This is a genomic window from Ralstonia flaminis, from assembly GCF_958415495.1.
Lineage (GTDB): Bacteria > Pseudomonadota > Gammaproteobacteria > Burkholderiales > Burkholderiaceae > Ralstonia > Ralstonia flaminis.
Genome location: NZ_CATZLL010000005.1, coordinates 110,570 through 165,884, shown reverse-complemented (window position 1 = coordinate 165,884; position 55,315 = coordinate 110,570). Strand labels below are relative to the sequence as shown.

General features: G+C 63.4%; 59 protein-coding genes (1 of these 59 only partly in view). 19 read left to right on the top strand and 40 right to left on the bottom strand.

The features are described 5' to 3' along the window. A protein-coding gene (locus R2N11_RS09620) for a DUF6600 domain-containing protein (RefSeq protein WP_316680917.1) crosses the window boundary here: on the top strand, positions 1-1,457 show its 3' portion. 835 nt of this gene lie to the left of the window's left edge; only the last 1,457 of its 2,292 coding nucleotides appear in the window; its start codon lies off the left edge, out of view; it ends in the stop codon at positions 1,455-1,457. A gap of 98 nt (positions 1,458-1,555) precedes the next feature. On the opposite strand, the gene R2N11_RS09615 is transcribed toward R2N11_RS09620, so the two are convergent. The 14 genes from R2N11_RS09615 to R2N11_RS09550 form a co-directional block, all read right to left on the bottom strand. Continuing rightward, complete coding sequence (locus R2N11_RS09615; protein WP_021197165.1) at positions 1,556-1,972, bottom strand: F0F1 ATP synthase subunit epsilon; 417 nt, start codon at positions 1,970-1,972, stop codon at positions 1,556-1,558. A 91-nt stretch (positions 1,973-2,063) separates the two neighbouring features. After that, positions 2,064-3,467 carry a F0F1 ATP synthase subunit beta gene (atpD, locus tag R2N11_RS09610; RefSeq protein ID WP_199032286.1) on the bottom strand — a complete coding sequence of 468 codons (1,404 nt, stop codon included), beginning with the start codon at positions 3,465-3,467 and terminating at the stop codon, positions 2,064-2,066. A gap of 36 nt (positions 3,468-3,503) precedes the next feature. Next, positions 3,504-4,379 (bottom strand): F0F1 ATP synthase subunit gamma, encoded by an 876-nt coding sequence (gene atpG, locus R2N11_RS09605; protein WP_316680916.1) that lies wholly within the window; start codon positions 4,377-4,379, stop codon positions 3,504-3,506. Between the two features lie 64 nt (positions 4,380-4,443). Then, positions 4,444-5,985: a F0F1 ATP synthase subunit alpha gene (gene atpA / locus R2N11_RS09600; protein WP_199032284.1), complete on the bottom strand. Its 1,542-nt coding sequence runs from the start codon at positions 5,983-5,985 to the stop codon at positions 4,444-4,446. A gap of 62 nt (positions 5,986-6,047) precedes the next feature. Then, positions 6,048-6,584, bottom strand: coding sequence for a F0F1 ATP synthase subunit delta (locus tag R2N11_RS09595; RefSeq protein WP_316680915.1), 537 nt, complete (start codon positions 6,582-6,584; stop codon positions 6,048-6,050). A gap of 2 nt (positions 6,585-6,586) precedes the next feature. Beyond that, positions 6,587-7,057 (bottom strand): F0F1 ATP synthase subunit B, encoded by a 471-nt coding sequence (locus R2N11_RS09590; protein ID WP_013210897.1) that lies wholly within the window; start codon positions 7,055-7,057, stop codon positions 6,587-6,589. A gap of 106 nt (positions 7,058-7,163) precedes the next feature. Next, positions 7,164-7,430, bottom strand: coding sequence for a F0F1 ATP synthase subunit C (atpE, locus tag R2N11_RS09585; protein ID WP_003262709.1), 267 nt, complete (start codon positions 7,428-7,430; stop codon positions 7,164-7,166). Positions 7,431-7,510: 80 nt separating this feature from the next. Next, complete coding sequence (gene atpB / locus R2N11_RS09580) at positions 7,511-8,392, bottom strand: F0F1 ATP synthase subunit A (RefSeq protein ID WP_199032283.1); 882 nt, start codon at positions 8,390-8,392, stop codon at positions 7,511-7,513. 233 nt (positions 8,393-8,625) lie between these two features. Further along, entirely contained in the window at positions 8,626-9,177 is a 552-nt protein-coding gene (locus R2N11_RS09575) for an ATP synthase subunit I (RefSeq protein ID WP_316680914.1), read from the bottom strand. A 352-nt stretch (positions 9,178-9,529) separates the two neighbouring features. Beyond that, positions 9,530-10,441, bottom strand: coding sequence for a ParB/RepB/Spo0J family partition protein (locus R2N11_RS09570; protein ID WP_316680913.1), 912 nt, complete (start codon positions 10,439-10,441; stop codon positions 9,530-9,532). Between the two features lie 16 nt (positions 10,442-10,457). Further along, positions 10,458-11,243 carry a ParA family protein gene (locus tag R2N11_RS09565; protein WP_199032486.1) on the bottom strand — a complete coding sequence of 262 codons (786 nt, stop codon included), beginning with the start codon at positions 11,241-11,243 and terminating at the stop codon, positions 10,458-10,460. Positions 11,244-11,264: 21 nt separating this feature from the next. Beyond that, complete coding sequence (rsmG, locus tag R2N11_RS09560) at positions 11,265-11,933, bottom strand: 16S rRNA (guanine(527)-N(7))-methyltransferase RsmG (protein WP_199032487.1); 669 nt, start codon at positions 11,931-11,933, stop codon at positions 11,265-11,267. Next, on the bottom strand, positions 11,933-13,882 hold the full coding sequence (mnmG, locus tag R2N11_RS09555) for a tRNA uridine-5-carboxymethylaminomethyl(34) synthesis enzyme MnmG (RefSeq protein ID WP_316680912.1): 1,950 nt from the start codon (positions 13,880-13,882) through the stop codon (positions 11,933-11,935). Before mnmG ends, rsmG begins: the two co-directional genes overlap by 1 nt. Positions 13,883-14,052: 170 nt before the next feature. Next, a complete protein-coding gene (locus R2N11_RS09550) occupies positions 14,053-15,000 on the bottom strand; it encodes a LysR family transcriptional regulator (protein WP_316680911.1) in 948 nt (315 codons plus the stop codon). Positions 15,001-15,086: 86 nt separating this feature from the next. Here R2N11_RS09550 and R2N11_RS09545 point away from each other — a divergent pair, with 86 nt between their 5' ends. Next, a complete protein-coding gene (locus R2N11_RS09545) occupies positions 15,087-16,100 on the top strand; it encodes an aldo/keto reductase (protein WP_316680910.1) in 1,014 nt (337 codons plus the stop codon). A 71-nt stretch (positions 16,101-16,171) separates the two neighbouring features. Here the strand turns inward: R2N11_RS09545 and R2N11_RS09540 are convergent, their stop codons facing one another. Both R2N11_RS09540 and R2N11_RS09535 read right to left on the bottom strand, forming a co-directional pair. Continuing rightward, positions 16,172-17,320, bottom strand: a complete 1,149-nt coding sequence (locus R2N11_RS09540) for an ABC transporter substrate-binding protein (protein ID WP_316680909.1) — start codon at positions 17,318-17,320, stop codon at positions 16,172-16,174. A 164-nt stretch (positions 17,321-17,484) separates the two neighbouring features. Next, a complete protein-coding gene (locus R2N11_RS09535; protein ID WP_199032492.1) occupies positions 17,485-18,090 on the bottom strand; it encodes a short chain dehydrogenase in 606 nt (201 codons plus the stop codon). 107 nt (positions 18,091-18,197) lie between these two features. Here R2N11_RS09535 and crgA point away from each other — a divergent pair, with 107 nt between their 5' ends. Genes crgA through R2N11_RS09520 form a run of 3 tightly spaced genes read left to right on the top strand, consistent with a single transcriptional unit; the run spans position 18,198 to position 19,828 of the window. After that, positions 18,198-19,109 carry a LysR family transcriptional regulator CrgA gene (gene crgA / locus R2N11_RS09530; RefSeq protein WP_316680908.1) on the top strand — a complete coding sequence of 304 codons (912 nt, stop codon included), beginning with the start codon at positions 18,198-18,200 and terminating at the stop codon, positions 19,107-19,109. A gap of 59 nt (positions 19,110-19,168) precedes the next feature. Next, positions 19,169-19,594, top strand: a complete 426-nt coding sequence (locus R2N11_RS09525) for a DUF3995 domain-containing protein (protein ID WP_316680907.1) — start codon at positions 19,169-19,171, stop codon at positions 19,592-19,594. A gap of 18 nt (positions 19,595-19,612) precedes the next feature. After that, positions 19,613-19,828, top strand: coding sequence for a DUF3820 family protein (locus R2N11_RS09520; protein WP_021197147.1), 216 nt, complete (start codon positions 19,613-19,615; stop codon positions 19,826-19,828). A 9-nt stretch (positions 19,829-19,837) separates the two neighbouring features. Here R2N11_RS09520 and R2N11_RS09515 read toward each other — a convergent pair whose 3' ends face one another. Then, positions 19,838-20,746 (bottom strand): LysR family transcriptional regulator, encoded by a 909-nt coding sequence (locus R2N11_RS09515; RefSeq protein WP_316680906.1) that lies wholly within the window; start codon positions 20,744-20,746, stop codon positions 19,838-19,840. A 102-nt stretch (positions 20,747-20,848) separates the two neighbouring features. On the opposite strand from R2N11_RS09515, the gene R2N11_RS09510 reads away from it, so the two are divergent. Beyond that, positions 20,849-21,805, top strand: coding sequence for an SDR family oxidoreductase (locus tag R2N11_RS09510; RefSeq protein WP_316680905.1), 957 nt, complete (start codon positions 20,849-20,851; stop codon positions 21,803-21,805). Here R2N11_RS09510 and R2N11_RS09505 read toward each other — a convergent pair. After that, positions 21,791-22,342 carry a phosphonate degradation HD-domain oxygenase gene (locus R2N11_RS09505; protein WP_316680904.1) on the bottom strand — a complete coding sequence of 184 codons (552 nt, stop codon included), beginning with the start codon at positions 22,340-22,342 and terminating at the stop codon, positions 21,791-21,793. The two genes, R2N11_RS09510 and R2N11_RS09505, sit on opposite strands and share 15 nt — an antisense overlap. 172 nt (positions 22,343-22,514) lie before the next feature. Here R2N11_RS09505 and R2N11_RS09500 point away from each other — a divergent pair, with 172 nt between their 5' ends. Next, positions 22,515-22,892, top strand: coding sequence for a cupin domain-containing protein (locus R2N11_RS09500; RefSeq protein WP_316680903.1), 378 nt, complete (start codon positions 22,515-22,517; stop codon positions 22,890-22,892). Between the two features lie 3 nt (positions 22,893-22,895). On the opposite strand, the gene R2N11_RS09495 is transcribed toward R2N11_RS09500, so the two are convergent. Further along, positions 22,896-23,654: a sulfite exporter TauE/SafE family protein gene (locus R2N11_RS09495; protein WP_316680902.1), complete on the bottom strand. Its 759-nt coding sequence runs from the start codon at positions 23,652-23,654 to the stop codon at positions 22,896-22,898. Between the two features lie 34 nt (positions 23,655-23,688). Further along, the gene (locus R2N11_RS09490) at positions 23,689-24,126 is read right to left on the bottom strand and encodes a hypothetical protein (protein WP_316680901.1); all 438 of its coding nucleotides are present in this window, start codon (positions 24,124-24,126) and stop codon (positions 23,689-23,691) included. A 136-nt stretch (positions 24,127-24,262) separates the two neighbouring features. On the opposite strand from R2N11_RS09490, the gene R2N11_RS09485 reads away from it, so the two are divergent. Beyond that, positions 24,263-24,487: a hypothetical protein gene (locus R2N11_RS09485; RefSeq protein WP_199032128.1), complete on the top strand. Its 225-nt coding sequence runs from the start codon at positions 24,263-24,265 to the stop codon at positions 24,485-24,487. A 259-nt stretch (positions 24,488-24,746) separates the two neighbouring features. Here R2N11_RS09485 and R2N11_RS09480 read toward each other — a convergent pair whose 3' ends face one another. The 6 genes from R2N11_RS09480 to R2N11_RS09455 form a co-directional block, all read right to left on the bottom strand. Beyond that, the gene (locus tag R2N11_RS09480) at positions 24,747-25,733 is read right to left on the bottom strand and encodes a branched-chain amino acid ABC transporter permease (protein ID WP_199032129.1); all 987 of its coding nucleotides are present in this window, start codon (positions 25,731-25,733) and stop codon (positions 24,747-24,749) included. A 14-nt stretch (positions 25,734-25,747) separates the two neighbouring features. After that, complete coding sequence (locus R2N11_RS09475; protein ID WP_199032130.1) at positions 25,748-26,632, bottom strand: branched-chain amino acid ABC transporter permease; 885 nt, start codon at positions 26,630-26,632, stop codon at positions 25,748-25,750. A 91-nt stretch (positions 26,633-26,723) separates the two neighbouring features. After that, positions 26,724-27,944, bottom strand: coding sequence for an ABC transporter substrate-binding protein (locus tag R2N11_RS09470; RefSeq protein ID WP_199032131.1), 1,221 nt, complete (start codon positions 27,942-27,944; stop codon positions 26,724-26,726). 76 nt (positions 27,945-28,020) lie between these two features. Continuing rightward, positions 28,021-28,761: an ABC transporter ATP-binding protein gene (locus tag R2N11_RS09465; RefSeq protein ID WP_199032132.1), complete on the bottom strand. Its 741-nt coding sequence runs from the start codon at positions 28,759-28,761 to the stop codon at positions 28,021-28,023. Positions 28,762-28,858: 97 nt separating this feature from the next. Then, positions 28,859-29,629, bottom strand: coding sequence for an ABC transporter ATP-binding protein (locus R2N11_RS09460; protein WP_199032133.1), 771 nt, complete (start codon positions 29,627-29,629; stop codon positions 28,859-28,861). 244 nt (positions 29,630-29,873) lie between these two features. Continuing rightward, entirely contained in the window at positions 29,874-31,508 is a 1,635-nt protein-coding gene (locus R2N11_RS09455) for a GMC family oxidoreductase (RefSeq protein WP_316680900.1), read from the bottom strand. Between the two features lie 457 nt (positions 31,509-31,965). Between R2N11_RS09455 and R2N11_RS09450 the strand changes: the two genes are divergently transcribed. The 4 genes from R2N11_RS09450 to R2N11_RS09435 all read left to right on the top strand — a co-directional run bounded on the left by R2N11_RS09450 (position 31,966) and on the right by R2N11_RS09435 (position 34,635). Continuing rightward, a complete protein-coding gene (locus tag R2N11_RS09450) occupies positions 31,966-32,310 on the top strand; it encodes a hypothetical protein (protein ID WP_316680899.1) in 345 nt (114 codons plus the stop codon). Between the two features lie 170 nt (positions 32,311-32,480). Next, entirely contained in the window at positions 32,481-33,077 is a 597-nt protein-coding gene (locus tag R2N11_RS09445) for a hypothetical protein (protein WP_316680898.1), read from the top strand. Then, a complete protein-coding gene (locus tag R2N11_RS09440) occupies positions 33,068-33,397 on the top strand; it encodes a hypothetical protein (RefSeq protein WP_316680897.1) in 330 nt (109 codons plus the stop codon). Before R2N11_RS09445 ends, R2N11_RS09440 begins: the two co-directional genes overlap by 10 nt. Continuing rightward, positions 33,340-34,635 carry a hypothetical protein gene (locus R2N11_RS09435; RefSeq protein WP_316680896.1) on the top strand — a complete coding sequence of 432 codons (1,296 nt, stop codon included), beginning with the start codon at positions 33,340-33,342 and terminating at the stop codon, positions 34,633-34,635. Before R2N11_RS09440 ends, R2N11_RS09435 begins: the two co-directional genes overlap by 58 nt. Positions 34,636-34,790: 155 nt before the next feature. On the opposite strand, the gene R2N11_RS09430 is transcribed toward R2N11_RS09435, so the two are convergent. The 3 genes from R2N11_RS09430 to R2N11_RS09420 form a co-directional block, all read right to left on the bottom strand. Next, complete coding sequence (locus R2N11_RS09430; RefSeq protein WP_316680895.1) at positions 34,791-35,651, bottom strand: alpha/beta hydrolase; 861 nt, start codon at positions 35,649-35,651, stop codon at positions 34,791-34,793. Positions 35,652-35,716: 65 nt separating this feature from the next. Then, positions 35,717-36,169 (bottom strand): Cu(I)-responsive transcriptional regulator, encoded by a 453-nt coding sequence (gene cueR, locus R2N11_RS09425; RefSeq protein ID WP_199032138.1) that lies wholly within the window; start codon positions 36,167-36,169, stop codon positions 35,717-35,719. Continuing rightward, positions 36,166-38,400 carry a heavy metal translocating P-type ATPase gene (locus tag R2N11_RS09420; RefSeq protein WP_316680894.1) on the bottom strand — a complete coding sequence of 745 codons (2,235 nt, stop codon included), beginning with the start codon at positions 38,398-38,400 and terminating at the stop codon, positions 36,166-36,168. Before R2N11_RS09420 ends, cueR begins: the two co-directional genes overlap by 4 nt. Before the next feature lie 158 nt (positions 38,401-38,558). On the opposite strand from R2N11_RS09420, the gene R2N11_RS09415 reads away from it, so the two are divergent. Then, positions 38,559-38,759 (top strand): heavy-metal-associated domain-containing protein, encoded by a 201-nt coding sequence (locus tag R2N11_RS09415; RefSeq protein ID WP_199032471.1) that lies wholly within the window; start codon positions 38,559-38,561, stop codon positions 38,757-38,759. Positions 38,760-38,810: 51 nt separating this feature from the next. On the opposite strand, the gene R2N11_RS09410 is transcribed toward R2N11_RS09415, so the two are convergent. Genes R2N11_RS09410 through R2N11_RS09390 form a run of 5 tightly spaced genes read right to left on the bottom strand, consistent with a single transcriptional unit; the run spans position 38,811 to position 45,215 of the window. Further along, on the bottom strand, positions 38,811-40,892 hold the full coding sequence (locus tag R2N11_RS09410) for a neutral/alkaline ceramidase (protein ID WP_316680893.1): 2,082 nt from the start codon (positions 40,890-40,892) through the stop codon (positions 38,811-38,813). 38 nt (positions 40,893-40,930) lie between these two features. Further along, positions 40,931-42,205: an alanine racemase gene (locus tag R2N11_RS09405; RefSeq protein ID WP_316680892.1), complete on the bottom strand. Its 1,275-nt coding sequence runs from the start codon at positions 42,203-42,205 to the stop codon at positions 40,931-40,933. Further along, on the bottom strand, positions 42,198-43,652 hold the full coding sequence (locus tag R2N11_RS09400; protein WP_316680891.1) for a D-arabinono-1,4-lactone oxidase: 1,455 nt from the start codon (positions 43,650-43,652) through the stop codon (positions 42,198-42,200). Before R2N11_RS09400 ends, R2N11_RS09405 begins: the two co-directional genes overlap by 8 nt. Next, the gene (locus R2N11_RS09395) at positions 43,645-44,025 is read right to left on the bottom strand and encodes a c-type cytochrome (protein WP_199032475.1); all 381 of its coding nucleotides are present in this window, start codon (positions 44,023-44,025) and stop codon (positions 43,645-43,647) included. Before R2N11_RS09395 ends, R2N11_RS09400 begins: the two co-directional genes overlap by 8 nt. Next, entirely contained in the window at positions 44,025-45,215 is a 1,191-nt protein-coding gene (locus R2N11_RS09390) for a porin (RefSeq protein WP_316680890.1), read from the bottom strand. The genes R2N11_RS09395 and R2N11_RS09390 overlap by 1 nt, the downstream gene beginning before the upstream one ends. Positions 45,216-45,405: 190 nt before the next feature. On the opposite strand from R2N11_RS09390, the gene R2N11_RS09385 reads away from it, so the two are divergent. Further along, positions 45,406-46,095 carry a TetR/AcrR family transcriptional regulator gene (locus tag R2N11_RS09385; RefSeq protein WP_199032476.1) on the top strand — a complete coding sequence of 230 codons (690 nt, stop codon included), beginning with the start codon at positions 45,406-45,408 and terminating at the stop codon, positions 46,093-46,095. A gap of 63 nt (positions 46,096-46,158) precedes the next feature. Here the strand turns inward: R2N11_RS09385 and R2N11_RS09380 are convergent, their stop codons facing one another. The 4 genes from R2N11_RS09380 to R2N11_RS09365 form a co-directional block, all read right to left on the bottom strand. Continuing rightward, the gene (locus tag R2N11_RS09380; RefSeq protein ID WP_316680889.1) at positions 46,159-46,896 is read right to left on the bottom strand and encodes an OmpW/AlkL family protein; all 738 of its coding nucleotides are present in this window, start codon (positions 46,894-46,896) and stop codon (positions 46,159-46,161) included. 203 nt (positions 46,897-47,099) lie between these two features. Continuing rightward, on the bottom strand, positions 47,100-48,101 hold the full coding sequence (locus R2N11_RS09375; protein ID WP_199032478.1) for a delta(1)-pyrroline-2-carboxylate reductase family protein: 1,002 nt from the start codon (positions 48,099-48,101) through the stop codon (positions 47,100-47,102). Positions 48,102-48,160: 59 nt separating this feature from the next. Then, positions 48,161-48,931: a lysoplasmalogenase gene (locus R2N11_RS09370; protein ID WP_316680888.1), complete on the bottom strand. Its 771-nt coding sequence runs from the start codon at positions 48,929-48,931 to the stop codon at positions 48,161-48,163. Positions 48,932-49,024: 93 nt separating this feature from the next. Further along, complete coding sequence (locus tag R2N11_RS09365) at positions 49,025-49,501, bottom strand: Lrp/AsnC family transcriptional regulator (protein WP_048935698.1); 477 nt, start codon at positions 49,499-49,501, stop codon at positions 49,025-49,027. Positions 49,502-49,639: 138 nt separating this feature from the next. Between R2N11_RS09365 and phhA the strand changes: the two genes are divergently transcribed. Both phhA and R2N11_RS09355 read left to right on the top strand, forming a co-directional pair. Further along, positions 49,640-50,584, top strand: coding sequence for a phenylalanine 4-monooxygenase (phhA, locus tag R2N11_RS09360; protein ID WP_199032480.1), 945 nt, complete (start codon positions 49,640-49,642; stop codon positions 50,582-50,584). 47 nt (positions 50,585-50,631) lie between these two features. After that, entirely contained in the window at positions 50,632-50,937 is a 306-nt protein-coding gene (locus tag R2N11_RS09355; RefSeq protein WP_199032481.1) for a 4a-hydroxytetrahydrobiopterin dehydratase, read from the top strand. Between the two features lie 18 nt (positions 50,938-50,955). Here R2N11_RS09355 and R2N11_RS09350 read toward each other — a convergent pair whose 3' ends face one another. Then, positions 50,956-51,183 carry a DUF3717 domain-containing protein gene (locus R2N11_RS09350; protein WP_199032482.1) on the bottom strand — a complete coding sequence of 76 codons (228 nt, stop codon included), beginning with the start codon at positions 51,181-51,183 and terminating at the stop codon, positions 50,956-50,958. Between the two features lie 105 nt (positions 51,184-51,288). Between R2N11_RS09350 and R2N11_RS09345 the strand changes: the two genes are divergently transcribed. Together R2N11_RS09345 and R2N11_RS09340 are read left to right on the top strand one after the other, a co-directional pair. Further along, entirely contained in the window at positions 51,289-52,002 is a 714-nt protein-coding gene (locus R2N11_RS09345) for a response regulator transcription factor (protein WP_316680887.1), read from the top strand. A gap of 10 nt (positions 52,003-52,012) precedes the next feature. Further along, the gene (locus R2N11_RS09340) at positions 52,013-53,692 is read left to right on the top strand and encodes a sensor histidine kinase (protein ID WP_316680886.1); all 1,680 of its coding nucleotides are present in this window, start codon (positions 52,013-52,015) and stop codon (positions 53,690-53,692) included. A gap of 16 nt (positions 53,693-53,708) precedes the next feature. Here the strand turns inward: R2N11_RS09340 and R2N11_RS09335 are convergent, their stop codons facing one another. Continuing rightward, positions 53,709-54,248 carry an SET domain-containing protein gene (locus R2N11_RS09335; protein WP_316680885.1) on the bottom strand — a complete coding sequence of 180 codons (540 nt, stop codon included), beginning with the start codon at positions 54,246-54,248 and terminating at the stop codon, positions 53,709-53,711. A 653-nt stretch (positions 54,249-54,901) separates the two neighbouring features. On the opposite strand from R2N11_RS09335, the gene R2N11_RS09330 reads away from it, so the two are divergent. Beyond that, the gene (locus R2N11_RS09330; protein ID WP_199033089.1) at positions 54,902-55,180 is read left to right on the top strand and encodes an HU family DNA-binding protein; all 279 of its coding nucleotides are present in this window, start codon (positions 54,902-54,904) and stop codon (positions 55,178-55,180) included. Positions 55,181-55,315 lie beyond the last annotated feature (135 nt).

Here is a 55,315-nt window from a genome sequence, read left to right as displayed (position 1 = left end):
TGGCGCCCTGGGGCTGGACCTGGGTCGATGATGAACCCTGGGGTTTCGCACCGTTCCACTATGGCCGTTGGGCCTACGTCGGCACAACGTGGTGCTGGGTGCCGGGTCCGGTGGTGCCGCGCCCGGTGTATGCGCCGGCGCTGGTCGGCTTCGTGGGTGGTGGTGGCGGCGGTGTGAGCTGGGGCATCAACATCTCGATCGGCTCGCCGGGCGTGGCGTGGTTCCCGTTGGCCCCGGGCGAGGCATATCGCCCCGTCTATGCCGCCAGCCCCACCTACGTGACCAACATCAACCGCACGGTGGTGGTGAACAACGTCACGGTCAACAAGACGATCATCAACAACAACGTGACCAACATCACCAATGTGAACCGCGTCACGTATGTCAACGCCAACAACCCCGCCGCGCTGACAGCAGTGCCGGCCAAGACCTTCGTCAGCGGCAAGCCGGTCGGCCCTGCCATGGCACGACTGCGCCCCGAACAGATGCGCGCGCAACTGGCGCATGCGCAGATCGTGTCAACGCCGGCGCTGGCACCAGTGAGGGCAAGTCTGGTGGGCGCAGCCGCTGCCAGTGGCGCGCACCCGTTGCCGCCAGCACAGGTGTTCTCGCGGCAAGCCATTGCGGTGCGTGCACCACAGGCGCCGGCAGGCGGGCGTGATGCATTGGCCGAGCGCTTCCACTCCCAAGGCGGCACATTGGCCGGCGCCGGCCCCGCGTGGACGGGCGGCAGCGCCCCCGCACATGTCGCACCGGTGCGTGGGCCGGCCAACGCCGGCGCGCAGCCGATGCCAGCGGGGGCGCAGGCGGCGGGCCTGCGCCTCACGCGCGCCACACCGGCCAACATGCCGCATGGTGAAGGCGCGCCGCATCTGGGCAACCAGCCAACGCCGGGGAATGCACAAGGCCCGCATGGTGCACAACAACCCGCGCCGCAAGCATTCATGGCGCCGGGCACCACCACGCACCCTGGACAACAACCCGGTGCACAGCCTGCGCAGGAGCAACGTCGCGGTGAAGAGCGCGCCATCTTGCCGAAGCCCGCGCTGCCCCCGCAGTCGCCCGCTGGTATGACGTCACGTCCGCAGCCGCAGGAAGGCATGCGCGCAGACATCTCCCGCGAGGAACATCGTCCGGTGCAAGCGCAGCAACCGCAACCGCGCCCCGCTGAAGTCATTCGGCCGACCGCGCCCGCACCGCAGGAACGTCCGCGTCCAGAGCCACGTCAGCCTGAGCAGCACTTCGAAGCACCGCGCCCATCGGCACAGCCGCCGCGTCCGGTGGAAATTCACCCGTCGCAGCCGCTGCCTCGGCCCGAACCGCGTCCGGAGCCGCAGCGTCCGCAACCCCAACCTCAACCGCCGCACGTTGAGCACCACGAAGCCGCGCCCGCACAGCCGCACCCACAGGGCCAAGGCGGCCACAACGAGCAACACCGTGAAGAGGACCACCACTAAGCAACAACGGTAGCGACAGGCAACAAAAAAGCAGCCCAAACGGGCTGCTTTTTCTTGGGCCATACCGACCTGCCAGGCAGATCGGCATCAACCGGCGTTCAGCGCTTGCGACGCAGGCGCGCGATCGCGGCCAACTGCGCAGCAGCCACGGCCAGTTCACCTTGCGCACGGGCCAGATCGATGTCGCTGCTTTGGTTCTGCAGCGCCTCTTCGGCCGCACGCTTGGCTTCGTTCGCCTTGGCTTCGTCCAGGTCGTGACCGCGGATTGCGGTATCGGCCAGCACGGTCACCTTCTTCGGCTGCACTTCGAGAATGCCGCCGGCAACGAACACAAACTCTTCGCCACCATCTTCCTTCTCGATGCGCACGGCGCCCGGCTTGATGCGCGTGATCAGCGGCGTGTGGCCAGGCAGAATGCCCAGCTCGCCGGCTTCACCCGGCAGTGCCACAAACTTGGCATTGCCGGAGAAGATCTCGTGCTCAGCGCTGACGACGTCTACATGAATGGTTGCCATCTCGATTCCTTTGCTCAGAAAAGCCGCTTCCTGAATGGACTTCAGAAAGCCAGTGCTGACCCCGGCTCTCGCACAGGGTCAGACGTTGCTCTTACTGGAGCTTCTTGGCCTTCTCGAAGGCTTCGTCGATCGAGCCGACCATGTAGAACGCCTGTTCCGGCAGGTGATCGCACTCGCCGTCCACCAGCATCTTGAAGCCGCGGATGGTTTCCTTCAGCGGCACGTACTTGCCCGGCGAACCCGTGAACACTTCCGCCACGTGGAACGGCTGCGACAGGAAACGCTGGATCTTACGGGCGCGGCCCACAGCCAGCTTGTCTTCCGGCGACAGTTCGTCCATGCCCAGAATTGCGATGATGTCGCGCAGTTCCTTGTAGCGCTGCAGCGTCTTCTTCACGCGGTCGGCGACGTCGTAGTGCTCTTGGCCCACGATCTGCGGGTCGAGCTGACGCGAAGTCGAGTCGAGCGGATCCACTGCAGGGTAGATACCCAGTGCAGCGATGTCACGCGACAGCACGACGGTCGAGTCCAGGTGCAGGAAGGTCGTTGCCGGCGACGGGTCGGTCAAGTCATCGGCAGGCACGTACACGGCCTGGATCGACGTGATCGAGCCGGTCTTGGTCGACGTAATACGCTCTTGCAGCTTGCCCATTTCTTCAGCCAGCGTCGGCTGATAGCCCACGGCGGAAGGCATACGGCCCAGCAGTGCCGACACTTCGGTACCGGCCAGCGTGTAGCGGTAGATGTTGTCGACGAAGAACAGGATGTCACGGCCTTCGTCACGGAAGCGCTCGGCCATCGTCAGGCCGGTCAGCGCCACGCGCAGACGGTTGCCCGGCGGCTCGTTCATCTGGCCGAACACCATCGCCACCTTGTCGAGCACGTTGGAGTCCTTCATTTCGTGGTAGAAGTCGTTGCCCTCACGGGTACGCTCGCCCACGCCAGCAAACACCGACAAGCCCGAGTGCTGCTTGGCGATGTTGTTGATCAGCTCCATCATGTTCACGGTCTTGCCGACACCGGCGCCACCGAACAGACCCACCTTACCGCCCTTGGCGAACGGGCAAACCAGGTCAATCACCTTGATGCCGGTTTCCAGCAGGTCCACCGACGGCGACAGTTCGTCGAACTTCGGGGCCTTCTGGTGAATCGCGCGCTTTTCGTCGCAGGCGATCGGGCCGGCTTCGTCAATCGGACGACCCAGCACGTCCATGATGCGGCCCAGCGTGCCGTGACCGACAGGCACCGAGATCGCTGCGCCGGTACCCTTGACCGCCATGCCGCGGCGCAGGCCGTCGGACGAGCCCAGTGCAATGGTACGCACCACGCCGTCGCCCAGCTGTTGTTGCACTTCGAAGGTCAGGCCCTTCTCGGCGAACGATTTCTCGTTGCTGTCTTCCAGCACGAGTGCCTCGTAGATATGGGGCATTGCGTCACGCGGGAACTGAATGTCCACCACGGCGCCGATACACTGCACAATTGTTCCGATACTCATTTGTATCTCCAATAACTTAAATCTTTGCCGTGGGCGTCAGACCGCTGCCGCGCCGCTGACGATTTCGGACAATTCCTTCGTGATCGCTGCCTGACGGGTCTTGTTGTAGACCAGTTGCAGTTCGCCGATCACGTTCTTTGCGTTGTCCGAAGCCGCCTTCATCGCTACCATCCGGGCCGACTGCTCGGAGGCCATGTTCTCGGCCACCGCTTGGTACACCAGCGCCTCGACATAGCGGATCAGCAGCTCGTCGACCACCGTTTGTGCGTCCGGCTCGTAGATGTAGTCCCACGAGTAGGCTTGCTTCTCGGCGTCGGTCTGCGTCAGCTTGTCGGCTGTGAGCGGCAGCAACTGCTCAACCACCGGCTCCTGCTTCATCGTGTTGATGAAGCGGGTGTACGCGAGGTACACAGCATCGATCTCGCCGGCCGCAAATGCGTCCAGCTGAACCTTGATCGCGCCGATCAGCTTTTCCAGATGCGGCGTGTCACCCAGGTGCACGACGTTCGAGACGACCTTCGCGCCGATACGGCCCAGGAACTGCATGCCCTTGGTACCGATGGCCGTAGCCTGCGTCTCGATGCCCTTGCCCTGCTGCTCACGCAGCTGGTTGGTCACGGCGCGCAGCACGTTGGTGTTCAAGCCACCGCACAGGCCCTTGTCCGTCGTCACCACGATCAGGCCAGCGCGCTTGATGTCGCGCGCCACCATGAACGGGTGCTTGTACTCCGGATTGGCCTGCGCCATGTGCGCAGCAACGTTGCGGATCTTCTCAGCGTACGGGCGGGCAGCACGCATCCGTTCCTGCGCCTTGCGCATCTTGGACGCGGCGACCATTTCCATCGCCTTGGTGATCTTGCGCGTGTTTTGCACGCTCTTGATCTTGGTGCGGATTTCTTTTGTTCCGGCCATTTCACTCTCTCCGTTCAGACCTGGCCACGCAGGCTAAGCGTGACCAGTTCCAGGATTGACGCGGTTAGAACGCGGCGGACTTCTTGAAATCCTCGATCGCGGCACGCAGAGCGGCCTCATCATCCTTCGACAGATCCTTCGTATCTTCGATGCGGTTGATGAGATCGGCGTACTTCGTCTTCAGCGTGTCGTGCAGGCCCTTTTCGAAAGCCAGGATGTCCTTCACGTCCACGTTGTCGAGGAAGCCGTTGTTGGCTGCGTACAGCGACGCGGCCAGCTGCCACACTTGCAGCGGCTGGTATTGCGGCTGCTTGAGCAGTTCGGTCACGCGGCGGCCGCGCTCGAGCTGCTTGCGGGTCGCTTCGTCCAGGTCGGAAGCGAACTGCGCGAACGCAGCCAGTTCACGGTACTGGGCCAGGTCGGTACGGATACCGCCGGACAGCTTCTTGATGACCTTGGTCTGAGCCGCACCACCCACACGCGACACCGAGATACCGGCGTTGATAGCGGGGCGAACGCCAGCGTTGAACAGGTCGGTTTCCAGGAAGATCTGGCCGTCGGTAATCGAGATCACGTTGGTCGGCACGAACGCGGACACGTCGCCGGCCTGCGTTTCGATCACGGGCAGCGCGGTCAGCGAACCGGTCTTGCCCTTGACTTCGCCGTTGGTGATCTTTTCGATGTGCTCAGCGTTCACACGGGCAGCACGCTCCAGCAGGCGCGAGTGCAGGTAGAACACGTCGCCCGGGTAGGCTTCACGGCCCGGCGGGCGGCGCAGCAGCAGCGAAACCTGACGGTACGCCCAAGCTTGCTTGGTCAGATCGTCGTACACGATCAGGGCGTCTTCGCCGCGGTCGCGGAAGTACTCACCCATCGTGCAGCCGGCGTAGGCCGACAGGTACTGCATGGCAGCCGAGTCGGAAGCGGCAGCAGCCACCACGATCGTGTATTCCAGCGCGCCGTGCTCTTCCAGCTTGCGCACCACGTTGGCGATCGTCGAAGCCTTCTGGCCGATTGCCACGTACACGCAGAAGATGCCCTTGCCCTTCTGGTTGATGATGGCGTCGACGGCCACAGCGGTCTTGCCGGTCTGGCGGTCGCCAATGATCAGCTCACGCTGGCCACGGCCGATCGGCACCATCGCGTCGATCGACTTCAGGCCGGTCTGCACCGGCTGGCTCACCGACTGACGTGCGATCACGCCCGGAGCGACCTTCTCGATCACGTCCGTCTTCTTGGCGTTGATCGGGCCCTTACCGTCGATCGGCTGGCCCAGCGCGTTGACCACGCGGCCCAGCAGTTCCGGACCAACCGGCACTTCCAGAATGCGGCCCGTGCACTTGACTTCCTGGCCTTCGGAAATGTGCTCGTACTCACCCAGGATCACGGCGCCGACCGAGTCGCGCTCGAGGTTCAGCGCGAGGCCGAACGTGTTGCCCGGGAATTCCAGCATTTCGCCTTGCATCACGCCCGACAGGCCATGAATGCGGCAGATACCGTCCGTCACGGAAATGACCGTGCCGGTGTTCTTTGCGTCAGCGCCAGCCTTCAAGCCCTCGATACGGGTCTTGATCAGGTCGCTGATCTCGGAGGGGTTCAGTTGCATCGAATGCTCCTAATTCTTCAATCTGTCCGCGGGCAATCTCATCGGCGCCTCGCGGAACAGCATTACGCGGCGGTCAGCGCAGACTGCATCTGCGTCAGGCGCGCGCGCACCGAGGTGTCGAGCACTTCGTCGCCAATCTGCACACGCACGCCGCCGATCAACGAAGGATCGACGCTCACGTGAGCCTGCAGCTTCTTGCCGAACTTGCGTTCGAGCGTGGCGACCAGTTCGGTCAGGGGCCCGCCCTCAAGCGGGAACGCACTGGTGATCTCGACGTCGGCGGCGCCTTCGCTGGCATTCCGCAGCACATGGAATTGCGCGGCAATTTCCGGCAGCAGCGACAGGCGCTTGTTGGCCACCAGCAGGCCAACCAGTTCCTTCGCCTCGTGCGACACCGGAGATTTCAACGCCGACAGGAAGATCCCCGCCACATCGGCTTTGGAGAGCTTCGGATCATCGGCGACTGCCTTCATGTCGGGTACGGCGGCAATTTGCCCCATTTCCGACACGAGCTCAGACCATGCACCCAGATTGCCGGCCTTCGCTACGCGAAACAGCGCCTCTGCGTACGGACGGGCAACGGTTGCGAGTTCTGCCATGATTACAGCTCAGCCTTGAGTTGATTGAGCAGATCAGAGTGGACCTGCGCATTGACTTCACGCTTGAGGATCTGCTCGGCACCCTTGACGGCCAGCGTAGCAACCTGGTCGCGCAGCGATTCACGCGCACGCACGGTTTGCTGCTCGGCTTCGGCCTTGGCTTGCGCGATGATGCGCGCGGCTTCGGCTTGGGCGTTTTGCTTGATCTCGTCGGCGCTCATCTGGGCACGCTTTTCGGCGTCCGCGATGCGCTGCGCGCCTTCATTGCGCGCTTCGGTCAGTGCCTGCTCGACCCGCTTGTTGGCCAGCTCCAGCTCAGCCTTGCCCTTATCGGCAGCGGCCAGGCCATCGGCAATTTTCTTCGCGCGTTCGTCGAGCGCCTTCACCAGGGGCGGCCAAATGAACTTGGCAACAACCCACCACAGGATGAAGAACACGACCATCTGCGCGACGAGTGTGGCGTTCAGGTTCATGGTGTGTTCCTTTCGGTATTGAGACTACGGATCAATGCACGAAGCGGCGAGGGTCACGCGGTGCGTTCACCCAGGCCGCCTCCGGCATCATGCAGACCGAAAAGAATTACTTGATGACCGACAGCAGCGGGTTGGCGAACGCGAACAGCATGGCCACACCAACGCCGATCAGGAATGCCGCGTCGATCAGGCCAGCCAGCAGGAACATCTTGGTTTGCAGCGGGTTCATCAGCTCAGGCTGACGTGCGCAGGCTTCGATGTACTTGCCACCCATCAGTGCGATGCCGAGGCAGGCGCCGATGGCACCCAGGCCGATGATGATGCCGATACCGATGGCGGTCAGACCTTGGATGTTGGCGAGAAATGCTTGCATGATGACTCCCTTTTACGTGAAAGACTAAGAACTTGAGAACTTGAAAAAACCAAACGGAACCGGAGAACCTGAACCGCTACTTAGTGGTGATCATGTGCCTGGCCGATGTACACCAGCGTCAGCATCATGAAAATGAACGCCTGCAGCAGAACGATCAGGATGTGGAAGATCGCCCAAACCGCACCGGCCACCACGTGACCTACGAAACCCAGTGCCGAGAAATCAGCACCGAACGTCCAGATCGAGCCAAGCAGCGCGATCAGCAGGAATACCAGCTCGCCCGCGTACATGTTGCCGAACAACCGCATGCCCAGCGACACAGCCTTAGCGAGGAATTCAATGATGTTGAGGATCAGGTTGAACGGCGCGAGGTACCACTTGGCGCCAAACGGAGCGGAGAGCAACTCGTGCGCGAAGCCGCCCGCGCCCTTGATCTTGAAGCTGTAGTAGATCATCAGGATCAGCACGGCGAAGGACATGCCGAAGGTGCCGTTCAGATCGGCCGTGGCCACCGCGCGGTGGTGCGGCACGTGCACGCCAAAGGTGCCGAGGATGTGGTTGACGCCCGTGACCCAGTCCACCGGGATCAAGTCGACCGCGTTCATCAGCGTGACCCAAACGAAGACCATCAGGGCCAGCGGAGCGATCCAGGAGCGATCGCCGTGAATGATGCCCTTGGCCTGGTCGTCGACCATCTCGACAACCAGCTCAACGAAGGCCTGGAAACGTCCCGGAACACCAGAGGTGACACGGCGCGCGGCCATGCCCAGGAAGATGATGCCGATCAGGCCCATCAACACGGACCAGAACATCGTGTCCCAGTTGATGACGGTGAAGTCGACGACGGACGCCTGCTTGCCGCCGAGGCTATTGAAATTCTGCAAATGCTCCGCGATATACGCGGAAGGCGTGAGAGCGTGCTCGGCGGCGTGGCCGGCGGCTTCTGCGACTTCAGTTGCCATGATGATTCAGTCCAATATTGCGAAACATTCTTCGTGACCCGCTCTTGCTCGCGCCCGATGCTCAACAGGTTTCCCTGGAGATCGCGGACTGCACGCGGCTGGAACGCGCCACCTTATTCTTGCGGAGTGTCAGTGCAATGAACCGGGGCTTCTCCTGCCGCCTGTTCCTGCCACCTCCCGACACATCCCGTGCGCCTGCGGCAATGCTGCAGGCTTGGTCTTTCATCGTACCGTCAACGCAGTGCGAGTCCGACCCAGTACATCTTGAGCGCCAGGATCAGAGTGATCAGCAAGGGCGGCCAATGCAGCCCCTTGAACATCACCACCACAATCACCAGCAGTGCGACCGTGCCGAGCACCTTGATCGCTTCGCCCACCACCAGACGGGCGATGGACTCGAACCCCTTGGCCGTCGACAGTCGCATCGCGAACCATGCCGAAGGCACCACGCACACGCCACCACCCAGCAGGGCCGACAACGCAGCCTGGCCTGCCGACGTAGTGCCTGTACCCGCAAACCAGCTACCCACATACCATCCGAGCGCACACAACAGTGTGATGGCCACCTGGCCGAGCACGATGGAGAAGGGCGTGATACGCGAAGCCCGCAGGGCCTGCTCGCCGAACATGGCAACCGCTTCGTCATGTGAGAGCACATGCACCGGCGGCTCCGCCTTCCCTGCGTCATCATCCCAATCGTCGTGCTCCGGAGCCTGCGCCGAGACTGGTCGGGCGGCTTCCAACGAAGCGTAAGAATCGGGCCGTTGCCGCGTGGCTGGCTGCATGGAAGAATGGCCTTTCAACATGCCGCACCGCTTTGGGTCAGGCGGATTTAAAACCGCACGATTTTACGGGACATGGCGTTCACCAGTCAACGCGCAAGCGAACGGTCGTGCGGGCGCCTTCGACAGCACCCGGAGCGGCTGCGTTCCACGCTCCATACGCAATGATGTGCTGCTGCCAGGGCACCGAATCCGCCTGATGGAGCGGTGCCTTGGTGATTCCATGATGGTATTGCCCGCGCACAGCGTCGATGACGTGCGAGGTAATCGCACTGATTCGGTGCCGGTGAATGTCCGCAAATGGCGCAGCGGCGCGGGCCGCACCGACTGCGTCAAACTGTCGCAGTCATGCGACTCAGGCGGCCTCTTCGTCGCCGTCCGGACGCAGGCGTGCCAGCAAACCGTCAAACTCATCGAGACTGCTGAACTGCACGGTCAACTGACCACGGCCCTTGGCCGCCAGCTTGATCTGCACACCCAGGCCCAGTTGGTCCGCCAGTTCTTCTTCCAGGCGGGCGACGTCACGCCCACCTTGGTGCGCGCCCTTCTGCTTGAGCGACTTCAACTCGAACGGCTTGAGCGTCAACGCCACCAGCTTTTCCGTCTCGCGCACCGACAGACGCTTGTTGACGATCTGGTTGGCCAACAGGATCTGTGTCGCACTGTCGACTGCCAGCAGCGCACGGGCGTGGCCCATGTCGATGTCGCCGGCCATCAACATCGTCTGCACAGGCTGAGCGAGATTCAACAGGCGCAGCAGGTTCGACACTGCGCTGCGCGAGCGCCCCACCGATTCCGCCGCCTGCTCGTGCGTGAACTGAAATTCACGCACGAGGCGCGCGATGCCCTGCGCTTCTTCCAGCGGGTTGAGGTCTTCACGCTGGATGTTTTCGATGAGCGCCATGGCGGCGGCCGATTCGTCCGGCACGTCCTTCACCAGCACCGGTACTTCGGTCAGGCCGGCGAGGCGCGAGGCACGGAAGCGGCGCTCGCCCGCGATGATTTCGTACTTGGGCTGCGGCCCGTCGGACGCGATCTTGCGCACCAGAATCGGCTGCATCAGACCCTGCGCGCGAATGCTCGCGGCCAGTTCCTGCAGTGCACCCTCGTCCATGCGCGTGCGCGGCTGGTATTTGCCGGGCTGCATCTGGTCGAGCTTCAGCACCGTTGGCGCGCCCTCCTGCTTGGCGGTCTCGACGATCTCGGCGGGACTGCCCAGCAGCGCTTCGAGGCCGCGGCCTAATCCCTTTTTCTTCATCGTGCTCATGTTGTTCCTCTTGCGCTCAGGCCGGCAACTCGGCCATCTGCCGCACGCGCGCGATCATCTCGGCGCCGAAATCCAGATAGGCCTTGGCACCCTTCGATGCGGGATCGAATGCCACGCCCGGCATGCCGTACGACGGCGCCTCGGCCAAGCGCACGTTGCGTGGAATCACCGTCTTGAAGACCTTGTCACCAAAGTGCGACTCGAGTTGCGCCGACACCTGCTGCTGCAGCGTCACACGCGGGTCGAACATCACGCGCAGCAGACCGATCACCTTCAGATCACGGTTCAGGTTGGCGTGCACCTGCTTGATGGTGTTGACCAGATCCGACAGCCCTTCGAGCGCGAAGTACTCGCACTGCATCGGCACAACCACGCCGTGCGCAGCGCACAGGCCGTTGAGCGTGAGCAACGACAGTGACGGCGGGCAATCGATCAGGACAAAGTCGTAGTCGGCATCCACCTCGGCCAGCGCAAGCTTGAGGCGATTTTCGCGGTGCTCCAGATCGACCAGCTCGACTTCGGCGCCGGCCAGGTCGCGGTTGGCGGGCAGCACGTCATAGCGGCCGGCTTCCGAACGCTGGCGCGCCTGCGGAATCGTCGCCAAGCCAACCAACACCTGATAGATGCTGAATTCGAGCGTGTGCTTGTCGATGCCCGAGCCCATCGAGGCGTTGCCCTGCGGGTCGAGGTCGACCAGCAGCACACGCTGCCCTTGCGCGGCCAGCCCTGCCGCGAGGTTCACCGTGGTGGTGGTCTTGCCGACCCCACCCTTCTGGTTGGCGATCACGAAAATATGCGACATGACTCCTCTGCGGTGAATGACTCACGCCGACGGCGCAAGGATGACCAAATGACGCTCGGCCGGCAGCCCCGGCACGGTCAGACGCTCGATGGCCTCAACGATCCAGCCAGCAGGCAAGCGCTCGATTTCGGCATCGGGGCGCACGCCTTTCATGGCGACCATGCGGCCACCCGGGGCCAGCAAGTGTCCGGCTAGATTGACGAAGTCGGCCAGCTCGGCAAACGCACGCGAAGTGATGACGCCGTAGCCGGTAGCGTCGACCAGTTTTTCCACGTGGCCCCAATGCGACTGGGCATTGGTCAGGCCAAGCTCGGCGCGGCACTGCGTCAGGAAAGCTGTTTTCTTCTGCACGATGTCGACCATCGTGACGCTCACATCGGGGTAGGCGATGGCCAGCGGAATACCGGGCAAGCCACCACCGGAGCCCACGTCCAGCACACGCGGCGCTTCTGGCTGCGCGCGGCGCGCCAGCTCGGCAATGCGCGAGACAGCCGAGAGCGAATCCAGCAGGTGATGCGTGAGCATCTCACCCGCGTCGCGGATGGCGGTCAGGTTGTAGACGCGATTCCACTTGGCGAGCAGCCCCTGGTACGCCAGCAGACGATCCACTTGGGCTTCGTCCAGCGACAGGCCGAGCGCACGGGCGCCCGCCTCCAACTCCGAGCGGGCGTTGGTCAGTGCATTTGCCATCAAGCGGCCTCGCCTTCTGCACCGGCGCGGGGGCCAACCTGGCCGCGCAGTACGCCCTTCTTCAGATGCACCAGCAGCAGCGACACCGCTGCCGGCGTGATGCCGGAGATACGCGACGCCTGCCCGATGGTCTCAGGCTTGTGCTTGGCCAGCTTCTGCTGGACCTCGATCGACAGGCCACGCACCTGCGAGTAGTCGAAATCGGCCGGCAGACGGGTGTTCTCATTTGCGCCCAGGCGCTCCACCTCATCGGCCTGGCGGGCGATGTAGCCGTGGTACTTGATGCCAATCTCAACCTGCTCGCGGATTTGCTCGGCCAGCAGCGGATCTTCAGCCAGCGGCGCTTCAAGCGCGTACTTACCGCCCTGCATGCCCATCAGCGATTCGTACGTCACGTTCGGGCGGCGCAGCAAGTCGGCCAGCGCATATTCGCGCTCGATGCCCTTCCCCAGCACCGGCTCGGCATCTTCCAGCGGAAGGGTTGCCGGATTCACCCACGTCGACTTCAGGCGCTCTGTTTCACGTGAAACAGCGTCGCGCTTGCGGTTGAATGCGTCCCAGCGGGCATCGTCGACCACGCCCAGCGTGCGACCGACCTCGGTCAGCCGCATGTCGGCGTTGTCTTCACGCAGGCTCAGGCGGAATTCCGCGCGGCTGGTGAACATGCGATACGGCTCGGTCACGCCCCGGGTAATAAGGTCGTCGACCAGCACGCCCAGGTAAGCCTGGTCACGGCGCGGCGTCCAGGCATCCTTGCCCTGCACTTGCAGGCCGGCATTGATACCGGCGAGCAGACCCTGGGCGGCGGCCTCTTCATAGCCGGTCGTCCCATTGATCTGGCCGGCGAAGAACAGACCCGAAATCGCCTTCGATTCCAGCGAGGCCTTCAGCCCACGCGGATCGAAGTAGTCATATTCGATGGCATACCCAGGGCGCAGAATGTGCGCATTTTCCAGCCCGCGCATCGAGTGGATCAGATCGAGCTGCACATCAAACGGCAGGCTGGTCGACACGCCATTCGGGTAGAACTCGTTGGTCGCCAAGCCTTCCGGCTCCAGGAAAATCTGGTGGCTATCCTTGCTGGCAAAGCGGTGGATCTTGTCTTCGATGCTCGGGCAGTAGCGCGGCCCCACCCCCTCGATCACGCCCGTGTACATCGGCGAGCGGTCCAGCCCGGCGCGGATGATGTCGTGCGTGCGCTCGTTGGTGTGCGTGACCCAGCACGGCACTTGGCGTGGGTGCATGCTCGCGCGGCCCATGAACGAGAACACCGGCACCGGGTCCAGATCGCCCGGCTGCTCTTCGAGCACCGAGAAATTGATGGATCGACCGTCAATCCGGGGCGGCGTACCGGTCTTCAAGCGCCCTTGCGGCAGCTTCAACTCCTTCAACCGGGCCGACAACGACACCGCTGCCGGGTCGCCCGCGCGGCCGCCAGTGTAGTTGTTCAGCCCCACGTGGATCTTGCCGTCGAGGAATGTCCCCGCCGTCAGCACGACCGCACGTGCACGGAACTGCACGCCCACCTGCGTCACGGCGCCGACCACGCGGTCGCCCTCCACCAGCAGGTCTTCGACGGCCTGCTGGAACAGCATCAGGTTCGGCTGGTTCTCCAGGCGATGGCGGATCGCGGCCTTGTACAGCACACGGTCGGCTTGGGCACGGGTGGCGCGCACGGCCGGCCCCTTGCTGGAGTTGAGGATACGGAACTGGATACCCCCCTCGTCCGTGGCAATGGCCATGGCACCGCCCAGCGCATCGACCTCTTTGACCAGATGGCCCTTGCCAATGCCCCCGATAGACGGGTTGCAGCTCATCTGCCCCAGCGTTTCGATGTTGTGCGTCAGCAGCAGGGTCTGGCACCCCATGCGCGCCGCCGCCAGGGCGGCCTCGGTGCCGGCATGTCCGCCGCCCACCACGATCACATCGAATTCAATTGGATACAGCATGGCTTCCTCCTCGCATGGAGGCATCGGAAATTTGAAGAAGCCGAATTATAAGTCGCCGATGTATCGCGCTGTTCGACGATGCGGCAATCGGCGCGAAATAACCGCCGATTTCGTGTTTCACGTGAAACATGCACCGCTTGTTCCGCCCGTTGTGTTTCACGTGAAACACATCAGTCAGGCGACTCACCGTCCCCGCTACCCGACCGAGCGCGCAGAAAATCGATGAAGACTCGCAGCTTGCCCGGCATCTGTGGCGAGCGCGGGAAATAGAGATGAAAGCGATACATCGGCGGGCACCACGCCTCGAGCACCCGGACCAAGTGCCCGTTCGCCACATCCTCGGCGACGAGGTCTTCCAGCACATGGGCCAGGCCAACGCCCTGCTTTGCCGCCCCGACCATCGCCAGCACATCATTCGCGATGAAACCACCAGCCACGTCGACCGACTGAATTGTGCCGCCCTGCGTGGGCTCGACAAACTCCCAGTCATACAAGGTGCCGCCGCTCGGAAAGCGGTAGCGGATGCAGCGATGCCCGCGCAGTGCGTCCGGCGAATGGGGTGTGCCATGCGCCTGCAGATACGCCGGGCTGCCCACCACCGCGACGCGTCGCGCCGGCCCGATCGGCACGCCAACCATGTCGCGCTCGACACGCTCACCAAAGCGGATGCCGACGTCAAAGCGGTCTGCGACGATGGCGGATAGGCCATCGTCCACCGACACCTCCAGCTCGATACGCGGATAGCGCGAGAGGAAATCGCCGAGTACCGGCTGCAGCACCGCCTGATACGCCACGCGCGAAGCCGTCACGCGCAACGTACCGCGCGGCTCCGTCGCGCGCTCGCCCACTTCCGCCATCGCGCCGTACAGCGCGTCGAGACTCGGCCGCGCGACAGCGAGCAAGGCCTCCCCCGCTTCGGTAACGCTCACCTGCCGCGTCGTACGCGCCAGCAGTTGCGCGCCGAGCGCAGACTCCAGCCGCCGGATCGTCTGCGACAGTGCGGAGGTTGAGACCTCCAGCGCCGCCGCCGCGTGCGTGAAACTGCCGACCTCGGCCACGCGCCGCAATGCATCGAGCGCAGGCAGCAGGTCCGGATCGATTGTGAATTCTGTCTTCATAGTGCATCCGATTCTATCCACTTAATCGGCGCGATCACGCTGCCTAGACTGGCGACTCCTCTCCCTGATCTGACAAGGACATCGCCATGCAGACACGACAACTCGGTCAATCCGACCTGCACATCTCCCCACTCGGCTTCGGCACCTGGGCCTCGGGCGGCGGCAATTGGGAATATGGCTGGGGCGCGCAGGACGACCGCGACTCCATCGCCGCCATTGCCGCCGCCACGGATGCCGGCATCAACTGGATCGACACGGCCGCCGCCTATGGACTGGGTCATGCTGAAACGGTTGTGGGCCAGGCACTGCGCGAGCTGCCCGCTGGGCAACGCCCCTACGTCTTCACGAAGGGCTCGCTGGTGTGGGACGCACAGGGCAGGATTTCGCATTCGCTGGATCCCGCATCGCTTTCACGTGAAATCGACGCGAGCCTGCGTCGGTTGAACGTGGAAACGATCGACCTGTACCAGATTCATTGGCCCGCCTTTCCGCCGGGCGCGCCCGAACAATCCATCGAAGCGGCCATCGCCGCATTGGAACAGGCGCGGCGAGCGGGCAAGATCCGCCAGATCGGCGTCTCCAACTTTGACGCGACCCAGTTGGAACGGGCCCGTGCCGTGGCGGCGATTACCTCTCTGCAACCGCCCTACTCGCTGCTGATGCGTGGCATCGAAGAATCCATCCTGCCCTACACGGCGGCGCATGGCATCGGCAACATCGTCTATTCGCCGCTGCAATCGGGGCTATTGTCGGGACGCATGACGCGCGAGCGGGTTGTGGCGCTGCCGGCCAACGACTGGCGCGCACAGCGCAGCCCCGAGTTTCAGGAGCCAAACCTGACGCGCAATCTGGCGCTGGTGGAGGTCTTGCGCGGTGTGGGCGCGCAACATGGCAAGACGCCGGCCGAAGTCGCCATCGCCTGGACGCTGCGCAATCCGGTCGTCACAGGTGCGATTGTGGGTGTGCGGCGACCGGAGCAGCTCGACGGGTTGCTCGGTGCGGCAAGCCTCAAGCTGAGCGATGGGGACCTCGCCGAGATCCACGCCGCCCTGCCCGAGGGCAACGCCGCCCCGGTGCCGCAAAGCGTGGCGCTCGCCTGAGCTGCGTCGCAAAAGCAAAACGCACGGCGCGAACCGTGCGTTTTGCTTGGGGCGATAAGGCTGTTACGTCGTCAGTTCTGCAGCTTCCACTTGCCGTCCTTGATCTCAACCATGACGCGCGAGCGCTGGTCCAACCCCAGGTGATCCTTCGCATTCATGTTCATCACACCATGCGAGATCGCCAGATTAGCCGTCGCTTCCATCGCATCCCGCAGCCCCTTGCGGAATGCCGGCGTACCGGGTTGCCCCTTCTTCAGGGCCTCGGGCATCGCGTTGGCGAACAGCAGACCGGCATCCCACATATGGCCACCGAAGGTCGAGACCTGCCCGCCGTAAGCCTTCTCATATGCGGTCTTGTACGCCAGCGCCGGCTTTTTCACCGGGTTGCTGTCAGGCAATTGCTCCGCCACAAGAATCGGCCCGGCCGGCAGGAACGTCCCCTCGCAATCCTTGCCGCACACCCGCAGGAAGTCGGCATTCGCTACGCCGTGCGTCTGGTACAGCTTGCCCTTGTAGCCGCGCTCCTTGAGTGCGCGTTCCGGCAGCGCGGCTGGTGTACCCGAGCCTGCGATCAGCACCGCATCCGGATTGGCACCCATGATCTTCAGCACTTGCCCCGTCACCGAGGTATCGGTGCGCGCAAAGCGCTCATTGGCCACGACCTTCAACTTGCGCAGCCCCGCCACCTTGTCGAACTCCTGCGCCCACGAATCGCCGTAGGCATCGGCAAAGCCGATCAGTGCGACGGTCTTCACACCATGGTTGGCCATGTGCTCGGCAATAGCGGTGGCCATGTGCGAGTCGTTCTGTGGCGTCTTGAAGACCCACGCGCGCTTGGCGTCCATCGGCTCGATGATGCGTGCCGAGGCGGCCAGCGTGATCATCGGCGTTTCGCTCTCGCCCACCACATCCACCATCGCCAGCGAGTTGGGCGTAACGGTCGAGCCGATCACCAGGTCAACCTTGTCTTCGGTGATGAGCTTGCGGGTGTTCTTGACGGCGGTGGTGGTGTCGGACGCATCGTCGAGCACGATGTACTCGATCTTCTTGCCCGCGATTTCCTTGGGCAGCAACGCCACGGTGTTCTTCTCGGGAATCCCCAGCGAAGCCGCCGGCCCGGTGGCCGACACCGTGATGCCGACCTTGACCTGGGCGAATGCCGTACCGGCCAACAGAGCCGTGGCAGCGAGTGCAATGCGGGTGGCGCGCGAAACCTTCATGCCGTCTCCTGAAGTGTGTGGGCGGGTTCTATGCCCGCCCTTGATCTGGAAGTCTGGGAATTCACCGACCGATGGGTCGGGGATGAAGGAGTCTAGAAGGAGTCACGCCGCGCGGGCAAGGGGGAGATTCCCTTTACCTTAACGTGTTCACGATCCGCACTGGCTCAGCCGACCCGATACACGCGCCCGCTCTGCACACCCTCGACGCTGCGCCGATACGCCAGCGCCGCACGCGCAGCCGGCACCGGCTCGAAGCCTGGGAAGAACGGCCCATACGCCGCCATCGATTCGGTCAGCACCGTCGGGCTGACGGCATTGATACGGATGCCGCGCGGCAGCTCGCACGCCGCAGCCCGCACAAAGCCCTCCACCCCGGCGTTCACCGCCGTCGCGTTGGCGCCCTGTGCAATCGGCTCCTGGCCGACGATGCCGGTGGTCAGCGTGATCGAGCCGCCATCGTTCAGATAGTGCTGGCCAACCAGCGCGAGGCGCACCTGGCCGAGCAGCTTGTCCTGCAGGCCGATGTTGAAATCCGCCGCCGACATCTCGGTCAGCGGCCCGAAGAACAGGTTGCCGGCGGTGGAGACGATGGCATCCACACGGCCAACTTTGTCGAACAGCGCGGCCACGCTGTCGGCGTTGGTGATGTCGACCTGATGCTGACCCTGCGTACGGCCCACGCGGATGATCTGGTGTGCCCCGCCCTGCTCCAGTTCTGCCACCACGGCGCGGCCAAGCGTGCCGCTGGCGCCAATTACGACGATCTTCATGCTGCGCTTCCTTGTTGATTCGATTGGAATGACGTCTATTCTTCGCCGAACCCTGTATGCGATAAAGACGTGGTAACTTCGGCCATTCCTAATCAACAGTTCGGAATATGGACAAGCTGCGCAGCATGGAAACCTTCGTCGCCGTGGTGGAAGGCGGCAACTTCACCGAGGCAGCGGCGCGGCTGGAGATGTCGGCGGTGATGGTCGGCAAGTACGTGCAGGAACTGGAGACGCGGCTCGGCGCCCGCCTGCTCCAGCGCAGCACACGCCGCCAGAGCCTGACCGATGCCGGCCGCGTGTTCTATGAAGATGCCAAGCGCGTGCTGGAGCAGGTGCGCTGGGCGGAGACCTCCGTCGAACGGCTACGCGCATCACCCTCGGGCACGCTGCGTGTGAGCGCACCGACCACCTTCGGCGCATGCGTCATTGCCCCGCTGGCGGCGACCTTCCAACAGGCGCATCCGCAGGTACGCGTGGAACTGAACCTGAGCAACAGCATGGTCGATCTCGTCGACGAGGGGTTCGACCTTGCCATCCGTATCGGTGCGCTGGGTGACGCCGACTTGGTGGCCAAACCACTGTGCGTGTATCGCATGGTCATCTGCGCATCGCCGGATTACCTGGCGCGGCATGGGCGACCCGAGACGCCGGCGGACTTGCCGCAGCATCGCTGCCTCTCGCACATGGTGTGGAACAACCGCAATGCATGGCAGTTGCGCGGGTGGGATGGCGACACGCCCTGGCGCGACGATCCGGCCTTCACGTGCAATGACGGCCACGGCCTGCGCATGGCAGCAATTGCGGGTGCCGGCCTGTTGCTGCAGCCTGAGGTGCTGGTGGCGGAAGACTTGGCCAACGGCCGATTGGTGCGCGTGCTGCAGGCTTATGCGCCGGAGCCTCGGCCGATCCACATCGTGTACCGGCAGGATCGGCGGCCGTTGCCGAAGCTCTCCAGTTTTGTGGCGCATCTGCTGGAGCGGGTGGCAGCGCGTGTGCCGGCTCAGGGTGCGGCACCGTAGCCGTCGCAGCAGGCGACACGGCTGACTACACTCGGGGCATCCTCCTCTGAGCCACCATCATGTTCCTCGCCCTCGTTGCTGGTCGTATCGCTTGCGCAGTGCTCGCCTTCCTCGGTTTGACGCATCTGTACTGGGCAGCGGGAGGCGCCGCCGGCAAACAGGCTGCACTGCCGTCGGTGGGTGGCGCACCGGTGTTCAAGCCGAGCGCGATTGGCACAGCATTGATCGCGGTGATCCTGCTCGCCATGGCAGCCTGGGTGGCCGCGGCGTCCGGCATCCTGACCACGCCGATTTCGCACGGCGTACTGCGCATCGGCGCCTTCGTGCTCGCCGCTATCTTTGCGCTGCGTGCGGTGGGCGATTTCCGCTATGTCGGCTTCTTCAAGCGGGTACGGGGCAGTGTGTTTGCGCAGCGAGATACGTGGGTGTATTCGCCGTTGTGTGCGGTGCTAGCTGTGTTGATTGTCGCGGCCACCTCACGCTGACACGGCACAATAGCGCCCATGCAACCCGAAGACCTCCAACGCCTCGTCACCACGCAAATGCCGTTCGGCAAGTACAAGGGCCGGCTCATCGCCGACCTGCCAGGCCACTACCTGAACTGGTTTGCGCGCGAGGGCTTTCCGCCGGGGCAGATCGGCCGCCTGCTGGCGCTGATGCAGGAGCTGGATCACAACGGCCTGAAAGGCCTGCTCGATCCGCTGCGCCAAGGCAGATAACACGATCGGTCATTCCCCGTCGATGTAGCGTCGCAACCCCGTCGCCAACGCATCAAATACGACGCGACAGCGCGGGCTATCGCGCAGGTCTTCATGCATGGCGAGCCACGTGTCGAGCACGATCGAAACCTCGCCAGCAAACAGGCGTACGAGATCCGGATTGTGCTGCGCCAATCCCACTTGGCAGAAGCCGATACCAAAACCCGCGCGCAACGCGGCAATCGCTGCGAGATCGCTGTCTGTGCGCAGCGCAAACCGATTGCGCTGCACCCACGGCAACTGCGCGCGCACGCTGCGCAGAAAGGCGCTCTCCTTGTCGTAGCCGATCAGCGTGTGACCCGTGAGATCACCCAGTGTGGCGGGCACACCGCGCCGCTCCAGATAACGCCGGTGCCCGTACACACCCAGCTCGATGCCACCGATATGCCGCGCAATCAACACGCCCTGCGTCGGTGGCTGCATGCGCACGGCGATATCGGCCTCGCGGCGCAGCAAATCCTCCATGCGATTCGACGGCACCAGCTCGAGCGTCAGCTCCGGATACGCGGCGTGCAGATCAGCGAGGATGGGCGGCAGCACTTCCACCGCCACCACCTCGCTGGCGGTGATGCGCACGGTGCCGCGCACGCCCTCGCCATGGCTGGATGCAGCCCGCAGCAGTGCGGCGCTGGTCGACTCCAGTGATTCGGCAAACGGCCGCAACGACAGCGCCGCCTCGGTCGGGCTCAACCCCTGCTGGGTGCGGATGAACAACGGCAGGCCCAGCGCCTGTTCCAGCGCATCAACGTGACGCCCGGCGGTGGGCTGAGTCAGCCCCAGCGCGCGCGCTGCACCCGACAGCGAGCCTTCCCGCACGACGGCCAGAAAGGTCCGATACAGCTCCCAGCCCGGCTCCGTGAATACTCTTGGTTCACTCATACAAATTCGTATAGCAGCACGCTTATCATCAACAATTCCATTGAAGCACAAGCGCGACCAGAATGCCTCCATCGCAACGAGAACACACTCGGGAGCAGGGTCATGGAACAGGCAAAACGCATCGCATTGGTACTGGGCGCCACCGGTGGCATTGGCGGCGAGGTAGCACGGCGGCTGGTGGCACGCGGCTGGCACGTGCGTGCATTGCAGCGCAATCCGGATGCACTGACGGATCGCAACACCGCCTTCGAGTGGGTGCGCGGTGATGCGATGGTGCGCGAGGACGTGGTGGGTGCCGCACAGGGCGCCGAGCTGATCATCCACGCCGTCAACCCGCCGGGCTACAAGAACTGGGCCGGCCAGGTGCTGCCGATGATCGACAACACCATCGCCGCAGCCCGCGCATCTGGCGCACGCATCGTGCTGCCCGGCACGGTGTACAACTTTGCGCCCGACACCTTTCCCGTGCTGCGCGAGAACACCGTGCAGCAGCCGCTCACACGCAAGGGCAAGATCCGCGTGGAACTGGAGCGCCGCATGCAGGCCGCCAGTGCCGATGGTGTGTGCAGCCTGATCGTGCGCGCTGGGGATTTCTTTGGTCCGCACACGGGTAACAACTGGTTTGCCGGCGCGCTGGTGCATGCAGGCAAGCCCGTCAGCACCCTCACCTATCCGGGCGCGCGCGGTGTCGGCCACCAATGGGCCTATCTGCCGGACGTGGCGGAGACGATGCTGCGCCTGGTCGAACAAGGCGACCGCCTGCCGGACTTTGCCGTGTATCACATGCGCGGTCACTGGGACGCCGACGGCACGCAGATGGCCGCGTCAATCGGCCGTGCGGTCGGGCATCCGGTCAAGACGCGTGCATTTCCATGGTGGCTGCTGCCGGCACTGGCGCCGTTCTCGGAGATGCTGCGTGAGATGCGCGAAATGCGTTATCTGTGGCAGCACCCGGTGCGCATGGACAACGCCAAGCTCGTGCAGACACTGGGCGCCGAGCCGCATACGCCGTGGGATGAGGCTGTGGGCGCGACGCTGCGCAGCCTACGTTGCGTTTGAGACGCGCGCAGCCGTCGCCAGAAAGTGCGAGAGAGCGGGCGTCGACTGGCCGGCCACCTTGGCGAGGTCGTCCCAGCGGCGCAGTTGCAGCGCGTCCGCCGCGTAAGGTCGCTGCATGAAGGCCTCGGCCTCCTCCGCCGAAAACACCCCGCCCTGCAACGCCAGACTGCGCACGGAATCGGCCGACAAGCGCGCGTAGTAATGCGCGTCCATCGCGCACAGGCAGCGCTTGGCGTCCACATGCAGGCGGATCGGCTCCAGCACCGCATCCGGAAACGTCGCGCGCAGGAACGGCAGCGCAAAGTACTGGTGCTGATCGTCGATGCCGTGCGCGGTTGGCGTATCGCCTTGCAGGTTCAGCAGATGCCCCAGGTCATGCAGCAGTGCGGCGGTGATGAGCGCATCCGATGCGCCCGCCTCCTCCGCCAGCGCAGCGGTTTGCAGCGCGTGTTCAAGCTGGGTGACGGGCTCGCCGCTGTAGGCGATGCCGCCGTGGCGGTCAAATAGCGTTTGGATGTCGTCGAGGCTCAGAGCCATGATGCTGCTGCACAAAAGAAGGCGAAACCTTGTAGCCTAGTGCGCGCGTGCGTCAAACCGGTGACAACGCTTCGCGCATTAGCCTGCGTGATCGGCTCGATTAGAAAGTTTGGTTGGGAATGCGCGGTGCACGCCCTTATCTTCAGGGCCTCCCCACACATCGGAGTGCATCATGCTCGCAGGACACGCCGTACAGGTCACGCAGGCGCTGGAACAGGTAACGGACTATTGGTCGCCGCGCATCGTCGGCCAGGTCAACGACCAGCACATCAAGGTCGCCAAGCTGAAGGGCGAATTCGTCTGGCACGACCACCCGAATGAGGATGAGCTGTTCTTCGTGGTCTACGGCCGCCTGAAGATCGCCTTCGAAGACCGCGACGACGTGCACCTCGGCCCCGGCGAGTTCTGCGTGGTGCCGCGCGGCGTGCGCCACTGCCCCGTCGCCGACGAGGAATGCGGCATCATGCTCATCGAAACCGTCACCACGCAGCACACGGGCGATGTCATCACCGAGCGCACCGTGGCGCTCGACACGCAGCTGGGTGGGTAAGCCTCAGCGGATGAACGCGTCGTAAGCCGTCTTCAAAATCAGCGCCAGCACCACCACGATGAACACCTTGCGCACGAAGCGGCTGCCGTGCCGCAGCGCAAGGTGGCTGCCAACCTGGTTGCCGGCCACGTTGGCCACCGCCATCACCAGGCCCAGCTGCCACCACACGTGGCCCTTGGACGCTAGCAGCAGCAACGCCGCCACATTGGTCGCCAGGTTGACGATCTTGGTGGACGCCGAGGCATGCAGGAAGTCGTAGCCGAACACGCGCACGAACACGATCATCAGAAAGCTGCCGGTGCCCGGACCAAACACACCATCGTAGAAACCGATGACAGCGCCGGCCAGTAGCGCCGCCGCACGCTCGCGCCAACCGGTGAGGCTGGGGGCGTGATCGGCGCCGAGGTTCTTTTTCGCCACCGTGTAGATCAGCAGCACCGCCAGCACAAACGGCAGCGCGCGGCGCAGCGGTTCGGCGGGGATGTGCATGAGCGCCCACGCGCCAAGCAGCGAGAACCCAAATGCCGTGACCACCGCCGGCGCCGTCGCACCCCAGTAGATGCGCACCGTGCGGCCGTAGCGCACCGCCGCCGTGGCCGTGCCCGACATCGACGCGACCTTGTTGGTGCCGATCAGCGTGGCCGGCGCAATGTTCGGGTATGCCGAAAACAGCGCGGGAATCTGCACCAGGCCGCCGCCACCGGCCACGGCATCGATCAGGCCAGCCAGAAAGCCGGCCAAGGCGAGCAAAGCGAATTCCATCGGGAAACAGAAACAGGCGAATGAGCGGGAAGGACTAGCCCAGCGATTTGGGCGACGGACGCGCGCTGCGGCGCCAGCAACCGGTCGCATCCGCTGCAAAGCCGAGCGCGGTGGCGTCATACGCGGCAAGCGCCGCGGGCGGCAGCAGGACGTGGAGTATGCCATGTGCGCGGGCGTACTCATTGACGGCGGCCAAGGCGGCATCACGCGTGGCCACGTCATCGGAAAACAGCATCACGCCGACCGGCAGCCACGCCACCAACCCACCGAGCGCCAAGTGTGGCACCAGCGTGATCGGTGTGACGCCAAGCAATGCCCCGTCTTCCTCGACAAGGAAGCACGGATGCACGCTCGGGTGAGCCAGCAGCGTATCGACGGCATGCGCCAATTGCAGCGGCGAGGCGCTCGATGCGATGGCGGCCAACAGGCGTGGCCGGTCATCCAGCGTGGCAAGGCGGGTGGACAGGGTCATGGGGACTCAAGGCGAAGGCGCCATTGTCATGCAGTGCGCGCATAGACGTCGACTCCGAATGCATTTCTCTTGTGCGCCAGCGCCGACGAGACTGTGGGCATGTGGATATGTGGATAACCCGAAAACGGAGCCCACCATGACCGACCCCACCCGTGCCCTCACCCTGCAATTGCTGCAGTCACTGGCCGAGCGGCCCAGGCCGTATGCGGAGGTCTTGGAGACGTGGCGGACGTCATGTCCACGTTTGTCGATCTGGGAAGATGCGTGCATTGATGGGCTAGTGGATTGCTTGCCCGACACGCGTTTGGTAACCGTCAGCGCCCGGGGCCGGGCCCTGCTGGCGGCGAGCGCCGCACACTGAAGGCACAAACTAAAAGGCCCTGCCGGGGATCGCCTGGCAGGGCCTCTGTTCTATTTAGCATCTCCACCGTTTCGTGCGGTGTGTGCTGTCGTCTCCTCGCTCCCGCCTCATTTATCTCGTGCGAAAACCGTAACGAGACTGTAAAGAATGCACCGCAACGCAACAACTAGAGCAAACCCTTACGGTGCACTAAGCACCAAATAGGCACCAAGATCACCCTTTCGGGGGGGATGCGACGCCATTTGCGGCCATTGTGACCCTAGCGCCGCAGCCAAGGTAGTCGTGCAGCAATTTCACCCATGATGCCGCGGCGGAAGGTCAGCACGCAGATCACGAAAATCGCACCCGTGACCGTCGTGACCGATTCGCCCAGCACATTGAACCCGTCGAAACCGGTGGCGCCCGCCAAGAAGGTACCGATGTCGCCCAGCTTGTTTTCCAGCGCAATCACCAGTGCCGCGCCCAGGATCGGGCCCGACAGGATGCCCAGGCCACCCACCAGCGTCATCAGGATCACCGAGCCTGACATCGACCAGTGCACGTCCGTCAGCGTCTCAAAGCCGAGCACAAGCGTCTTGAGCGAGCCAGCCAGCCCGGTCAGCGCCGCTGACAGCACGAAGGCCAGCAGCTTGAAGCGGTCGGTGTCGTAGCCGAGGGAGATGGCACGCGGCTCGTTCTCCTTGATGGCCTTGAGGATTTGCCCGAACGGCGAGTGGATCGTCCGCACGATCAGCAAGAAGGCCAACGCGACGATCGCCAGCACCACGTAGTACAGCGTCAGGTCGGAAGACAGATCCAGCATGCCGAACAGCTTGCCGCGCGGCACGCCTTGCAGGCCGTCTTCGCCGCCCGTGAACGGCACCTGCAGGCAGAAGAAGTACAGCATTTGCGCCAGCGCCAGCGTGATCATCGCGAAGTAGATGCCCTGGCGGCGGATGGCCAGCAGGCCCACGATCAGACCGATGAAGGCGCCTGCTGCCGTGCCGGCCAGCAAGCCAAGTTCGGGCGTGACGTTGAGATCGCGCATCATGTAGCCGGCCACGTAGCCCGCGCCACCAAAGAACGCCGCGTGCCCGAACGACAGCAGCCCCGTGTAGCCCAGCAGCAGATTGAACGCCGACGCAAACAGCGCAAAGCACAGCAGCTTGGCGACGAACACCGGGTACGCTCCCACCAGCGGCGCCGCAATCAGCGCCACCAGCAGCAGGCCGTACAGGACGTATTTGAGGGAAGAAGAGTTTTGCATCGTGCCGCTTCGCTTTATTTCTCTTTACCGAACAGGCCGGCCGGACGCACCAGCAGCACCAGCACCATGATCACGAACACCACCGTGGCCGACGCCTGTGGATAGAACACCTTGGTCAGCCCTTCGATCACCCCCAGGCCGAGGCCGGTGAGGATGGAACCCATGATCGACCCCATGCCGCCGATCACCACCACGGCAAACACGGTGATGATCATGCTCTGCCCCATCAGCGGCGAGATCTGGATGACGGGTGCCGCCAGCACGCCCGCAAAGGCCGCCAGCGCCACGCCAAAGCCGTAGGTGAGCGTGACCATGAGCGGCACGTTCACACCAAAGGCTTCCACCAGCTTCGGGTTCTCGGTGCCGGCGCGCAGGTACGCACCCAGCTTGGTCTTCTCGATCATGAACCACGTGGCGAAGCACACCGCCAGTGAGGCCACCACCACCCACGCGCGGTAGTTGGGCAGCATCATGAAGCCAAGGTCGGTCGCACCCTGCAGCAGCTCGGGCGTGTCATACGGCAGCCCCGACACACCGTAGATGGCACGGAACACACCCTCGATCACCAGCGTCACGCCCAGCGTGAGCAGCAGGCCGTACAGGTGGTCGAGCTTGTAGATGAAGCGCAGCAGCGTGCGCTCGATCACCATCCCCAGCACGCCGATCGCCAGCGGTGAGAGCACCAGCATCAACCAGTACGGCAGGCCGAGGTACGAGAAGCCCATCCACGTGAGCACCGCGCCCAGCATGAACAGCGCGCCGTGCGCGAAATTGATGACGTTGAGCAGCCCGAAGATGACCGCAAGGCCCAGGCTCAACATCGCATAGAAGGAACCGTTGACCAGACCCAGCAGCAGCTGGCTGAGCATGGCCGGTAGCGGAACGCCGAAGATTTCCATCGCGGTCAGTAAGAGGACATCACACCAACAATGCAACAACGCTGAAGGCGCCACCACCCACGCGGGCAGCGGCGCCGGATTGCTTACCTGCTTACTTCTTCATCAGCGAGCACTTCGACTCGGCCGGCGTGGTGAAGGCCTGGTCACCCGGGATATCCGTGACGATCTTCATGTAGTCCCACGGCTTCTTCGATTCGGCCGGGGTCTTCACCTGCATCAGGTACATGTCGTGCACGTAACGGCCATCGGCGCGGATCGTGCCCTTGGCATAGAAATCGTCCAGCTTGGTCTTCTTGAGCTGGGCGATCACCTTGTCCGGATCATCCGTGCCGGCGGCGGCCACTGCCTTGATGTAATTCGACACCGCCGAATAGTCAGCAGCCTGCAGGCTGCTCGGCATCTTCTTCATCTTCATGAAGTAGCGGTTGGCGAACTTGCGCGTGGCGTCGTTCATGTCCCAGTACCAGCTGTCGGTCATCAGCAGGCCTTCGGCCGTTTGCAGGCCCAGGCTGTGCACGTCATTGATGAACATCAGCAGGCCGGCGATCTTCATCGTCTTGGTGATGCCGAATTCCTTGGCCGCCTTGATCGAGTTGATCGTGTCACCACCGGCGTTGGCCAGGCCCAGTATCTGCGCCTTGGACGACTGCGCCTGCAGCAGGTACGACGAGAAATCCGATGCCGACAGCGGGTGCTTGACCGAGCCCACCACCGTGCCGCCGTTGGCCTTGACCACGGCTGCGGTGTCGTTCTCCAGCGAGTGGCCGAAAGCATAGTCGGCGGTCAGGAAGAACCACGACTTGCCGCCCTGCTTGACCACCGCGCTGCCGGTGCCCTTGGCCAGGGCCACCGTGTCATACGCATAGTGAATCGTGTACGGCGTACATTCCTCGTTGGTCAGGCGCGCCGTGCCGGCACCGATGGAGATGAACGTACGCTTCTTCTCGGCAGCCACCTTGGCCATGGCCAGCGAGGTGGCGGAGTTGGTGCCGCCCAGCAGCATGTCCAGACCTTGCTGGTCCATCCACTCACGCGCCTTGGAGGCAGCGATGTCGGCCTTGTTCTGGTGGTCCGCCGTGACCAGCTCGATCGGCTTGCCGAGCACCTTGCCGCCCGCGTCTTCAATGGCCATCTTGACCGCCTCGACGCCGCCTTGTCCGTCGATGTCGGCATACAGGCCGGAGAGATCGGTGATGAAACCGATCTTCACCTTGTCGCCGCTCACCTGGGCATGCGCGCTCAGCGGCGCAAAACCCGCCGCCGCCCCCAGTCCTACCGCCATCAGTGCACCAGCCAGCTTCTTGAGTGTCATGGTCTTGTCTCCTGTAGTGCGCGCATCGCTTGTGACGCGTCGCGCGGTGGTGAAGCAAATTGATATCGACAACGCTTTAGACGCCAAGCAGTTCGTGCAGCACGGGCATCTTGTCCTGCAACTGCGCCGCCTCGAAACGCTCGACGATGCTGCCGTGTTCCATCACATAAAAGCGATCGGCCAGCGGTGCGGCAAAGCGGAAGTTCTGCTCCACCATCACCACCGTGTAGCCGCGCTTCTTGAGCATCAGGATCATGCGGGCCAGCGCCTGCACGATCACCGGGGCCAGCCCTTCGGAAATCTCATCGAGCAGCAGCAAGTTCGCTCCGGTACGCAGGATGCGCCCGACCGCCAGCATCTGCTGCTCGCCGCCCGACAGGCGCGTGCCCTGGCTCTGGCGGCGCTCCTTCAGGTTGGGGAACATCTCGTAGATCTCGTCCACGCTCATGCCCGCATTGCCGCTCTTTGCCACCTGGTCCTTGAGCACCGGCGGCAGCATCAGGTTCTCTTCGCACGACAGGCTGGAGAAGATGCCGCGCTCTTCCGGGCAGTAGCCGATGCCGCAGTGGGCGATCTTGTGCGTGGGCAAGTCGATGGTCTCGACACCCTGGCCGCTCGCGTCATGCACGACGATCGAGCCACGGCGCGTGCCCACCAGGCCCATGATGGCGCGCAGCGTGGTGGTGCGGCCCGCGCCATTGCGGCCGAGCAGCGTGACGACCTCGCCGCGGTTCACGGTCAGGTCGACACCATGCAGGATGTGCGATTCGCCGTACCAGGCGTGCAGGTCCTTGATCTGGAGCGCGGGCGTGCTCATGCAGTGTTCTCGTGTGTTCGGGTCTAGCGTTTCGCTTAGCGTTCATGCCACGGCATGCGGCCGTGTCGACTGATCGGCGGATGATCGATTCGGCCGGTCAGTGGCCTTCCAGCGCCGCATCGACGGTGCCCATATAGGCTTCCATCACCTGCGGGTTCTTCGAGACATCTTCGTACGGGCCTTCGGCCAGGATCTGACCGCGCTGCAGCACTGTGATCTTGTCGGCGATGGAAGACACCACGTTCATGTTGTGCTCCACCATCAGAATCGTGCGGCCTTCGGAGACACGCTTGATCAGCTCCGTCACGCGGTCCACGTCTTCGTGGCCCATGCCCTGCGTGGGCTCGTCGAGCAGCATCAGCTCGGGCTCCATCGCCAGCGTGGTGGCAATCTCCAGCGCGCGCTTGCGGCCGTAGGGCAGCTCCACCGTCACGGTATGCGCGAACTGTGTCAGACCCACCTGTTCGAGCAGTGCCATCGCACGTTCATTGAGCACATTCAACGATTGCTCGCTGCGCCAGAATGCATACGCCGTACCGAGCTGGCGCTGCAGCCCCACGCGAACGTTTTCCATCACCGTCAGGTGCGGAAACACGGCAGAGATCTGGAACGAGCGGATCACGCCACGACGTGCAATCTGTGCCGGCTTTTCCGATGTGATGTCGACGCCGTTGAACAGAATGGTGCCGCGCGTGGGCACCAGGAATTTGGTCAGCAGGTTGAAGCAGGTCGTCTTGCCGGCACCGTTCGGGCCGATAAGCGCATGGATCGACCCGCGCTGCACGCGCAGGTTGACGTCGGACACGGCGGTAAAGCCCTTGAAGGCTTTAGTCAGTCCGCGCGTTTCGAGAATGATGTCCTGCGCCATGATCCCCTCTTGTCTCCCGCCTCTTTTTTGGTGCGAACGATTGTCAACGGCTGTTGCGTCGCAAAACATCGGGGTTTGTACCAAGACGATTACGCGTCGCTTACGGCCCATAAACCCGCACCGGCATTGGCTTTGCGGTTTTCCGATGGGGGTTACGTAGAGTTACGTATCGGAGCAATACCGATTGCCTATCGATATGACATGGGCGCGTGTCACGCCCGTGTCATCGCCCCGCAAACCGGCGTCAGGCCGCCACCGGCTCGCCGCGCGCACGCGCCTTGCGTGCCGCTCGAATCATCTCGCCGGCCTTCTCGGCAATCATGATCGTCGGCGAGTTGGTATTGCCCGAGGTGATGGTCGGCATAATCGACGCATCCACCACACGCAGGCCGTCAATGCCATGCACGCGCAACTGCGCATCGACCACCGCGCCCGCGTCATCCGCCCGGCCCATGCGGCAGGTGCCGACCGGGTGGAAGATGGTCGTGCCGATGTCCCCGGCGGCGCGCGCGAGGTCGTCGTCGGTCTGATAGTTGGGGCCGGGCAGGTATTCCTCCGGCCGGTACTTCGCCAGAGCCGGCTGCGCAACGATGCGGCGCGTCAGGCGCAGCGAATCGGCCGCGACCTTGCGGTCCTCCTCCGTCGACAGATAGTTGGGCGCGATGGTCGGCGCCGCAAACGGATCCGCCGAGGTGAGATGCACCGAGCCGCGCGAAGTCGGTCGCAAGTTGCACACGCTGGCGGTGAATGCGTTGAACGCGTGCAGCGGGTCACCAAACTTGTCGAGCGAGAGCGGCTGCACGTGGTACTCCACATCCGGCCGCGCCACTTGCGGGTTGGAGCGCGCAAACACCCCCAACTGCGACGGCGCCATGCTCATCGGGCCGCTGCGGTTGAACGCGTATTCCATGCCGATCAGCGCCTTGCCCCACCAGTTGGCGGCACGCGTGTTGAGCGTCGGCACGCCATGCACCTTGACCACGCAGCGCAGTTGCAGATGGTCTTGCAGGTTCTCACCCACGCCGGGCAACGCCTGACGCACGTTGATGCCCAGCGCCTGCAGCCGCTCCGGCTGACCGATGCCTGCCAGCTCCAGCAACTGCGGCGAGTTGATCGCCCCGGCCGAGAGGATCACCTCTTCGCGCGCGGCCACCGTGTAGTCCTGCCCTGCCCCGCGATACGCCACACCTGTGCAGCGCTTGCCATCAAACGTGAGCGCGCGCACTTGGGCGCCGGTCACGATGGTCAGATTGTGCCGTTGCGATGCTGGCCGCAGAAAACCCTTGGCGGTATTCCAGCGGATACCGTGTTTCTGGTTGACCTCGAAATAGCCAACGCCGAAGTTGTCCCCACGGTTGAAGTCGCTCGTGCGCGGGATGCCCGCCTGCACGGCGGCCTCGATGAAGGTCTCCAGCACTTGCCACTGCAGACGTTGCGCTTCAACGCGCCATTCGCCGCTGGCGCCGTGCCATTCGTTGGCACCGCCGTGGTAGTTCTCGCTGGCCTTGAAGAGCGGCAACACGGCGTCCCACTTCCACGAAGCATCGCCGGTTGCGGCAGCCCAGCCGTCGTAGTCTTCGCGCTGGCCGCGCATGTAGATCATTCCGTTGATGGACGAGCAGCCGCCCAGTACGCGGCCTCGTGGGTAGCCGAGTGAGCGGCCGTTCAGGCCGGGCTCTTCGCGGGTGCGGTAAAGCCAATCGGTGCGTGGGTTGCCGATGCAGTAGAGATAGCCGACGGGGATGTGGATCCAGTGGTAATCGTCTTTGCCGCCGGCCTCCAGCAGCAGCACAGAGACGTCGGGGTCTTGCGTCAGACGGTTGGCCAGGACGCAGCCCGCGGAGCCTGCGCCGATGATGATGTAGTCGTAGGTTTCCATGTCTCCGTGCTTTTTCTCTTTGGTGTTGCTGGGTTTTGGGTTTTGTTTTTTGTTCTTGTTCTTGTGGTGCATCCCTTGTTTCATCCCCTGCCGGGGCTGACTCACTTTCTTTGTCTTGCCAAAGAAGGGCGCGCCCAAGATGGTGAAGGGTCATTTTGCACGGGATTGGGGGGAATTGTGGCGGACTGTTTTCTAGCCCATAGCGTGGCGTTGATACCAGCCTCGCGGGCTATACTCTGCGCGTCGTAAACAGCGACGATCGGTTTAGCAGCCGACGACTCAAGGCGGGCACCAATTTTGCCGATTGGTGTTCCGTTCGCGTTCGCCCATACGGGCGGGCCTTGACAGGGAGGACTTCGGTCCTGCCGGTCCTTGAGTCGGTCTGCTAACCCTGACTTGTGCCCGCCCACCCCGTTTAGCAGCGGGGCGCGGGTCTAAACTTCTCAAGAAGTTAGACATGACCCATCTGCGCGTCACACCCCCACCGGTAAGCCAAGACCTCCCTCTTCTTGATCACGCGATCTCTGGCTTTTCACCATTCCCACTCTACGGCTCCATCGAGCCGCTCAATACGCAGGACACACAATCGCTCCTGCGCCTATGCGACACGACTGAGACTGTCGCTCGCGGCATCGGCACAGTTTTGAGGCTGGTCGCAAACAACGATGCGGAAGGTTCAAGCTTCCTTCTCCCAAACACGGTTTCCGATCTTCTTGCACTCTGTCGAGTTGCCGCTGAAACGTTGGCAGATGACGCGCAAAGTCTGCAAGACAACATCGATGTCAGACCCGCTGCTAGCTAGAGCTGCAAATACGGCGCGGCGCCAATGCCGCGCCCGGTGCAAGCCAACACTAAGCAAAGTTTCACATAGCTAACTTGCACACGCATGCCTCCCCTCCTAGGTTTCAGAAACACATTCAAATAGACGTCCAGCGCGGGCGATGAGCCAAACGTCCCGCGAAAGGGGGAGACGTGAAGGCAAAAATCGTGGCCGTAGTTGCCATGTGCTCAGTTGCTGCTGCCTGGTGGTCCTTCTCATTCACAAGTGAGGGCGATGCTCAGAAGCAGGCAACCGACTCAGCGACGAGCAACGCTCCAACAGCATCCAACGCAACTCAAGCCAACAAGGGTTCAGTCCTGAACTCACAGGTTGGTGCGGTCGAAAATCAAGCGGGCCGCCCCGGCGTGAAATCTACTGATTTCGATGCGTCCATCGCGGGCATCGACGCCAACAAGAACGGCATACGCGACGACGTCGAACACTACATCGAGAAGACGTATCCGGACCCAGCGCAACGGGCCGCGATGATGCAATACGCCAAAGCTCAGCAGAACTTCATCCTGACCGCGACAACACCGGAAAAAGCTCAGATTGCGGCACAAGAGCTCTGGCGTTCATTCGCCTGCGCTCGCAGTCAACTCGGGCGCGCATCGTGGCTGGACGCCACCAAAGACGTTCTTGCGATGTATCTCAACACTCGCGAACGACTGAATGCTCAAGCGAGAGCTCAAGACAATCTGGCTGGACAAATCGTCGATTCATACTCGGGAGACAAACCATGCGATTGAAAGCCATCGCCCTGATGTGTTGCGTTGCGCTGGGAACACTGCCGTCGCTAACTGCCGCTCAAGTCGAAACGAAGTGTGAATCGAGATACCGCATCTACTTCGGCAACGGCATCCGGAACACCCCGCAAGACTGGGAAGCTAGCAAAGACGAGCTCGCCGCCATGATCGGCGCGAGGTTCAACGGTGTCCCCGTCAGCTACGCAAACGCGATCAACCCGACCGGGGATTTATTGATGACCTTCAGCGCGTGTTCCAGCAAAAGTTGGCTGAAAACTCTGATCTCTCGTGGGAGCTACTTGTTCGCGCGTCGTTGGGGCTAATCAACGGCATCTCTCCAGAGCTCGCAAGAATCGCCCTAGATTTGATCATCAAGACAGAAAGCGAATCCAGCGCAGAGCTGAAGAAGAAGTGGGAAGCCGAAAACAGCTACATTGACAGCCGCGTCACCACCCATGTGGCGGGTTATACCCAGGACATCGTTGAGAACGGCAGACGGGTTCTGCTGGTGGCGCACTCTCAAGGCAACCTCTACGGCAACGCTTCTCATCGGCTTCTATACAGCAACCCTGACGTCACGCCGGGCAGCTTCGGAATCGCCGGTGTTGCCACACCCGCAAACTATGTCCCAGGCGGCGGCACATATGTCACTTCCAATGCAGACGTGGTCATCAATGCGCTGCGATCCCTCATCACGGATCAAGTATTGCAAGCCAATGTCTCAATCCCGTTCGATACGGCTGAGCTATCTGGACACAACTTCATCAAGACCTACATGAATCCCGAAAAACCTGCTCGGGACAAAATTCAGCAGATGACGACGGTGGCACTGAATAAGCTTGTGGAACCGAAAGAGGCTTACGACTACAAGATAGTAACCTACATACACAGCGGCCCATTTCACCCTTTGGCGAGCGCCAATGAAGTCAGCTATTTCGATCTTAGCGGGTGCCCACTCGGTTACCCATATTGCTTTCATTCCACAGAATTAAAAAATATATACAACTCAAAAGGCATTGGATACGACAAACAGGTACCCGAAGAACGCCCCTCGTTCGAGGCACTTACAAATCAGGCTATAGAGCGACTATCGACTCTCGACAGCAACGCATCCAATCCAAAACACCCATTAAATTGGCATTTAAGATCAAGCCTTCCTTATATATATCTTAGTTTCGCATACGATCACACAGAAAGTCCAAGCCCCATGATTTGGGGTAGCGTTAGCTATGACTCGTTAGGGAACCTCAATTTTCCACCAAGGCAACTCGGAGACTACCTCACTCTCGTCGCAGGTCAATTCTGGATGCCAATACAACCAATTGCACCTTGGTATTCAAGGAATCCCGTTACGCCACGCGAAGTATTTCAAAACAAAATTTGGCAACCAATTATCAATTCACTGGATGCGTTGAAATACAAGGCAATCCAATACGAAGTCACCGATCTTGATCTTGCATCGCAATCATGGGTTCAACCGAGTCCACTTAATCCCTACTATCGATTGAAACGACTCACCACAAAAATCTGCAAACCAGATGACCTATACCGATCAAACTGAGTAGGCTGTCAATATACAAATCAGCGACAATCGATCGTGTCCTTACTTAAGAAAATTCCCGAAAGAACTGGCTCGCCTTGCACGATAGTTAAGTAAGCGCTTTCTCGACATGCAACCGAAGTAAAGTGCTTCGCAGCACATCAAGTTCACTCACCTCAAATCCGAGAAGCCAACCACTCCCTCATCTTCTCAAACACCTCACCACGCAACGGTTCCGCTTCGTTGAAGATCTCGTGATAACCACTGTCGAACCAGGCCAGCGTGCGCAGCGCTTCCGGCACATTCGCGTAGAAATCCCGACTGCCCGACGGATCAACAATCGAATCAGAACCACCGGCCATCAGCAGCATCGGCGCTTCCAGGCGCGGCGCATCTTTCTGCGCCTGCGTAATCGCATTGAGCATGAATTCAAGCAGTGACGCACTGATCGTGCCCTGCACCAACGCATCCGCACGATAAGCCGGCGCAACGCTCGGGTCATGCGACAGCTTGGCCGGATCCACCGGATTGGGCACCGCTAGCCGCGGCGCCAGCGCAGAGAGAATGCCGCGCACAATGCCCGCCCCCGGCGGCAGCTTCACGCGCAGTGCGGGCGATGACAGCAGCACGCCACGCACCGGCCGAATGCGCGCCGTGGTGAAGCGCGCAACGATTAGCCCACCCATGCTGTGCCCCAGCACAAACGGCATCTCGTGCCACTCGGCGACGGCCGCGTCGATGATTTCTGCGAGGTCGGTGAGGTAGTTGTCTTGCGCGTCGAGCGCCATGCGTGGGCCGCCGCTCTTGCCGTGGCCGCGCAAATCAAAGGCCCGCACGCGCAGGCCAAGATCAGTGAGCACCTTGGCGACATGTGGATAACGCCCGCTGTGTTCAGCCATGCCGTGGACGAGGATGACGGTGCCGCGTGGTGCGCCGGTCTCGGGTGCTGGTAGCCAGGTGCGGACCAGCAACTCGGTATGGTCCTTCATGCGCTGGCGGCTTTCAACCGCGTTGACCTCTGCGTGGGCTTGCGTCATTGGCGTCTCCTCGTTGGGTTGCCGGATTGTGGCATAGACGCCGCCCCGCCCAATCGAGGGCCCCCTCAGTGGCAGCAGGCGCCCTTGTCACCAGTCTCGCCAGCCACGCCTTCGAGGATCGGGCAGTCGGGCCGGTCGTCGCCGTGGCAGGCGTTGGCCAGCGTCATCAGTGTGTCGCGCATGCCTTGCAGCTCGCGGATGCGCGCGTCCAGGTCGGCCACATGGCGCATCGTGATGGCCTTCACATCGGCGCTGGCGCGTTCGCGGTCATGCCAGAGCGACAGCAGCGTGCGGATCTCCTCCAGCGCGAACCCAAGCGAGCGCGACCTGTGGATAAAGCGCAGTACGTGCAGCGCCCGCGCGTCGTACATGCGGTAGTTGCCCTCGGTGCGCGGGCTGGGCGGCAGCAGGCCGATGCTCTCGTAGTAGCGAATCATCTTGGCCGAGACGCCGCTCGCCTTGGCGGCCTCGCCGATATTGACCGGAGCTTGGGTTGCGTTGAGATCGGTCTGCGTCATACGCGGTCTCCGGAGGCTTGCCAGCGGCGCAGCATCAGCGCGTTGGTCACGACGCTCACGCTGGAGAACGCCATCGCCGCGCCGGCAAAGGTGGGACTCAGCAGGCCAAAGGCTGCCAGCGGAATGCCCACCACGTTATAGATGAATGCCCAGAACAGGTTCTGGCGGATCTTGGCGACGGTGCGGCGCGAGAGGTCGAGCGCATCACTCACCAAGCGCGGCTCGCCCCGCATGAGCGTGATGCCAGCGGCCTGCATGGCAACGTCCGTGCCGGTGGCCATGGCGATGCCGACATCGGCCGCAGCCAGCGCGGGCGCATCGTTGATGCCATCACCCACCATCGCCACCACGTGGCCGCTCTGCTGCCAGGCCATCACGCGCGCGGCCTTGTCGTGCGGCAGCACTTGCGCGGCCACCTCGTCAATGCCGAGTGCATCCGCAACCGTGCGCGCAGCGCCCGCGTTGTCACCGGTGACGAGTGCCGTGCGAACGCCACGTGCCTGCAGCGCAGCGACCGCTTCCTTGGCACCGGGCTTGAGCGCATCGCCAAAGGCAATCAGGCCACGCAGTTGCACACCACCTTCGGTGCTTTGTGCGAGCCACGACACGGTGTTGCCCTGGGCTTCCAGCGCATCTGCACGCGCTTGCAGTGTGCTGCGGTCGAGCCCCAGCTCACTCATCCAACGCGCGTTGCCGAGTTGCAGCGACGCACCGTTCACGATGCCGCGCGTGCCGCGTCCAGCCAGCACTTCGGGCGATTGCGCGGGCGCGATTGTGCGACCTTTCGCGCGGCCTTGCTCCACCGCATACTCACGCGTGGCATGTGCGAGTGGGTGGGTGTTCTCGGCTTGCAACGCAGCAAGTTGATCGAGCAACGTATCGGTATCCACACCGGGTGCAGCTTCGACTGCCGTCACGCGCGGCTGGCCGACGGTGAGCGTGCCGGTCTTGTCGAAGACGACGAAGTCCACTTGCTGCGCACGCTCTAGCGCCTGTGCATCGGCAATCAGGATGCCGCGCCGTGCGCCCGCACCGGTGCCCGCCATGATGGCCGACGGCGTCGCCAAACCGAGCGCACACGGGCAGGCAATCACCAGCACCGCCACCGCGTTGACAATGGCCGTCTCCCACTCGGCCCCGGCGATCGCCCAACCGGCCAGCGTGAGCAACGCCGCCACCAACACCGCCGGCACGAAGATCGCGCTCACACGATCGACCAGTTGCTGGATCGGCGGCTTGGCGGCCTGCGCGTCTTCGACCAGGCGAATGATGCGCGAGAGCATGGTATCCGCGCCGATGGCCGTGGTGCGCACCAGCAGCACGCCGTCGGTGGCGATGGCGCCAGCGGTGACACGATCGCCTTCGCGCTTGGGGCTTGGCAGGCTCTCGCCGGTCAGCATGGATTCATCGACGTGGCTGGCGCCTTCGAGCACCACCGCATCGACCGGAATGCGCTCTCCGGCGCGCACCGACACCACGTCGCCCACACGCACACGGGCAACGGGCGTGTCGCGCAGCGTGCCATCGGCGCCGCGCACGCGGGCGGTATCCGGGCGCAGCGCCTGCAGGGCGCGGATGGCTTGTGCCGTTTGGCGCTTGGCGCGCACTTCCAGCCACTTGCCCAAGCGCACCAGGGTGATGACTACGGCAGCGCTCTCGAAGTACAAATGCGGCATCTCATCCGCACCGGCACGCCACCACAGCCACAGCGACAGGCCATACGCCGCCGACGTACCCAGCGCGACCAGCAAGTCCATATTGCCGGCCCCCGCACGCGCGGCCTTCCAACCCGACTTGTAGAAACGCGCGCCGATCACAAACTGCACCGGCGTCGCCAGCAGCCATTGCGCCCACGCGGGCAGCATCCAATCACTGCCGAGCCAGCCGGCAACCATCGGCAGCACCAGCGGTACCGACAGCACGGCGGCAATCCACACGGGGCCGGCGCCGTCCCAGAAATCCGTTTCGGTGGCGACGGGCGCGGCGGTTTCGTCTGCCGCGACACGTGCCTCGTAGCCGGCAGCCGTCACGGCAGCAACCAGCGCATCACCGGTCGCCCCGCCATGGACGCGAGCGCGTTCGGTAGCGAGGTTCACACTGGCTTCGGTCACGCCGGGCACGGCGCGCAGGGCACGCTCAACCCGGCCTGCACAGGCGGCGCAGGTCATCCCGCTGATATCGAGGTCAGTCGAAGCGTCGTCGAGGTTGGCGACGGGGCTGGCGGCAGTCATGGAAGCGTCCATTTCAGGGAGAATGGCATCAGCCTAGACCTTCCCATCTTGGCAAGGTCAAGCCCTCATCTTACGCTTGCGCTTCCCACGGTGGGAAGGTTCATACTGCGCCCGTGACTTCCTCTCCCTTCTTTTCTTTCGATTCAGGAGCCAGAACCATGACGACGTTTTCTGTGGAAGGTATGAGCTGCGGCCATTGTGTGTCTGCCGTCACCCGTGCGGTGCAACAGGTGGATGCTGCCGCCAGCGTGCAGGTTGATCTGTCTACGCAGACCGTGGCCGTAACGAGCGGGGCCGCCACCGATGCCGTGAAGGCCGCCATTGAGCAGGCCGGCTATCCGGTCAAGGCCGTCGTCTGAAACCACCAAGCAAGGCAATGGGCGACGGATGCGCCGCCCAACCCGCCCTCTTCAATTCACCTCGAACGACCGTGACGTGCCCATGAAGGGCGTGATGGTCCCCAGCAGGTTCTTGGCATCGCCCTGATGCACGATGCGGTACGTGCCAGCCGGTGTGCCGGTCGGAATTGTCCAGCTGATTTGCGCTTCAGATTCGGCACCGAACACGCGTTTCCAGCGGTACTGCGTTGACCAGTCGCCATCCACCGCCACCGTTTTCCACGCCCCATCCACCAGACGCTGCACCTTCACAAAGGTGTCGTTGCGGTGCAGGTTGTTCTTCGGGTGGCCGGTGACGAAGACCACGCTTACCGTCTGGCCTGCCGTGTAGCGCGCGGCGGCATCGGTCTTCACATCACCAAACTGGTGGAGCAGCGGCGGTGCATCCAGCACCACGCCCGTCTGGAAGGTCATCTGCTGCCGGCTCAGGTCCGCCGGCGTGAGTGTGTTGGTGGTGGGGCGCCCCTGCGCCATGTCCTGCGCCAGACGATCCAGCTCCTGCATGTAGGCCGGCTGCGTCCACCTGCCGAACAGCGTGCTGCCGCCTTCGTAGTCCTGCACGTCGTACTCTTCTGGCGTGGTCACGTATTGTGAGTACGCATTGGAATAGCTGACCGCCAGCACGTTGTGGATAGTGGTACCGAGCGTGCGCGCCAGCTGTCGGCGGATGCGGTAGCCCGACATGATCGTCAGCTCGGCTGGCACCGCCGCCAGGTACAGCGGGCCGATGCGTACCAACTGCACCGGCAGCACCGGTGGCGTCCAGGGCACCGGCCGCATCAGGCCGGTGGGCACGAACAGCTCCTTGGGCGCGTGGCACTTGCGCAGGTCATCCGGAATCGTGAACAGCAAGCCACCGAGTGCGGCCAGGAACGGGTTGCTCTGCCCTTCCAGCGCGACACCCGGGCCAGGGCCGTCCTCCGTGCTGCCAGCCGCCAGCGTGGTACCGATGGCCGCGGGACACGTGGTGTGCCGCTGGCCATCGCCGGTGTAGGCGGGCTCCACGGTGACGTTGCCCATCTCGACATAGCGCTGTCGCACATCCACCCCGCCCGCGAGCGGCGTCGACGGTGCATCCACCAGTGCCTGCGCCACACCAAATTGACGCTCACCGATGATGCGTGTGTTGTCGAACTCGTTCTCGGTCGGCCCGCTACCGGGCTTGAGATTGAGGTTGGGCGTCATGTCACCCGCGTTGGTCTGCGCGAATGCCGCCACAAAGCCCTTGCCTTCGAGGTAGCGCACGCCCATCACGTCGTGCTCGAAGTGATAGGCGGCGTAGCCCTTGTTGTCGGCGCTGATCAACGTGTTGGTATTGGTCATGCTGGTGCCGTGCGTGGCAAACAGGTTCAGCACACCCACGGCCTGCCCCGCACGGCGGAAGGTCAGCTGCGTGACCAGCGGATCGATTTCTTCAGGAAACACCGCGCGATCCGCCGCCGGGTTGGCACGGAACGCCGGCGCCGAGCGGTTGCGGCTGGCGTTGTGCAGCTCGCTCTGGTTGAGGTCGATCTCGCCGGGTTGCACGTTGTCGTGCGCCTGTACGATGGCCTCGACCATGCCATCGACAATCGCGTTGAAGGTCTGCGGCAAGTAGCCCAGTGCATTCAGGTTGTACAGCGCGTAGTGGGAGAAACCGCCCGGTCCCGCGTGCGTGTGCGTGGCCGTGAGCAGCACGTTGGCATCGGTGTAGAGCGCCCCGTAGCGCGCCTTCAGCCGCGCCAGCACCGCCTGCTGCACGCCCTGCATGACGGCACCGGTTTCCGTCACCACAATCGCCACGCGCTGCTTCGTTGCCGGGTCTTCGATGATGAACGCGCGGGCACGCTGCCGCTGGTGAATGCCGCCGGTCTGCTGATCGATCTTCGAGTAGCCGAACATGCCGGCCTCGGCCGCCTCGCCCGTGATGTCGCTGATGCCCGTGCCGATGTTGTACGCCGCAGGGGATGCGGCCTGCGCCACGCTCTGCACGGACCGCGTGGCCGCTGTCGCCACCGGCGCCGTGCCCCCGCCCTCACTGCCACCACATCCGCCCAACACCAGCAACGCGGCTGACAGCGCCGCCCCCTGCTTCCATGTCCTGCGATCCATCATGATGGCCTCCGACAGTTAGCGCGTTCAACGTCCGACGTTCAGGGCATCGCGGGCATCACCGGCCAGCGGTGCAATGTGTTGCCTTCCTCCACGACGACAAGTTCACCGAACTGCTGCAGCACCGCCTCGCTCTGGCGCGGCCGCAGAAAGATGAAGTCATTCGGCTTCAGCCCCTGCGTGCCGGACCCCACCAGCACCTGCTGATTCGACGAGTTGCCGTACAGCCCGCTGGCCGACAGCCCCGGCGGTGACACCGGATCGGCCAGCCAGTAGCCGCCGTAGATGAAGTAGCCGTGGCGCTGGTTGACGTCCCACGCGGTAGCGACGCGGCCGATGGCCTCCGCACCATCCGGCAGCAGGAAGCTGCCGGACTTCAGCACCGGCGTGGCAATGAATGACGCGGGCTGCAGGTCATCGAGCAGCGGCGTATCGAAATCGCTCGGCTTGACCATGGCCGAGCCGACCGACACTTCATTGGCCGCCCCGCTGCCGTCGTGCATGCGGTACGTGGGGGAGCCCGCCGCGTTGAAGCACAGCGCCTCGGCCGACGTCGGCTTGAGCGTGCGCAGCGCCATGTCGCGAAAGCGCGCGTAGATCGCCTTGGCATCGCGCTCCGCGCCCGCGCGTGCACCGGGCAGATCAGGAATCTTCACCAGGTGCGGGTCGTAGCCCATCAGCCCACCGAACGCGAACAGCGGCTCGGCGGCGATCATGTTGAGCATGTCGACCAAGACGTGGTCATCACGTACGCCACCGCGATGCAGACCAACGTCAATCTCGATGTTCACGCGCAGCGGATGGCGCTGCGCACGCGCCAGCTCGCGATACTCCGCCAGACGTTCAGGCGTGTCGACCAGCCATTGCAGTTGCCGCGCCGGATCAAACTCCCCTCCCTTGAACTCAGCATAGAACGTGTGTGCGGCGCGCGCGGGCATCGGCTTGCCAAGCAGCAGATCGGTATCCGGGCGCTGCTCCGCCAGCAGTTGCAGATATGGCAAGTTGAACACCATCAGCCGGCGCGTGTGCGTGAGCTGCATCAGCTCGTCGAGCAACGGCAGCGACGGCAGCGACTTGGCCACCAGCCGCAGCGCCAGCTTCCCGTTGATGTTGTGCACGACACGCGCGGCGTTGGCACGCATGCGCGCACGGTCGATCACCATGACCGGCACGCCGATGCCGGCACGCGCCAGCGCCGCCGACAGGCCCGCAAAGTAGGGCCCATGGGGCCCGCCGTGATCGCCCGGGCGCAGTGCCACCGCACCGCCCACGGCCACCGCACCTGCTGCCAGAAGAAACCGCCGCCGGTTAGCCATGGTCCACCCCGAACAGCTTGCTCAGATACGGGTTGAGCATCTTCCCCTGTGGATCGAGCGAGCGGCGCAGCGCCTGAAAATCGCCCCAGCGCGGATACAGTGCCGCCAGCTGCGCCGGCCCCACGTCGTGCAACTTGCCCCAGTGCGGCCGCCCCTCGTACTTGCGATAGATCGGGCCGATCTCGGAGAGCAGGTAGTCAAATGGCTCGCCCTGCGCCGCGTGCACGGCTATCGAGCAGCTATCGCGCCCATGGAAGGGACTGAGCCATGCGTCATCCGCCTTCACGAAGCGGAACTCCAGCGGGAAGAACACCTCGTTGCGCGTTTCCAGCTTGGCGATCACCTCACGCACACACGCAATGCCCTGCTCCTGCGGCACGTGGCACTCCGTCTCGTTGAACCGCGTCGGGCGTTGCGTGGAAAGCAGCTTCCACGAACGGTTCTTCGCTTCTTCTGTCTGGTTCACGTCGATCAGCTTGGCGGCCACCCAACGGCGCAGCTGGGGGAAACGCCCGAGCCAGTCGCGCAGGCGGCGCAGGTCGCGCAGCATGTCTTCGTCGGCAGCGTGCGGCATCAGCACGTCGCTGGCTTCGTAGAGGTCGTGCGTGATGCCCGCTGCGTAGCCGGTGAACGGCAGGTAGTAGAACTCGAAGTTGCGATGCTGCTTGGCCAGCGTGGGCGCCTCATCCAGCATTGCCTGCAGCGGCTTGAGAAACACGCGGCGATGCAGGTTGAACGACGGCACCGTGCGCAGCGTGACCTGGGTGACAACACCGAGCGCGCCCAGCGAAACCCGCGCCGCCGACAGCAACTCCGGGTTGCGCTGCTCGCTGCATTCGACCACGTTGCCGTCGGGCGTCATCAGGCGCATGCCGATCACGTCGGCATGCAGCGCCTGCAGCGTGCGGCCCGTGCCATGCGTAGCGGTGGCGATGGCGCCGGCAAAGGACTGCGCATCGATGTCGGGCAGGTTGCGCATCGCCACGCCTTGCGCATCCAACTGACGCGACAGCAGCGCCAGGCGCGTGCCGGCATGCAGCGTGGCGGTATTGCGCGCGGCATCTGCAGAGATCACCCCCGACATGCGGTCCAGTGAGATGAGCGTGCCGTCAGTCGGCACCAGCCCCGTGAACGAATGCCCCGCCCCCACGCAGCGCACGCCCGGGCCGGCGCCACGCAGCAGCGATGCCAACTCGCCCTCGTCCGCCGGCGTAGCGATCGTCGATGGCTGGCAGGTGTGAATACCCGACCAGTTCTGCCAACGCTGACGCGAAGCGGTGGCGCCGGCAGCGGCCGTAGAAGCAGTGGAAGGCGATGCCGCCACCGGTGTGCTGGCCGCCCGCACCAGCCGGCCTTGTCCACCCAGCGCGAGCGCAGCCGCCACGCCCGCCCCCACCTTGAGCACCGCGCGGCGATCCTGCCGCTGCGGCGATTGCGTATCAGTCATGCGATATGTCCTTGCCATTTGCCATGAAACCGACGAGCGCGCGCATGTCCTGCTCGGTGCAGTCAGCACACAGACCACGCGCGGGCATGGCCTGATAGCCGTCGATGGCGTGGTGCACCAGCGTGTCCATGCCTTGCTTCATGCGTGGTTTCCAGTGCTCGGTGAAGCCCGTCAGCGGTGCGCCGCTGCCGGGCACTGCATGACAGGTCATGCACGCGCGTTCGTACTGCGCAGCCAGCGCCGCGTTGGTCGGGCGCAGCGATTCCGCACGCTGCACCGCCGCCGCGTCGGGCACTGCGGGCGCATCGCTGCCGCACGCAGACAGGCACAGCGCGGCAGCCAACCAGGAGAGAGAGAAAAGCGCGCGCGTCATCAGAACGTATGTCGCATGCCGATCATCGTGCCGATCTGCGAACTGGAGAGTGTTGGGCCCTGCGCATTCAGCCCAACCAGTTGCGCACCGACCAACCCGCCCTTGTAGTGCGAGTAGTCGACCTCGGCATAGAGCATCGTCCGCTTGGAGAGGAAGTACCCGGCAATCAACTGGTACTGATTGGCCGAGCCGTCAAAGTCTGGCGTGTAGCCGGACTGCCGTGTGAACCACGCGTTGGCCGCCAACGTCAGCGCCGGCGAGATGCGATAGCTCACGCCACCGAAGGTCATGCGCCGCTTGCTGAAGCCGCCGGGCAGTGTCGGATCGACGGTCTGGTCCGCAGAGATGATGCCCAGCCCAGCCAGATCCGCCGGGCTGAACGGCCCTGCCGCAAACGACGTGAAGCTGTTGCCACGGCGGTTCTCGATATAGCCGGCGTTGACGGTCAGGCCACCCAGCGCCAGTTGTCCGCCAGCGGTGTAGACATTGAAGGTGGCATTGGTGAAATCGTCCTTGGTATGCAGGAACGACGCGCTAACCTTGACGGGCCCCGCTTCCGGTATATACGCCACGGACGCCCCGAACTGACTACCCTGGCTGGCCGCACCGGCGCGCTCACCCAACGCGTATTGGGCCAGTACCACCACATCGCCGAGCTGCGCGCCGTAGTGAACCATGTTGTTGGTCTTGCTGCCCGCCATCATCGTGTGCTCGGGCTTGAAGAGGTTGGCGTACTGGTCCTGGTCGCCACCGGCCCACAGGTTGGAGCCGTAGACCAGGGTGACGCCTTCCATCACCACGTTGTACTGGCGGCCCAGCGTGAGCTGCCCGAGCGATGACGACTCCAGCCCCACATACGCAATCTGGAAGAACTCCGCACTGCCCTTGGGCCACGTGCGACCGCTGGACGGATCAAAGTGGCTCTCCAGCTGGAAGATCCCCTTCAGGCCGCTGGCGATCTGCTCGTTGCCCTTGATCCCCCAATAGCTCTCGGTCATGCCGCCGCCCTTGGTCATGCCGAGCTTCGATCCGGTGCCGATGGGCGTGCCGTCATCACCGTACGACACGCCGTGGGTCTCATAGCGGATACCGGCATCCACCAGCCCGTACAACTGCACCGAACTCTGTGCCCATGCGCTGCCCGCAACCAGCGGCAGTGCCATGCAGGCGATCTGCGTCGTCCTCTTCACTTGGTCTTCTCCTTGTGGAAATAACGTTGTTTTTTTTAGTAACGCAATTCTGTACAGAAAACGGCGTTCTTGAATAAGGGATCACCCTGACGTGCACGCGTTTCAAACAAGAGAGGCCACCCGGATCAAGCCAGCAGCGGCGGTCGGCGGGTTAGAATCAGCCCACTATTGGGAGACAGGCTTCAGACACATGGCCAGCAGCAGCAACCTGCACGAGCGCAAGCAGCGCGAGCTCGACCAGCGGCGCAAGGACATCCTCAAGGTAGTGCGCAAGCTCGTGCTGCGCGGCGGTGCGCGCGAACTGACGATGCGCAAGGTGGCCGAAGAGGCTGGGTTCTCGACCACCGTGGTCTACGCCCTCTTTGGCGACAAGGCCACGCTGATCGCCCAGGCCATGGACGAAGACCTGCTCAAGCTCAACAAGCTCATGCAGCAGGCAGCCGCAGAAGGCAGCAACGCGCTGGAACGCGTGCGCAAGGTGGCCCGCGCCTATGTCAGCTACGGCCTGAAACACCCCGTGCACTACGCGCTGGTGTTCATGGAGCAGCGCCCCGCCGCGCCGGTAGAAACGTCCACGCTCGAATACGGCAACCCCGACAAAGACCCCTATTGCTTCGTCTACGGCATGGCTGCCGAACTGGTGACCGAAGGCTTCATCCAGGCGAACGAAGACGCCCTGCACCTCGTCACGCAACTGCTGTGGGAAGGCCTGCACGGCATGACGTCACTGCGCATCGCCACGGGCGATGACCCGTGGATTCCACGCATCGATGCAGGCCCGCACCTCGAACTGCTCGTCGACGTGCTGTTGCTAGGCCTGCTGCAACGCTTTCCTGGCCCGAAGACGGCGGCAGGCGTGAAGTCCATCACCAGGGCCTAAGCCGCGCGGGCAACAAAAAAGGCGTGCCGCAGTGGCACGCCTTTTTGTTTGCGTCAGACCGGCTTAGAAGCGGTAGCCGACGTTCAGGAAGGTCACGACCGGGTTGATCTTGATCTTCGCTTCGCTCACGACGTGAATGCCACCGGCTGCAGGGCCGAGCTTAGTGTCAATCGTGGCGGTGGTCTTCAGCGGCAGATACGACACGGAAAGACCCACGAACCAATCCTTGGTGATGGCGTAGGTCGCACCCACGTTCAGCACCGGGTTGAGCGAGCTGTCAGTCGACACCGTGCTCGTGCTGCCTGGAATTCCACGGCCTAGCACTTGGTTCTGGAACGCGCTGTTGGTGATCTTCTCGTCTGAGAACCACGTGTAGTTCAGGCCCACGCCAACGTACGGGCGCAGCTTGGTGTCGGCGTTGAAGAAGTACCACTTGGCCAACACAGCCGGACTCCATTGCTTGGCCGAGCCGATTTCACCGTAACCCGAGAACGAACCCGTGCCCTCGATCTTGTGGCGCGGCGGAATACCACCGACCAGTTCAACGGCAAAGTTGTCAGTGAAGAAATGCGTGAAAGCGAGGCCGAGGGTATCGGCTTCCTTGATCTTGGCGCCGGTACCCGGCACCGGTTGGTTGAACGGCGCGCCGCCAACACTCTTGATGAAAAGCGGGTCGCTCGAGCTATTCGGCATGACCCGGAACCAGCCAGCGCTGACGATGTTGCTGCCGGCAACTTGTGCGTGCGCGGCGGTGGCGAGGATTATCCCGGCGGCGGCTGCCAGTGCTTTTTTATAGGCCATCTCTGTATGTGCTCCTGTTGAGACGCATCCGGGGCAAACGCGATTTGAACGTTTGCCGGTGCGTTCTAAGTCTCCTCCCAGGCGGAGGGACGGCCATTATCCCGTGTGATTGCCTCGGCTAGAACTCTTTTTCTAGAGTTTTCCTGTTATAAGCGCCACGCCAGAATGGCCTGCTGCGGGCATCTTCGGCACATGCTCAGATTTTAAACAGGCTTGGACTTGGACAGTGCCAACACGCACGCGGCCAGATCCCACAGGGCGCTGCCGACACTCTTGAAGACAACGGGCAACACCGGCGGCGCCTGCGTGAGCGTGTCTTGCGGGGCATCGACGCACTGTTGTAGCGGCCGCACACGCGACCACGGCACCCCCGCCTGCAGCAGATCGCCGGCCTCGACTTCCAGATCGACCAGCGTGTCAGCATAAAGACGGTTGGACGCCGCCGCCTGCACACACAGGCGCGGTGGCAGCTCAGCCATGTCAGGCCGGAACGCGCCAACCGCTGCGATGAAGTGATGCGAGCCCCATGCGTAGCCGTCGGGGTGAGCCGGATCGGCCAGATCCGGCAATACCGGCTGCGCCGACGGCGTCGCGGTAATGACCAGCGACACCCGCGGCAGCACCGCACGGGCGGCTTGGGCGACACCCGCTGCATCTCCCCCGGCCAGCGCCGTGGCGTCCATACCGAGTTGGCGCGCATGGACAGCGAGTGCCTCCGCACTGTCCGCCGTGCGCGCAATGATGGTCACGCGCCGCGTGCCCAGCCCGAAGCGGAATGCCTCCAGGTGCGCCCGCGCCTGAGCGCCGGCGCCAATCAGCAGCAGATCCCCCGCTGGCTCCGGCGCCAACAGGCGCGCGGCCAGCAGCGACACGGCTGCCGTGCGGTGCGCGGTCACGGTTGGGCCGTCCAGCAGCAGGCGGCGCACACCGGTTTGCGCATCCATCACCACCACCTCGCCGTGGATGGCTGGCAGGCTGCGCGCCGGATTGTGGGGATGCACGGTAATCATCTTGGTGATGGCAATATCGGCATTGGATGCCGGCATCACCAACAGGCTGCCCGGACCGGGCACCGGCATCACCAACCGCGCGGGCGCCTGGGCTTTGCCGGCACGCGCATCGCGCAGTACCTGTGCAATGGCATCGGCCAGCGCAGCGTAAGGCAAGCGGACCGCCGTGGCGGCGGCGTCGAGAGTCTGCAGCATCGGGGGCTCCTGCAGCGGATGGAAACGGGGGATGGGCCGGCTGCGTTGGTTGCGCCGACTTACGCCGGCACAACCCGCCTCGGCGGCGGTGGCGTACGGCGCGTCAGCAGCCCAGCACTGATGAGAAGCTGGGCGCCGGCATAGCTCCACCAGATCGCCAGCTCATGGTCGGTGAACGGAAACACGAACACGCTGATGCCGATCATCGCGTCGGAGGCCGCAAAGGCGAGCGCGCCCCATGCCGTAAGCGGCCCAGGCAAGCGCGCCAGCAACGCCGCGCACACCATCGACGACAACACCACCATATAGACGATGACTGGGCCCTTCATCTCGCCCAGGCCGGGCCAGTACCAGACCAGCATGCCGATGGCCACGCCAATCATGGCCCCGACCCCAAGCAGGCGAAGGGGCGACGACGCCCCACGCAGCCCGACCAGCACACGCAGGTAGCACAGGTGCACCACCAGGAAGCAGCCCAGACCCGCAATGAACGAAAACGAAATGCCCGGCAGCGCCAGCCACAGATCACCCAGCGCAGAAAACATCATGGCGCCGATCAACCAGCGACGCTCGCGCGGCACCTCGTGCAGCGAAGCGGCACGCGCCAGCAGCAGCGCCATCAGCATCTTCCACAACGGCTGCAGGGCGATGCGGCCCACCAGCGGCGTGCCCGGCGGCACTTCCACAGCCACCATGGTCAGCATGCCGCCGTAGGTGACACCCGCTATCGCAGCGGCCACCCACCACGCACGAACCCGTGCCGGCATGCCATAGCCGCCCGCAAGATGCGCCAGCGCGTGCGCCGGATGCGTGGTGTGCCCTTCAACCATCGTGGTCTCCCGCCCAAGACAGACTATTCATATCAGCAAAGTGATGTTGGCATGCAGCGTGACACGCCGCGCACCCTGGCGCAAGGCGCGCGTTCACCCACCTAGGTGGGATAGTGGCAATGCACCATCACGCTTAAGCGCCGTCAGCACGATATTGGAACGTACATTGTCCACACCCGGCACGCGCATCAGCTTGCGCATCACAAACTCCGACAGCGCAGGCAAATCCGGCACCACCACGCGCAGCATGTAATCGGCATCCCCAGCCACCGAGTAGCACTCCTGCACGGCGTCGAGCAGGCTGATCTCTTCGTGAAAACGCTCGACGATGGCGTCGCCGTGGTGGGCGAGCTTGACGCTGGCGAACACCGTCACGCCCAGCCCCAGCCCGGTCGGCGAAAGCACCACCCGGTAGCCCTCGATCACCCCTTCAGATTCGAGGCGCGCCAGGCGTCGCCCGACCTGGCTGGCCGACAGATGCACCTGCTCCGAAAGCTGCTGATGGGTCGCACGGCCATCGCGCTGAAGGGCCGCCAGTAGGGCCAGATCGAAGTTATCCAGGGAAATCATGCAAATCTCCTGCGTTGATACATAAGATTTTGCATGAAATCCGCAAACAGCGTGCAATGGACGATGGTTATGCGGCCAATCCGCGTGGCCTCCCCAATACACTGGCCGGACTCTGATTGCACAAGATCGACATCACAAATGGACATCGCAACCACCGCCCCAAGCTCGGCACAAAATGCCGCCCCGGCTGGCTTCAATGGCACCCTGACAGACAAGCTGCGTGAGCAATTCGCCGAAGGCCTGGACGGCCAGACGCTGCGCGCCGACTTCACCATGCAGCAGCCGGTGCACCGCTACACCGCCGCCGATCACGCCACCTGGCGCACCCTGTACGACCGCCAGGAAGCCCTGCTGCCCGGCCGCGTGTGCGATGAATTCCTCCAAGGCCTGTCGACGCTGGGCATGAGCCGCGATGCCGTGCCGTCGTTCGACCAGCTCAACGAAACGCTGATGCGCGCTACCGGCTGGCAGATCGTTGCCGTGCCGGGTCTGGTGCCGGACGAAGTGTTTTTCGATCACCTGGCCAACCGACGCTTCCCGGCCAGCTGGTGGATGCGTCGCCCCGACCAGCTCGACTACCTGCAAGAGCCGGACTGCTTTCACGACATCTTCGGCCACGTGCCGCTGCTGATTAACCCGATCTTTGCCGACTACATGGAAGCCTATGGCAAGGGTGGTTTGAAGGCGGCGCGCCTGGGGCAGCTCGATATGCTGGCGCGCCTGTACTGGTACACGGTGGAGTTTGGCCTGATCCGTACGCCGGCCGGCCTGCGCATCTACGGCGCGGGCATTGTGTCGAGCAAGAGCGAATCGGTGTACGCGCTGGATTCAGCCAGCCCGAACCGCATCGGCTTTGATGTGCGCCGTATCATGCGCACGCGCTACCGCATCGACACGTTCCAGAAGACCTACTTCACCATCGACAGCTTTGAGCAATTGTTCGACGCCACACGCCCGGACTTCACGCCGCTGTATGAAGAACTCGCCGCGCTGCCGACCATTGGTGCCGGCGATGTAGTGGAGGGAGATCTGGTGCTGAACGTGGGCAACCGCGAAGGTTGGGCAGACACGGCGGATATCTGAGCGCTGACTATACTGCGCGCATTCACACCTGATATCCGCTGAAAACCATGATGCCCACCCTGAACGAAGACCAACGCAAAGCCATGTTTGCCGAACTGCCCGGCTGGCAATTGCAGAAAGATCGCGACGCGATCCAGAAGACCTTCACCTTTGCCGATTTCAACGCCGCGTTCGGCTTCATGACGCGCGTGGCGATCAAGGCCGAGCAGATGAACCATCACCCCGAATGGTTCAATGTGTGGAATCGCGTGGACATCACCTTGTCCACGCACGATGCAAACGGCCTGACACACCGTGACGCCGATCTCGCGCGCTTCATCGAGCAAGCTGCGAAGGGTACCGGCGCGAAGTAACCTACCAAATCCATCGCGCTACGCGCCCACTGCGGCGCGCCACGCTTCATACGCCGCCCGCGCCTTGTCGCCCAGTTGCTCAGGGGCGATGCGGGTGGCGCCTTGTACAATCATCAGCGCATACGGCTTGGCCAGCGCCGAGGCCTCGGCACACAGCCGCAATTCCTCGCCCTCGGCGGGCGAACGGGCACGCCAGTAATTGATGGCGGCCTCCAGGTCGGTGATGGTGAGCAGGGCATCGGTCATCCGCGCATTGTAGCGCCGCGCTATCCGTGCGGATTGCCCTTTTCTGGGCTCTCCTTCGCTGCCATTCCATTCCGATTGAGGGACCGCCGCCTCCAGGCTCATTCCATGCGCATCCTGCTGATTGAAGACGACCGCGCCATTGCCAGCGGTATCCACGCCGGACTCACCCAGGCCGGACATCGCGTGCACACGGTGCATGACGGTGTGTTTGCCGCCGAGCAGCTTGCCAAGCAGACGCACGATCTGGTGATTCTCGATCTCGGCCTGCCGGGCATCGACGGCATGACGTTGCTGTCGCAGTTTCGGACACGCGACCGTGCCACGCCGGTACTGATCCTGACCGCGCGCGATGGCCTGCTCGACAAGGTGAACGGCCTGAATGCCGGTGCGGACGACTACCTGCTCAAACCTTTTGAGATGCTTGAACTGGTGGCCCGCGTGCAGGCCTTGTTACGCCGGCGTGCTGATCCGACCGAACCGGTCGCACGCCCTGACATCCTGGTCGGCCGGCTGCGCATGAGCGGTGTCGAGCGGCGCATCTTTGTCGAAGCGGCACCGCTGGAACTGTCGCCGCGTGAGTTTGCCGTGCTGGAGTTGTTGATGCTGCGGCAGGGTCGCGTGGTCAGCAAAGTGCAATTGCAGGACCACCTTGCCAGCTTCGGCCATGCCATTGGTGAAGCCAGTCATGACGTGGTGGGGGATACCGCCATCGAGGTCTACGTACACCGGGTACGCCGCAAGATCGAACATTCCGACGCCGAGATCGTCACCGTGCGCGGTTTCGGCTATTTGCTGCAGGCACGCGGCACGGCAGCCTAACCCTCCTCTCATGTTCAAGCGCCACCGTCCCGCTGCCCTGCGCGACTCAGCCGCGCCAGCAACGGGAACGTCCACCAACGCCACCGTCAGCCTGCGCCTGCATCTGCTGCGCGCGCTGGCGACCCCGCTGTTTGGCCTAGTGGTCGGTACCGGTGCACTGTCGTATTGGCTGGCGGCACACTACACCACGCAGGTGTTCGACCGCGCGCTGGTGGGTGTGGCCAATACGTTGGCCGAGCAGATCCGCATTGCGGGTCCGCACGTGCCTGCGGCCAAGCTGTACGACATTGAGTTGACCGCACAGACGCTCGTGCAGAACGGTGGCGAAGACCGCATCTTCTGGCGTATCGCCGGGCCCAGCGGCACGTTGGCTGGACGCGACACGCTGCTCGGCTACGGCTCGGGCCAAGTCCGTATTGGCGACGCGCGTGTGTTCTACAGCTGGGTCGACGGCAAACAGGTGCGCGCCGTGCACCTGCTGGTGCCAGGCGTCAGCGCCGAGACACCCAAGCCGCGCTCGCCACGCCAGCCCACGCCACCCGACCCGGCAGACGACGTCACACGCCCCGCCCTCGCCCCCACGCAGGCACAGACGGCCCCCGCGCTGAACCCGGGCACACCACCTTATGCCGGGCAACCCGAAGACGGCATCGTCGTGGAAGTGGCAGAACTGCTCGACCACCGCGACACTGCGGCGAAAGAAGTGCTGCTGTCGGTGTCGATTCCGCTGATCGTGCTGCTGGCTGTTGGTGGCTTGATTCTTTCGCTGGTGCTCAAGGAAGAGCTGCAGCCGCTGCAAACGCTGGCCGACACGCTCAACGAGCAGAGCGCGCAATCGGTGACACCCCTGCCGCCGGACTCCGCGCAACGCGTACCCGCTGAACTGCAGCCGCTCATCAACGCAATGAATGCGCTGCTCGCTCGCCTGCGCGATGCCCTGGAAGCGCAGCGCACCTTCATCGCCGATGCTGCGCACCAGTTGCGCACACCGCTGACGGCATTGAAGCTGCACGCCGATCGCGCTGTCGATGCCAAGACATTGGAAGACGCGCGGCCCGCGTTGCTGGAGCTGCAGTCGGGCGCCAACCGTGCAGTCCGTCTATCCAACCAGCTGCTGACACTGGCGCGCGCGGAGCCAGGCATGACGCTCGATCAGTTGGGGCCACCAACGCGGGTCGACCTGGTATCCCTTGCGTTTGATACCGGCGCGCAGTGGGTACCGCGTGCACTGGCGCGCGGGTTGGATCTTGGTTTCGAAGCCTGGCCGCAGGAAGCCGCCTCGCCAGGTTCATTGCAGGCGCCGGTACTGGCCAACGCAGTGTTGCTGCGTGAAGCCATCAACAACCTGCTCGACAACGCCATCAAGTACGTGCCCACCGGAGGACGCATCACCTTGCGCGCCGGCATGGAAGCCGACGCCGCTTCGCGCTGGTGGGGTGTGGTCAGCGTGGAGGACAACGGCCCGGGCATTCCGCACGAGCGCCGCGGCGAGGTGTTCCAGCGCTTCTTCCGCGGCGATGCGGATCACCTGCCCGGTCAGCCCCAAGGCAGCGGCCTGGGCCTGGCCATCGTGCACGACATCGTGCGCCTGCACGGCGGCACGGTCGCCATTGATGACGCCATCGCGCGCGACGGTTGCCGCGTGATGCGCTTTGTCTTGCGCTTGCCGTTGGTGAACGAATCCGTCTGAGCGACGGACCCGCTGCTTACTTCTTCTTGGTCTTCTCGGGCCGGGCCAGCATCGTGCCGCGGCACTTCTTTGCGCCGCAACGGCACGCGAACTGTTCCCGCAACGCCTTGGTCTGGCGGCCTTCAATGACGAGGCCGTAGTCGTAGAACAGCTCTTCACCGGGTTCGATGTCGCGCAGCGCGTGAATGAAGACGCGGCCGTCCTTTTCACGTGCCTCGCAGTTCGGCTTGCACGAATGGTTGATCCAGCGCGCACGGTTGCCGCCAAATTTGGCGTCAATCACGCTGCCGTCTTCCAGGCTGAAGTAGAACGTGTGATTCGGGTCGGACGGATCGTGCGGATGGCGGCGCAGCGCCTCCTTCCACGAGATGTGCTCGCCCTTGTATTCGATGATCTTCTTGTTCTTGGCGATGGGTGCGACGGCATATACGCCGCGCCCATGCACGCCCGATTCACGCACTTCGATGCGATCACTGCGCCGCAGTTTGGCCGGGGCTTGCGGTGCGGGCGAGGACTCAACCAGGACCGGCGTGGCATCAGGGGACGAGCGTGTCATAAGGCGTTGAGGCGAAAACAGAAAACGTCGATCAGCGAAGCCGTGAGCCTACACCAAAAGCATGGCAACTCGACACGTGCTGCCACCCCGTGCAATCCACCACATGTGGATAACCAATGTGGACAAGTTGTGTGGATAACCCCGCCTGCCGCTGTGGATAACTACCAGCAAAGGATGTGGGCTGTCTGTGGCTGCCCTGTCGATGGTGTGGGCACAAGTGATGGGGTTGCCGGCAGGGGGTCTGGCGAAACCCGCAAGTCATCCACGCCAGGGCACACACTGTGCAAGTGGTTTTGCTTGCAGCAAGTCATTGAACCCAAAGCGCTTTTTGTGGTTATCCACAGAAGATATCCACCGTTATCTACTACTACTATCTGTATACATAAAGAAAAAGGTAAACCCATCGATCGACTTGCGTCGCTCCTATCAACGACGAGCAAACCAGTCCCAAAGCAAAACGCAATGTGTCGATCCTGATGTGATGACCCCGCCTCGCAAGGCAGGCACCATGCGGGTTTGCGGAACCCGCGTGCCATGGGCCGTTACAAAGCTCAGATGCCGTCGGCAACCGCATGCCGGTATCATGTCGCCCTTGGAGCCGCCCCCCGGAGGCTCTGATGTGTGTTTTATCTACTCTTGAAGGGAGTCAAGCAATGACGAAAACCGAACTGATCGACGCCATCGCCAGCGGCGTAGACGGTCTGACCAAGGCCAAGGCCGAGCAGGCACTGAACGTGACCCTCGCGGCCATCATGGAATCCGTTGGCAAGGGTGATGCGGTCAGCCTGATCGGCTTTGGTACCTTCAGCCAGGGCGAGCGTGCCGAGCGTATGGCTCGCAACCCGCGCACCGGCGAAGAAATCAAGGTGGAAGCTGCCAAGACCGTCAAGTTCAAGGCCGGCCAGAAGTTCAAGGACGCCGTCAACGTTTAAGTTGATGACAACCTTGGCGTGTAATCAGCCTGTCTGGTTTCTCGCCAACGACGTGGCATGCCAATGCATGCGTGACCAGCCCGCAGCGCTGGCGTACCACGTCGAAGGGCCTGTCTCCCAGTCAGGCCTGATCTG

Coding starts and splice junctions, on each gene's coding strand:
- R2N11_RS09460 (WP_199032133.1), bottom strand. CDS start 29,629: ATGGCGCAGGACATCATTCTCGAAACGCGCGGACTGACTAAAGCCTTC.
- rsmG (WP_199032487.1), bottom strand. CDS start 11,933: ATGGCAAATGCACTGACCAACGCCCGCTCGGAGTTGGAGGCGGGCGCC.
- R2N11_RS09540 (WP_316680909.1), bottom strand. CDS start 17,320: ATGAAGGTTTCGCGCGCCACCCGCATTGCACTCGCTGCCACGGCTCTG.
- R2N11_RS09345 (WP_316680887.1), top strand. CDS start 51,289: ATGCGCATCCTGCTGATTGAAGACGACCGCGCCATTGCCAGCGGTATC.
- R2N11_RS09495 (WP_316680902.1), bottom strand. CDS start 23,654: ATGGAATTCGCTTTGCTCGCCTTGGCCGGCTTTCTGGCTGGCCTGATC.
- R2N11_RS09450 (WP_316680899.1), top strand. CDS start 31,966: ATGACCCATCTGCGCGTCACACCCCCACCGGTAAGCCAAGACCTCCCT.
- R2N11_RS09590 (WP_013210897.1), bottom strand. CDS start 7,057: ATGAACCTGAACGCCACACTCGTCGCGCAGATGGTCGTGTTCTTCATC.
- R2N11_RS09520 (WP_021197147.1), top strand. CDS start 19,613: ATGCAACCCGAAGACCTCCAACGCCTCGTCACCACGCAAATGCCGTTC.
- cueR (WP_199032138.1), bottom strand. CDS start 36,169: ATGACGCAGACCGATCTCAACGCAACCCAAGCTCCGGTCAATATCGGC.
- R2N11_RS09350 (WP_199032482.1), bottom strand. CDS start 51,183: ATGACCGATGCCCTGCTCACCATCACCGACCTGGAGGCCGCCATCAAT.
- R2N11_RS09365 (WP_048935698.1), bottom strand. CDS start 49,501: ATGATTTCCCTGGATAACTTCGATCTGGCCCTACTGGCGGCCCTTCAG.
- R2N11_RS09570 (WP_316680913.1), bottom strand. CDS start 10,441: ATGAGCACGATGAAGAAAAAGGGATTAGGCCGCGGCCTCGAAGCGCTG.
- R2N11_RS09415 (WP_199032471.1), top strand. CDS start 38,559: ATGACGACGTTTTCTGTGGAAGGTATGAGCTGCGGCCATTGTGTGTCT.
- R2N11_RS09355 (WP_199032481.1), top strand. CDS start 50,632: ATGATGCCCACCCTGAACGAAGACCAACGCAAAGCCATGTTTGCCGAA.
- R2N11_RS09565 (WP_199032486.1), bottom strand. CDS start 11,243: ATGTCGCATATTTTCGTGATCGCCAACCAGAAGGGTGGGGTCGGCAAG.
- R2N11_RS09385 (WP_199032476.1), top strand. CDS start 45,406: ATGGCCAGCAGCAGCAACCTGCACGAGCGCAAGCAGCGCGAGCTCGAC.
- R2N11_RS09595 (WP_316680915.1), bottom strand. CDS start 6,584: ATGGCAGAACTCGCAACCGTTGCCCGTCCGTACGCAGAGGCGCTGTTT.
- R2N11_RS09545 (WP_316680910.1), top strand. CDS start 15,087: ATGCAGACACGACAACTCGGTCAATCCGACCTGCACATCTCCCCACTC.
- R2N11_RS09500 (WP_316680903.1), top strand. CDS start 22,515: ATGCTCGCAGGACACGCCGTACAGGTCACGCAGGCGCTGGAACAGGTA.
- crgA (WP_316680908.1), top strand. CDS start 18,198: ATGGACAAGCTGCGCAGCATGGAAACCTTCGTCGCCGTGGTGGAAGGC.
- R2N11_RS09510 (WP_316680905.1), top strand. CDS start 20,849: ATGGAACAGGCAAAACGCATCGCATTGGTACTGGGCGCCACCGGTGGC.
- R2N11_RS09340 (WP_316680886.1), top strand. CDS start 52,013: ATGTTCAAGCGCCACCGTCCCGCTGCCCTGCGCGACTCAGCCGCGCCA.
- phhA (WP_199032480.1), top strand. CDS start 49,640: ATGGACATCGCAACCACCGCCCCAAGCTCGGCACAAAATGCCGCCCCG.
- R2N11_RS09410 (WP_316680893.1), bottom strand. CDS start 40,892: ATGATGGATCGCAGGACATGGAAGCAGGGGGCGGCGCTGTCAGCCGCG.
- R2N11_RS09525 (WP_316680907.1), top strand. CDS start 19,169: ATGTTCCTCGCCCTCGTTGCTGGTCGTATCGCTTGCGCAGTGCTCGCC.
- R2N11_RS09455 (WP_316680900.1), bottom strand. CDS start 31,508: ATGGAAACCTACGACTACATCATCATCGGCGCAGGCTCCGCGGGCTGC.
- atpG (WP_316680916.1), bottom strand. CDS start 4,379: ATGGCCGGAACAAAAGAAATCCGCACCAAGATCAAGAGCGTGCAAAAC.
- mnmG (WP_316680912.1), bottom strand. CDS start 13,882: ATGCTGTATCCAATTGAATTCGATGTGATCGTGGTGGGCGGCGGACAT.
- R2N11_RS09480 (WP_199032129.1), bottom strand. CDS start 25,733: ATGCAAAACTCTTCTTCCCTCAAATACGTCCTGTACGGCCTGCTGCTG.
- R2N11_RS09515 (WP_316680906.1), bottom strand. CDS start 20,746: ATGAGTGAACCAAGAGTATTCACGGAGCCGGGCTGGGAGCTGTATCGG.
- atpE (WP_003262709.1), bottom strand. CDS start 7,430: ATGCAAGCATTTCTCGCCAACATCCAAGGTCTGACCGCCATCGGTATC.
- atpD (WP_199032286.1), bottom strand. CDS start 3,467: ATGAGTATCGGAACAATTGTGCAGTGTATCGGCGCCGTGGTGGACATT.
- R2N11_RS09470 (WP_199032131.1), bottom strand. CDS start 27,944: ATGACACTCAAGAAGCTGGCTGGTGCACTGATGGCGGTAGGACTGGGG.
- R2N11_RS09490 (WP_316680901.1), bottom strand. CDS start 24,126: ATGACCCTGTCCACCCGCCTTGCCACGCTGGATGACCGGCCACGCCTG.
- R2N11_RS09380 (WP_316680889.1), bottom strand. CDS start 46,896: ATGGCCTATAAAAAAGCACTGGCAGCCGCCGCCGGGATAATCCTCGCC.
- R2N11_RS09440 (WP_316680897.1), top strand. CDS start 33,068: ATGCGATTGAAAGCCATCGCCCTGATGTGTTGCGTTGCGCTGGGAACA.
- R2N11_RS09405 (WP_316680892.1), bottom strand. CDS start 42,205: ATGGCTAACCGGCGGCGGTTTCTTCTGGCAGCAGGTGCGGTGGCCGTG.
- atpA (WP_199032284.1), bottom strand. CDS start 5,985: ATGCAACTGAACCCCTCCGAGATCAGCGACCTGATCAAGACCCGTATC.
- R2N11_RS09465 (WP_199032132.1), bottom strand. CDS start 28,761: ATGAGCACGCCCGCGCTCCAGATCAAGGACCTGCACGCCTGGTACGGC.
- R2N11_RS09420 (WP_316680894.1), bottom strand. CDS start 38,400: ATGACTGCCGCCAGCCCCGTCGCCAACCTCGACGACGCTTCGACTGAC.
- R2N11_RS09575 (WP_316680914.1), bottom strand. CDS start 9,177: ATGCAGCCAGCCACGCGGCAACGGCCCGATTCTTACGCTTCGTTGGAA.
- R2N11_RS09335 (WP_316680885.1), bottom strand. CDS start 54,248: ATGACACGCTCGTCCCCTGATGCCACGCCGGTCCTGGTTGAGTCCTCG.
- R2N11_RS09505 (WP_316680904.1), bottom strand. CDS start 22,342: ATGGCTCTGAGCCTCGACGACATCCAAACGCTATTTGACCGCCACGGC.
- R2N11_RS09535 (WP_199032492.1), bottom strand. CDS start 18,090: ATGAAGATCGTCGTAATTGGCGCCAGCGGCACGCTTGGCCGCGCCGTG.
- R2N11_RS09615 (WP_021197165.1), bottom strand. CDS start 1,972: ATGGCAACCATTCATGTAGACGTCGTCAGCGCTGAGCACGAGATCTTC.
- R2N11_RS09550 (WP_316680911.1), bottom strand. CDS start 15,000: ATGAAGACAGAATTCACAATCGATCCGGACCTGCTGCCTGCGCTCGAT.
- R2N11_RS09400 (WP_316680891.1), bottom strand. CDS start 43,652: ATGACTGATACGCAATCGCCGCAGCGGCAGGATCGCCGCGCGGTGCTC.
- R2N11_RS09370 (WP_316680888.1), bottom strand. CDS start 48,931: ATGGTTGAAGGGCACACCACGCATCCGGCGCACGCGCTGGCGCATCTT.
- R2N11_RS09330 (WP_199033089.1), top strand. CDS start 54,902: ATGACGAAAACCGAACTGATCGACGCCATCGCCAGCGGCGTAGACGGT.
- R2N11_RS09485 (WP_199032128.1), top strand. CDS start 24,263: ATGACCGACCCCACCCGTGCCCTCACCCTGCAATTGCTGCAGTCACTG.
- R2N11_RS09375 (WP_199032478.1), bottom strand. CDS start 48,101: ATGCTGCAGACTCTCGACGCCGCCGCCACGGCGGTCCGCTTGCCTTAC.
- R2N11_RS09475 (WP_199032130.1), bottom strand. CDS start 26,632: ATGGAAATCTTCGGCGTTCCGCTACCGGCCATGCTCAGCCAGCTGCTG.
- atpB (WP_199032283.1), bottom strand. CDS start 8,392: ATGGCAACTGAAGTCGCAGAAGCCGCCGGCCACGCCGCCGAGCACGCT.
- R2N11_RS09430 (WP_316680895.1), bottom strand. CDS start 35,651: ATGACGCAAGCCCACGCAGAGGTCAACGCGGTTGAAAGCCGCCAGCGC.
- R2N11_RS09395 (WP_199032475.1), bottom strand. CDS start 44,025: ATGACGCGCGCGCTTTTCTCTCTCTCCTGGTTGGCTGCCGCGCTGTGC.